Source organism: Cellulosimicrobium cellulans (assembly GCF_007679345.1).
Taxonomy (GTDB): domain Bacteria; phylum Actinomycetota; class Actinomycetes; order Actinomycetales; family Cellulomonadaceae; genus Cellulomonas; species Cellulomonas cellulans_A.
This window is the reverse complement of sequence record NZ_VEGH01000009.1, coordinates 114,169-171,839: the sequence shown is the minus strand read 5'-3', so window position 1 is coordinate 171,839 and position 57,671 is coordinate 114,169. Positions and strand designations below refer to the sequence as shown.

Annotated in this window: 52 protein-coding genes and 4 tRNA genes (2 of these 56 only partly in view); 20 read left to right on the top strand and 36 right to left on the bottom strand. The window is 75.7% G+C overall.

Annotated elements, in window-relative coordinates:
- Together FS882_RS13825 and FS882_RS13820 are read left to right on the top strand one after the other, a co-directional pair.
- Positions 1-1,599 carry the 3' portion of a DUF349 domain-containing protein gene (locus tag FS882_RS13825; protein WP_158373644.1) on the top strand. 153 nt of this gene lie to the left of the window's left edge, so only the last 1,599 of its 1,752 coding nucleotides appear in the window; its start codon lies beyond the left edge, outside the window; its stop codon occupies positions 1,597-1,599.
- A gap of 67 nt (positions 1,600-1,666) precedes the next feature.
- The gene (locus FS882_RS13820; protein ID WP_158373642.1) at positions 1,667-2,341 is read left to right on the top strand and encodes a hypothetical protein; all 675 of its coding nucleotides are present in this window, start codon (positions 1,667-1,669) and stop codon (positions 2,339-2,341) included.
- Here the strand turns inward: FS882_RS13820 and FS882_RS13815 are convergent.
- The 21 genes from FS882_RS13815 to FS882_RS13715 all read right to left on the bottom strand — a co-directional run bounded on the left by FS882_RS13815 (position 2,301) and on the right by FS882_RS13715 (position 23,333).
- A complete protein-coding gene (locus FS882_RS13815) occupies positions 2,301-4,625 on the bottom strand; it encodes a RelA/SpoT family protein (protein WP_158373640.1) in 2,325 nt (774 codons plus the stop codon). The two genes, FS882_RS13820 and FS882_RS13815, sit on opposite strands and share 41 nt — an antisense overlap.
- A 203-nt stretch (positions 4,626-4,828) precedes the next feature.
- Positions 4,829-5,398 (bottom strand): adenine phosphoribosyltransferase, encoded by a 570-nt coding sequence (locus FS882_RS13810; RefSeq protein ID WP_158373638.1) that lies wholly within the window; start codon positions 5,396-5,398, stop codon positions 4,829-4,831.
- Positions 5,395-6,501: a protein translocase subunit SecF gene (gene secF / locus FS882_RS13805; RefSeq protein ID WP_158373636.1), complete on the bottom strand. Its 1,107-nt coding sequence runs from the start codon at positions 6,499-6,501 to the stop codon at positions 5,395-5,397. Before secF ends, FS882_RS13810 begins: the two co-directional genes overlap by 4 nt.
- On the bottom strand, positions 6,501-8,357 hold the full coding sequence (gene secD / locus FS882_RS13800; RefSeq protein WP_158373634.1) for a protein translocase subunit SecD: 1,857 nt from the start codon (positions 8,355-8,357) through the stop codon (positions 6,501-6,503). Before secD ends, secF begins: the two co-directional genes overlap by 1 nt.
- Before the next feature lie 102 nt (positions 8,358-8,459).
- The gene (gene yajC / locus FS882_RS13795; RefSeq protein WP_158373633.1) at positions 8,460-8,879 is read right to left on the bottom strand and encodes a preprotein translocase subunit YajC; all 420 of its coding nucleotides are present in this window, start codon (positions 8,877-8,879) and stop codon (positions 8,460-8,462) included.
- 131 nt (positions 8,880-9,010) lie between these two features.
- Entirely contained in the window at positions 9,011-10,066 is a 1,056-nt protein-coding gene (gene ruvB / locus FS882_RS13790) for a Holliday junction branch migration DNA helicase RuvB (protein ID WP_222848222.1), read from the bottom strand.
- Positions 10,059-10,679 (bottom strand): Holliday junction branch migration protein RuvA, encoded by a 621-nt coding sequence (gene ruvA / locus FS882_RS13785; protein ID WP_158373631.1) that lies wholly within the window; start codon positions 10,677-10,679, stop codon positions 10,059-10,061. Before ruvA ends, ruvB begins: the two co-directional genes overlap by 8 nt.
- Before the next feature lie 105 nt (positions 10,680-10,784).
- Positions 10,785-11,357, bottom strand: coding sequence for a crossover junction endodeoxyribonuclease RuvC (gene ruvC, locus FS882_RS13780; protein WP_158373629.1), 573 nt, complete (start codon positions 11,355-11,357; stop codon positions 10,785-10,787).
- 187 nt (positions 11,358-11,544) lie between these two features.
- Entirely contained in the window at positions 11,545-12,300 is a 756-nt protein-coding gene (locus FS882_RS13775) for a YebC/PmpR family DNA-binding transcriptional regulator (RefSeq protein WP_158373627.1), read from the bottom strand.
- A gap of 85 nt (positions 12,301-12,385) precedes the next feature.
- The gene (gene pdxT / locus FS882_RS13770) at positions 12,386-13,003 is read right to left on the bottom strand and encodes a pyridoxal 5'-phosphate synthase glutaminase subunit PdxT (protein ID WP_158373625.1); all 618 of its coding nucleotides are present in this window, start codon (positions 13,001-13,003) and stop codon (positions 12,386-12,388) included.
- Positions 13,004-13,012: 9 nt separating this feature from the next.
- Positions 13,013-14,239, bottom strand: a complete 1,227-nt coding sequence (locus tag FS882_RS13765) for a pyridoxal phosphate-dependent aminotransferase (protein ID WP_262348292.1) — start codon at positions 14,237-14,239, stop codon at positions 13,013-13,015.
- A gap of 49 nt (positions 14,240-14,288) precedes the next feature.
- Positions 14,289-14,909: an NUDIX hydrolase gene (locus tag FS882_RS13760; RefSeq protein WP_410053284.1), complete on the bottom strand. Its 621-nt coding sequence runs from the start codon at positions 14,907-14,909 to the stop codon at positions 14,289-14,291.
- Positions 14,906-15,829, bottom strand: a complete 924-nt coding sequence (gene pdxS / locus FS882_RS13755) for a pyridoxal 5'-phosphate synthase lyase subunit PdxS (protein WP_158373623.1) — start codon at positions 15,827-15,829, stop codon at positions 14,906-14,908. The genes FS882_RS13760 and pdxS overlap by 4 nt, the downstream gene beginning before the upstream one ends.
- A 119-nt stretch (positions 15,830-15,948) precedes the next feature.
- Positions 15,949-16,581, bottom strand: coding sequence for a hypothetical protein (locus tag FS882_RS13750; RefSeq protein WP_158373621.1), 633 nt, complete (start codon positions 16,579-16,581; stop codon positions 15,949-15,951).
- A gap of 4 nt (positions 16,582-16,585) precedes the next feature.
- Positions 16,586-17,815: a glycosyltransferase family 4 protein gene (locus tag FS882_RS13745; protein WP_316043642.1), complete on the bottom strand. Its 1,230-nt coding sequence runs from the start codon at positions 17,813-17,815 to the stop codon at positions 16,586-16,588.
- Positions 17,812-18,798 (bottom strand): phosphatidylinositol mannoside acyltransferase, encoded by a 987-nt coding sequence (locus FS882_RS13740; RefSeq protein ID WP_158373619.1) that lies wholly within the window; start codon positions 18,796-18,798, stop codon positions 17,812-17,814. Before FS882_RS13740 ends, FS882_RS13745 begins: the two co-directional genes overlap by 4 nt.
- The gene (gene pgsA, locus FS882_RS13735) at positions 18,795-19,412 is read right to left on the bottom strand and encodes a phosphatidylinositol phosphate synthase (protein ID WP_158373617.1); all 618 of its coding nucleotides are present in this window, start codon (positions 19,410-19,412) and stop codon (positions 18,795-18,797) included. The genes FS882_RS13740 and pgsA overlap by 4 nt, the downstream gene beginning before the upstream one ends.
- 7 nt (positions 19,413-19,419) lie before the next feature.
- Complete coding sequence (locus FS882_RS13730) at positions 19,420-20,025, bottom strand: HIT family protein (protein ID WP_158373615.1); 606 nt, start codon at positions 20,023-20,025, stop codon at positions 19,420-19,422.
- 4 nt (positions 20,026-20,029) lie between these two features.
- Entirely contained in the window at positions 20,030-22,045 is a 2,016-nt protein-coding gene (gene thrS, locus FS882_RS13725) for a threonine--tRNA ligase (RefSeq protein WP_158373613.1), read from the bottom strand.
- 87 nt (positions 22,046-22,132) lie between these two features.
- Positions 22,133-23,077 (bottom strand): GTP pyrophosphokinase family protein, encoded by a 945-nt coding sequence (locus FS882_RS13720; protein ID WP_158373611.1) that lies wholly within the window; start codon positions 23,075-23,077, stop codon positions 22,133-22,135.
- Between the two features lie 184 nt (positions 23,078-23,261).
- Positions 23,262-23,333, bottom strand: a tRNA-Val gene (locus FS882_RS13715).
- Positions 23,334-23,551: 218 nt separating this feature from the next.
- On the opposite strand from FS882_RS13715, the gene FS882_RS13710 reads away from it, so the two are divergent.
- Complete coding sequence (locus tag FS882_RS13710) at positions 23,552-23,980, top strand: SsgA family sporulation/cell division regulator (protein WP_154728987.1); 429 nt, start codon at positions 23,552-23,554, stop codon at positions 23,978-23,980.
- 27 nt (positions 23,981-24,007) lie between these two features.
- On the opposite strand, the gene FS882_RS13705 is transcribed toward FS882_RS13710, so the two are convergent.
- Positions 24,008-24,865, bottom strand: coding sequence for an aminotransferase class IV (locus FS882_RS13705; protein WP_316043641.1), 858 nt, complete (start codon positions 24,863-24,865; stop codon positions 24,008-24,010).
- Positions 24,862-25,995, bottom strand: a complete 1,134-nt coding sequence (locus tag FS882_RS13700; protein WP_262348291.1) for a chorismate-binding protein — start codon at positions 25,993-25,995, stop codon at positions 24,862-24,864. The genes FS882_RS13705 and FS882_RS13700 overlap by 4 nt, the downstream gene beginning before the upstream one ends.
- 229 nt (positions 25,996-26,224) lie before the next feature.
- Between FS882_RS13700 and FS882_RS13695 the strand changes: the two genes are divergently transcribed.
- The 13 genes from FS882_RS13695 to FS882_RS13635 all read left to right on the top strand — a co-directional run bounded on the left by FS882_RS13695 (position 26,225) and on the right by FS882_RS13635 (position 36,638).
- Positions 26,225-26,296 (top strand) — tRNA-Gly (locus tag FS882_RS13695).
- Between the two features lie 53 nt (positions 26,297-26,349).
- Positions 26,350-26,420: transfer RNA gene (locus FS882_RS13690), tRNA-Cys, on the top strand.
- 13 nt (positions 26,421-26,433) lie between these two features.
- Positions 26,434-26,508: transfer RNA gene (locus tag FS882_RS13685), tRNA-Val, on the top strand.
- Between the two features lie 70 nt (positions 26,509-26,578).
- Positions 26,579-26,836, top strand: coding sequence for a hypothetical protein (locus FS882_RS13680; RefSeq protein ID WP_158373607.1), 258 nt, complete (start codon positions 26,579-26,581; stop codon positions 26,834-26,836).
- A complete protein-coding gene (locus tag FS882_RS13675) occupies positions 26,833-27,600 on the top strand; it encodes a class I SAM-dependent methyltransferase (protein WP_158373605.1) in 768 nt (255 codons plus the stop codon). Before FS882_RS13680 ends, FS882_RS13675 begins: the two co-directional genes overlap by 4 nt.
- A gap of 361 nt (positions 27,601-27,961) precedes the next feature.
- The gene (locus FS882_RS13670; RefSeq protein WP_158373603.1) at positions 27,962-28,327 is read left to right on the top strand and encodes a hypothetical protein; all 366 of its coding nucleotides are present in this window, start codon (positions 27,962-27,964) and stop codon (positions 28,325-28,327) included.
- Positions 28,328-28,370: 43 nt separating this feature from the next.
- Entirely contained in the window at positions 28,371-29,168 is a 798-nt protein-coding gene (locus tag FS882_RS13665; RefSeq protein ID WP_158373601.1) for an alpha/beta fold hydrolase, read from the top strand.
- 11 nt (positions 29,169-29,179) lie between these two features.
- Positions 29,180-30,343, top strand: coding sequence for a PP2C family protein-serine/threonine phosphatase (locus FS882_RS13660; RefSeq protein ID WP_187365300.1), 1,164 nt, complete (start codon positions 29,180-29,182; stop codon positions 30,341-30,343).
- A 128-nt stretch (positions 30,344-30,471) separates the two neighbouring features.
- Positions 30,472-30,879 (top strand): phage holin family protein, encoded by a 408-nt coding sequence (locus FS882_RS13655; protein WP_158373597.1) that lies wholly within the window; start codon positions 30,472-30,474, stop codon positions 30,877-30,879.
- A gap of 49 nt (positions 30,880-30,928) precedes the next feature.
- Positions 30,929-34,549 carry a TM0106 family RecB-like putative nuclease gene (locus FS882_RS13650; RefSeq protein WP_222848220.1) on the top strand — a complete coding sequence of 1,207 codons (3,621 nt, stop codon included), beginning with the start codon at positions 30,929-30,931 and terminating at the stop codon, positions 34,547-34,549.
- Between the two features lie 9 nt (positions 34,550-34,558).
- Positions 34,559-35,548, top strand: coding sequence for a hypothetical protein (locus FS882_RS13645; RefSeq protein WP_158373595.1), 990 nt, complete (start codon positions 34,559-34,561; stop codon positions 35,546-35,548).
- A gap of 99 nt (positions 35,549-35,647) precedes the next feature.
- Positions 35,648-36,130: a DUF1269 domain-containing protein gene (locus FS882_RS13640; RefSeq protein WP_158373593.1), complete on the top strand. Its 483-nt coding sequence runs from the start codon at positions 35,648-35,650 to the stop codon at positions 36,128-36,130.
- Positions 36,131-36,140: 10 nt separating this feature from the next.
- Positions 36,141-36,638, top strand: a complete 498-nt coding sequence (locus FS882_RS13635; protein WP_158373591.1) for a hypothetical protein — start codon at positions 36,141-36,143, stop codon at positions 36,636-36,638.
- A 27-nt stretch (positions 36,639-36,665) separates the two neighbouring features.
- On the opposite strand, the gene FS882_RS13630 is transcribed toward FS882_RS13635, so the two are convergent.
- Positions 36,666-39,212, bottom strand: a complete 2,547-nt coding sequence (locus tag FS882_RS13630) for a LuxR C-terminal-related transcriptional regulator (RefSeq protein WP_158373589.1) — start codon at positions 39,210-39,212, stop codon at positions 36,666-36,668.
- Between the two features lie 299 nt (positions 39,213-39,511).
- On the opposite strand from FS882_RS13630, the gene FS882_RS13625 reads away from it, so the two are divergent.
- Both FS882_RS13625 and FS882_RS13620 read left to right on the top strand, forming a co-directional pair.
- Positions 39,512-39,949: a DUF6325 family protein gene (locus FS882_RS13625; protein ID WP_239194470.1), complete on the top strand. Its 438-nt coding sequence runs from the start codon at positions 39,512-39,514 to the stop codon at positions 39,947-39,949.
- Between the two features lie 78 nt (positions 39,950-40,027).
- Positions 40,028-40,363, top strand: coding sequence for an SHOCT domain-containing protein (locus FS882_RS13620; protein WP_147793667.1), 336 nt, complete (start codon positions 40,028-40,030; stop codon positions 40,361-40,363).
- A 117-nt stretch (positions 40,364-40,480) separates the two neighbouring features.
- Here FS882_RS13620 and FS882_RS13615 read toward each other — a convergent pair whose 3' ends face one another.
- Positions 40,481-41,980, bottom strand: coding sequence for an MFS transporter (locus FS882_RS13615; RefSeq protein WP_158373682.1), 1,500 nt, complete (start codon positions 41,978-41,980; stop codon positions 40,481-40,483).
- A gap of 62 nt (positions 41,981-42,042) precedes the next feature.
- Positions 42,043-44,793: a cation-translocating P-type ATPase gene (locus FS882_RS13610; protein WP_158373587.1), complete on the bottom strand. Its 2,751-nt coding sequence runs from the start codon at positions 44,791-44,793 to the stop codon at positions 42,043-42,045.
- A gap of 203 nt (positions 44,794-44,996) precedes the next feature.
- Between FS882_RS13610 and FS882_RS13605 the strand changes: the two genes are divergently transcribed.
- Positions 44,997-45,377 (top strand): SHOCT domain-containing protein, encoded by a 381-nt coding sequence (locus FS882_RS13605; RefSeq protein ID WP_187365299.1) that lies wholly within the window; start codon positions 44,997-44,999, stop codon positions 45,375-45,377.
- A 22-nt stretch (positions 45,378-45,399) separates the two neighbouring features.
- Here the strand turns inward: FS882_RS13605 and FS882_RS13600 are convergent, their stop codons facing one another.
- Positions 45,400-45,528, bottom strand: a complete 129-nt coding sequence (locus tag FS882_RS13600; protein ID WP_158373586.1) for a chromosome partitioning protein — start codon at positions 45,526-45,528, stop codon at positions 45,400-45,402.
- 39 nt (positions 45,529-45,567) lie between these two features.
- Entirely contained in the window at positions 45,568-46,575 is a 1,008-nt protein-coding gene (locus FS882_RS13595) for a hypothetical protein (protein ID WP_158373585.1), read from the bottom strand.
- Between the two features lie 238 nt (positions 46,576-46,813).
- Here FS882_RS13595 and FS882_RS13590 point away from each other — a divergent pair, with 238 nt between their 5' ends.
- Positions 46,814-47,653, top strand: a complete 840-nt coding sequence (locus FS882_RS13590) for an alpha/beta hydrolase (RefSeq protein ID WP_158373584.1) — start codon at positions 46,814-46,816, stop codon at positions 47,651-47,653.
- A 47-nt stretch (positions 47,654-47,700) separates the two neighbouring features.
- On the opposite strand, the gene FS882_RS13585 is transcribed toward FS882_RS13590, so the two are convergent.
- The 8 genes from FS882_RS13585 to gltB form a co-directional block, all read right to left on the bottom strand.
- Positions 47,701-48,999 carry a PP2C family protein-serine/threonine phosphatase gene (locus FS882_RS13585; RefSeq protein ID WP_187365298.1) on the bottom strand — a complete coding sequence of 433 codons (1,299 nt, stop codon included), beginning with the start codon at positions 48,997-48,999 and terminating at the stop codon, positions 47,701-47,703.
- A gap of 160 nt (positions 49,000-49,159) precedes the next feature.
- Positions 49,160-49,813, bottom strand: coding sequence for a uridine kinase (locus FS882_RS13580; protein WP_158373582.1), 654 nt, complete (start codon positions 49,811-49,813; stop codon positions 49,160-49,162).
- Positions 49,814-49,850: 37 nt separating this feature from the next.
- Entirely contained in the window at positions 49,851-50,360 is a 510-nt protein-coding gene (locus FS882_RS13575; RefSeq protein WP_222848219.1) for a mycothiol transferase, read from the bottom strand.
- A 126-nt stretch (positions 50,361-50,486) separates the two neighbouring features.
- Complete coding sequence (locus FS882_RS13570) at positions 50,487-51,128, bottom strand: SRPBCC family protein (protein ID WP_158373581.1); 642 nt, start codon at positions 51,126-51,128, stop codon at positions 50,487-50,489.
- A 305-nt stretch (positions 51,129-51,433) separates the two neighbouring features.
- On the bottom strand, positions 51,434-52,864 hold the full coding sequence (pyk, locus tag FS882_RS13565; protein ID WP_154728913.1) for a pyruvate kinase: 1,431 nt from the start codon (positions 52,862-52,864) through the stop codon (positions 51,434-51,436).
- An 87-nt stretch (positions 52,865-52,951) separates the two neighbouring features.
- Positions 52,952-54,430, bottom strand: coding sequence for a glutamate synthase subunit beta (locus tag FS882_RS13560; RefSeq protein ID WP_158373580.1), 1,479 nt, complete (start codon positions 54,428-54,430; stop codon positions 52,952-52,954).
- Positions 54,431-54,551: 121 nt separating this feature from the next.
- Entirely contained in the window at positions 54,552-56,033 is a 1,482-nt protein-coding gene (locus tag FS882_RS13555; RefSeq protein WP_158373579.1) for a glutamate synthase subunit beta, read from the bottom strand.
- Positions 56,026-57,671 carry the 3' portion of a glutamate synthase large subunit gene (gene gltB, locus FS882_RS13550; protein ID WP_410053283.1) on the bottom strand. The gene runs 2,923 nt beyond the window's last position, so 1,646 of the gene's 4,569 nt are visible here — the last part of the coding sequence; its start codon lies beyond the right edge, outside the window — the gene reads right to left on this strand; the stop codon is at positions 56,026-56,028. The genes FS882_RS13555 and gltB overlap by 8 nt, the downstream gene beginning before the upstream one ends.

Below are 57,671 nucleotides of genomic sequence, written 5' to 3'. Positions count from 1 at the left end.
CCCGCCGAGGCCCCGGCCACGGCGGAGGAGCCCGCCCCCACCGAGGAGCCCGCCCCCACCGAGGAGCCCGCCCCCACCGAGGAGCCGGCACCCGAGGCCGGGTCCCCGGCCGACGGAGCGCCCGACGCCGACGCCGCACCCCGGGCCGAGGCCCCCGCCGACCCGGCCCCGGCCCCCGCCGCGACCGCCCCGCGGCCCCGCGCGCCCCTGCCCAGCGCCATGCGCCCCCGCCCGCGGCCGAGCGCCCCGTCGGCCCAGGCCGGCGAGCACGCGCCCGGCGACGCCCCCGCGGCCCCGGTGACGCCCGTGGTGCCGGTGCCGGTGGCCGACGACTCCGCCGAGGCCGCCGCCGCGTCCGGGTTCGGCCGTGTCGACGACGAGGGCACCGTCTACGTCCGCGAGGCCGCCGGCGAGCGCGCCGTGGGCCAGTTCCCCGGCGCCACCGCCGACGAGGCGCTGGCGCTGTACGTGCGCCGGTTCCTCGACCTGCAGGCGAAGGTCGCGCTGTTCGAGGCGCGCCTGACGGCGACGGACCTCGCGGTCAAGGAGATCGACCAGACGCTCGCGCGCCTGACCGAGGAGACCGCCGAGCCGGCGGCCGTCGGCGACCTGGACGGGCTGCGCGCCCGCCTGGACGCCCTGCGGGCCACCGCGGCGGAGCGGCGTGCCGCGGTCGACGCCGAGCGGGCCGCGGCCCGCCAGGCCGCGCTCGAGGCCCGTACGCAGATCGTCGAGCGCGCGGAGAAGATCGCCGGGACGGACCCCGCGCGCATGCAGTGGCGCCCGGCGGGCGAGCAGCTGCGCGCCCTGCTCGAGGAGTGGAAGGACGCGCAGCGCTCCGGCCCGCGCATCGACCGCACCTCCGAGGAGGCGCTGTGGAAGCGGTTCAGCCACGCGCGCACCACGTTCGACCGGGAGCGGCGGCACTACTTCGCCGAGCTGGAGTCCCGGAACGCGGGCGCGAAGGCCGCCAAGGAGGAGATCGTCCGCGAGGCCGAGCGCCTGTCGTCGAGCACCGAGTGGGGTCCGACCGCCGGCGCCTACCGCGACCTGATGGCCCGGTGGAAGGCCGCCGGCCGCGCGAGCCGCACGGACGACGACGCGCTGTGGGCCCGGTTCCGCGCCGCGCAGGACACGTTCTTCCACGCCCGTGACGAGCTGAACGCCGCCACGGACCGGGAGTACGGCGCCAACCTGGAGGTCAAGGAGGCGCTGCTGGTCGAGGCCGAGGCGATCGACCCGGCGAAGGGCCTCGCCCAGGCCAAGGCGGCGCTGCGCTCGATCCAGGACCGCTGGGAGGCCGCGGGCAAGGTGCCGCGCGGCGACATCCAGCGCGTCGAGGGCCGGCTCCGTGCCGTCGAGGCGAAGGTGCGCGACGCCGACCAGGCGGAGTGGCGCCGGACCAACCCGGAGACCCGCGCGCGGGCCGAGGGCGCCCTGGCCCAGCTCGAGAAAGCGATCGCCCAGCTCGAGGCGGACCTCGCGAAGGCCCAGGCGGGCGGCGACGCGCGCAAGGTCGCCGAGGCCCAGGCCGCGCTCGACGCCCGGCGGTCCTGGCTGGAGCAGGTGCAGCGCGCCGCCGAGGAGTCGCGCGGCTGACGCTCGTCCACAGCCGGTGCCGGTCGCCCCTCGCCATGCGCGGGGGTCGACCGGCATCGTGCTTCCGGTGACCTCCCTCCCGGATCCACGGACGGCGGCCCGGCTGCCGTCCACGCCCCTCGTGCGCCTCGGCGACGTCGGCGCCGTCGCCTGGCACCTGCTGCTGCGTGACGGCCACCTCGTGCGCCTGCGCGGCGAGGTCGCCCTCCCGGCGGGGGTCCCGGCGACGCCGGCGCTGCGGGCGGCCGCCCTGGCCCCGCTCGTGCCACCGCGGTGCGCCGTCGCCCGCGCCGCGGCCGTGTGGGTGCACGTGGGCGGCGCCCCGCCGGTCCGGGTCGACCTGGTGGCGCCGAGCGGAGCGCGCGTCCCCGAACCCGCCCCGGGGCGCGCCGCGGCCGCCACCGCGCTGCCGGACGCCGACGTCGTGCTGCTCGGCGGCGTGCGGGTGACCACGCCGCGGCGGACGGCGGTCGACCTGCTGAGCCACGACCCGCCGGAGCGGGCGCTGCCGCTGGTCGCCCGGCTGCGCGCGGCGGGCGTCGACCCGGCCCGCGTGCGCGCGGACGTCGCCGCCGCGTCCGGGCGGCGCGGGGTCCGCGCCGCGGCGGCGCTGGTCCCCCGCCTCGCGGGCGCGTGCCCGGGGGGCCCCGCCCGGAGCCCGACCCCTAGCCCAGGCCCGGCGTCGGACCGGGCCCCGGCCCCTACGCCTCGACGACCGGCTGCTCCGCCTTGGCGCCCGTGATCCGGTAGACGTCGAACACGCCCTCGACCTTGCGCACCGCCGAGAGCACGGACGCGAGGTGCGACGGCTCCGCCATCTCGAACACGAACCGGGACATCGCGACCCGGTCCCGGGAGGTCGAGACCGACGCCGACAGGATGTTGACGTGGTGGTCGGAGAGCACCCGGGTGATGTCCGAGAGCAGCCGGCTGCGGTCCAGGGCCTCGACCTGGATCTGCACCAGGAACAGCGCGGTGCTCCCCTGGCTCCACTCGACGTCGACCATCCGCTCGGGCTGGGCGCGCAGCGCGGCGACGTTGATGCAGTCGGACCGGTGCACGCTGACGCCCTGGCCGCGGGTGACGAAGCCGATGATGTCGTCGCCGGGCACCGGGGTGCAGCACTTGGCGAGCTTCACCCAGATGTCGTCGACGCCCTTGACGACCACGCCCGGGTCGCCGGTGCGGACCCGGCGCGCGGTCTGCCCGGGGCGGGCGACCTCGGCGATGTCCTCCTCGGCGCCGGGCTCGCCGCCCATCGCGTGCACGAGCCGCTGCACGACGGTCGCCGCGGAGACCTGGCCCTCGCCGATCGCGGCGTAGAGGGCGGAGACGTCCGCGTACCGCATCTCGTTGGCGAGCGCGACGAGCGACTCGTGCGACAGCAGGCGCTGGATCGGCAGGTTCTGCTTGCGCATCGCCTTGGCGATGGCGTCCTTGCCGTGCTCGATCGCCTCCTCGCGCCGCTCCTTGGTGAACCACTGGCGGATCTTGTTGCGCGCACGGGGGCTGGTGACGAACCCGAGCCAGTCGCGGGACGGGCCCGCGGTCTCCGACTTCGAGGTGAACACCTCGATGACGTCGCCGTTCTCGAGCGTCGAGTCGAGCGGGACGAGCCGGCCGTTGACCCGGGCGCCCATCGTGCGGTGCCCGACCTCGGTGTGCACCGCGTACGCGAAGTCGACGGGGGTGGCACCGGCGGGCAGCGCCATGACGTCGCCCTTGGGGGTGAAGACGTAGACCTCGCCGTCGGCGATCTCGAACCGCAGGGAGTCCAGGAACTCCGAGGGGTCCGCCGTCTCCTTCTGCCAGTCGACCAGCTGGCGGAGCCAGGCCATGTCGTTGCCGTCGGCGTCGGCGCCCGCGCCCTTGGCGCTCTCCTTGTACTTCCAGTGCGCCGCGACGCCGTACTCGGCCCGGCGGTGCATGTCGTGCGTGCGGATCTGGATCTCGACCGGCTTGCCGCCGGGGCCGATGACCGTCGTGTGCAGCGACTGGTAGAGGTTGAACTTGGGCATCGCGATGTAGTCCTTGAACCGGCCCGGGACCGGGTTCCACCGCGCGTGCAGCGCGCCGAGCGCCGCGTAGCAGTCCCGCACCGTGTCGACCAGGACGCGCACGCCCACGAGGTCGTAGATGTCGGCGAAGTCGCGGCCCCGCACGATCATCTTCTGGTAGATCGAGTAGTAGTGCTTCGGCCGGCCCGTGACCGTCGCCTTGATCTTCGCGCTGCGCAGGTCGGCGCCGACCTGCTCGCGCACCACGGCCAGGTACTCCTCGCGGGCCGGCGCGCGCTCGGCGACCAGGTGCACGATCTCGTCGTAGACCTTGGGGTACAGCGTCGAGAACGACAGGTCCTCGAGCTCCCACTTGATCGTGTTCATGCCGAGGCGGTGCGCGAGCGGCGCGTAGATCTCGAGCGTCTCGCGCGCCTTCTTCTCGGCCGACGCCGCGGGGACGAACTTCCAGGTGCGGGCGTTGTGCAGCCGGTCGGCGAGCTTGATGACCAGCACCCGGATGTCGCGGGACATCGCGACGACCATCTTGCGCACGGTCTCGGCCTGCGCGGCGTCGCCGTAGGTGACCTTGTCGAGCTTCGTCACGCCGTCGACCAGCATGGCGATCTCGGGCCCGTACTCGCTGCGGAGCTGGTCCAGGGAGTACGACGTGTCCTCGACGGTGTCGTGCAGCAGCGCGGCGGCGAGCGTCGGCGGCGTCATGCCGAGCTCGGCGAGGATGGTCGCGACCGCGACCGGGTGCGTGATGTAGGGGTCGCCGCTCTTGCGGAGCTGGCCCCGGTGCGCGCGCTCGGCGGTGACGTACGCGCGCTCGATCAGGCTGAGGTCGGCCTTCGGGTGGTTGGTGCGGACGGCCTGCAGCAGCGGCTCGATCACCGGCGACTGCTGCGGCCCCCGGCTCTGCCCGAACCGGGCCAGGCGCGACCGCACCCGGCTGGTGCCGCCCGTGGTCGCGGGCGCCTCCGGCCGTGCGTCAGCTCCTGCCGGGGTCCGAACCGGGTCCGCCATGCGCGCCTCCCGCCGTGCCGGGTCGCGCCCGGCTGTCCGCCACCGCGCGCCCGGCGCGAGCCGGACACGCCGTCGATCCGCACGATTCTACGGCGTCGCCGCCGCAGTCCGCGTCACGGCCGCCACCCGCGCACCGGCGCGCCCGGGGAGCACCGCACGCCGCCGCCCCGGGCGGGGCGACGGCGTGCGGGACGACGGGAGCCTCAGACGGCCAGCAGCGCGTCCACGTGCCGTCCCGCGAGCCGCGACCGGCCCGGCAGGAACGTGAGGTCCATGAGGAACGACAGACCGACGACCTCGGCCCCGCACTCCTCCAGCAGCTCGACGGTCGCCTGCGCGGTGCCGCCGGTGGCGAGCACGTCGTCGACGACCAGCACCCGTGAGCCGGCCGGCACCGTGAACGGGTGCAGCTCGACCGAGGCCGCGCCGTACTCGAGCTCGTAGTCCCGACGGGCGGTCGGCCCGGGCAGCTTGCCGGCCTTGCGCACCGGCAGGAAGCCGGCACCCAGCGCCATGGCGACCGGTGCGGCGAGGATGAACCCGCGCGCCTCCATGCCGGCGACCAGGTCGACCGGGCCCGGGACGCGGGCGGCCATCTCGCGCACCACGGCGTCGAACGCCGGGCCGTCCGCGAGCAGCGGCGTGATGTCCTTGAACACCACGCCCGGCGTCGGGTAGTCGGGCACGCTGCGCACGAGCGCCTCGACCCGGTCGACGAGCGCCTGGCCCGTCAGCCGGAGGCCCTGCCCGCTCAGGTCCTGCACGCCGCTCATCGCCGGCCCTTCTTCCTGCGCGGCTGCGCCGCGACTCCCTGGTGGCCACCCGGCCGGACCTGGCCCGTGAACCGCGCGACCGCGACCTCCTCCGAGGACGCGTCCTCGTCCAGCCCGCCGTCGGTGAGCCGCCTGCGCGCGGCCAGCACCTTCGCCGTGTGCTCGCGGATCGGCTGCTCGCGCAGGCGGAGCACCACCTCGAGCGGCGTCGCCAGGAAGATCGAGGAGAACGCGCCGACGATCATGCCGACGAACAGCGCGAGCGCGATGTCGCGCAGCGTGCCGGCGCCGAGCACGAACGCCCCGATGAACAGGATGCCCGCGACGGGCAGCAGCGCGACCACCGAGGTGTTGATCGAGCGGACCAGCGTCTGGTTGACCGCCAGGTTGGCGCGCTCCTCGTAGGTCGCGCGCGTCTGGTCGGTGATCCCGGCGGTGTTCTCCCGCACCTTGTCGAACACCACGACGGTGTCGTAGATCGAGTACCCGAGGATCGTGAGGAAGCCGATCACCGTCGCCGGCGTGACCTCCCAGCCGATCGCGGCGTACACGCCGGCCGTGATGAGGATGTCGTGGAACAGCGCGACGATCGCGGCCACGGCCATCCGCCAGTTCCGGAAGTACACGGTCATCACGATGCTGACGAGCACCAGGAACACGACCAGCGAGGTCGCGGCCTTCTTGGAGACGTCCGCACCCCAGGTGGGCCCGATGAACGAGCTCGCGACGTCGTCCTCGGACACGCCGTAGGCGTCCTCGAGCGCCGTGCGGACCTGCGTGACCTGGTCGTTCGTGAGCTCGGACGTCTGGACGCGCAGCGTCGACGAGCCGACGTTGCTGACGCGCGGCACCTCCTCCGGCGCGATCTCGGTGACCGCGTCGATGGCGGGCTGCTGGTCGGTGGTCGAGACGTTCGAGACGGTGAACTGCGAGCCGCCGCGGAACTCGATGCCCGGGTGCAGCCCCGGCTTGAACAGCAGGACGATCGAGAGCAGCACCAGGATCCCGGAGATCAGGAACCAGGTGCGGCGCCGGCCGACGATGTCGTACGAGCGGCGGCCCGTGTACAGGTCGTTGCCCCACTGGGCGAAGTTGACGGCCATCAGGACTCGCTCCCCTCGGTGCGTCGCGCGGCGGGGGTGCTGCCGTCGGGTGCGTCGTCGGTGTCGGTCGTGCCGGGGCTCCCGGCGTCGTCGGCCGGGGGTCCGGCCTCCGCCTCGGCCTGCGCGGCGCGCGCGGCGGCGCGGCGCTCGGCGATCGTGCCGCCCGCGCCGACCGGGGCCGCCACCAGCGTGGACGTGCGGGCGTCGAGGTCGGCGGGCTCCGCCGCGGGGGCGTCGCCGTCCGCGCGGCGGCCCGTCACCACGCGGCCGCGGCCGACGTAGCGGGTCGACTCGGGCGCGCCGAGCCGGCGGGGGTCCAGGCCGGACAGCGGGTGCCCGCTGCCGAAGAACCGGGTCTTCGCGATCAGGCGCATCACCGGGTGGGTGAAGGTGAACACGATGAGCAGGTCGAGCAGCGTGGTGAGGCCGAGGGTGAACGCGAAGCCGCGCACCGACCCGACCGCCAGGAAGTAGAGCACCAGGGCGGCGAGGAAGTTGACCGCGTCGGACGCCAGGATCGTCCGGCGCGCGCGCTCCCAGGCGCGGTCGACGGCGGCGACCAGCGTCCGGCCCTCGCGCAGCTCGTCGCGGATCCGCTCGAAGTACACGATGAACGAGTCCGCCGTGATGCCGATGGCCACGATCAGCCCGGCGACGCCGGGCAGCGACAGGCGGTAGCCCTGCGTCCAGGACAGCAGGGTGATGACGCCGTAGGTGAGCACCGCCGCGATGACGAGCGACGCGACCGTCACCAGGCCGAGCGCGCGGTACTGGAACAGCGAGTAGACGACGACCAGGATCAGGCCGATGAGGCCGGCGATCAGGCCCTTCTCGAGCTGCTCGGAGCCGAGCGTCGCGGAGATCTGCTCCTCGCTCTGCACCTCGAAGCTCAGCGGCAGCGCGCCGAACTTCAGCTGGTTGGCGAGCGCGGTCGCGGAGTCGCGGGTGAACGAGCCGGAGATCTCCGCCTTGCCGTCCGAGATGATGACGCCCGGGTCGAGCGACGGGGCCGAGATGACCAGCCCGTCGAGCACGATCGCGAACTGGTTCTGCGGCGAGGACAGGCCCTGCAGCCGCTCGGTGACGTCCGCGAACTGGCGGGTGCCGGTGCGGTCGAACTCCAGGTTCACGGCCCACTCGTTGGTGACGGCGCCGGACTGGCTGACCCGCAGGCCGGAGCTGGCGTTCGCGATGTGCGAGCCCTCCACCTCGACCGGGCCCAGGACGTACTTGACCGTGCCGTCGGGGTCGCAGGTCACGAGCACCTCGTCCGCCGCGCTCTGCTTGCCGCCCGTCAGGTTCGCCGGGTCGGTGCAGTCGAGGGCGTCGTACTCCGCCTGCACGGCGGGGGTGATGTAGTACTCGGCGTCGCTCGCGGAGTCCGGGGCCGCCTTCGTCGGCTGGTCCGAGGGCTCGGTCGCGCCGTCCGTCGGGCTCGCCGACGGCGTCGCCGTCGGCGTCGCGGCGCCGTAGGTCAGGACCGGCCGGAACTCCATCTGCGCGGAGGTGCGGACGAGGTCCAGCGTCTCCTCGCTCGGGCGGCCGGGGAGGGCCACGACGATGTTGGACCCGCCCTGCGAGCTGATCTCCGCCTCGGCGACGCCGGACGAGTCGACGCGCTGCCGGATGACCTCGATCGCCTGCGCGATGGTCTCCGAGGTGACGCGGGACTCGTCCTGCGCGACCGGCGCCAGGATGAGCTGGGTGCCGCCCTCGAGGTCGAGGGCGAGCTTGGGCGTCCAGGTCGCGTCCGACAGCTTGGTGCCGGCGAAGATCGCGCCGAACACGGCGACCGTGATCACGGCGAGCGTGAGCAGGATGCGCGCCGGGTGGCGGCGGCGTGTGGGTGGGGCCAACGGACCGTCTTCTCTCGTGCGCGCACCGCCCGCGGACGGCGGGCGGTGCGGATGAAGGGCGCCCCGTCCCCCGCGCTCGGCGGGGGCGGGACGCCCGGTCGACTACTGCTGGGACTTCTTGGTGTCGGGGCCCTCGTCGTCGCGCGGCGGCTGCAGCGAGGAGAGGTCGTCCGGGACGTCGATCCGGCCCGGCGGGACGGCGCCCGGCTCGTCACGCCACTCGACGTCGTCCTCGGCGTCCTCGTCGACCTCGGACTCCTCGTCCACCGGCGGCTCGACGAGGCGCGCGATCGCGGCCTTGATCCACACGGACTCGTTGCCGGGCGTCGACTCGAGCGTGACCTCGTCGCCGTCGACCTCGACGACGGTGCCGTACATGCCGGACCCGGTCATCACGCGCTGCCCGGGCTGCAGGTTGTCGCGGAAGCTGAGCTGCTCCCGCTGCGCCTTGCGCTGGCGGCTGCTCATGAGGAACAGCGCCACGGCCCCGATGGCGAGGATGATGAGGAACGAGAAGTCCACGAGGAAACAGCTCCTGACTGCGTACGACGTCGGCCGCAGTCTAGGCGCCACGGCTCCGGGCTCCTAACGACTGCGGGCGCGCGGCGGTTCCCTGTGCGGGACCTGTTCGGCGGCCCGCGGCGCGCGGGGTCTCAGCCGAACAGCGTATCCGTGGGCACGGGCGCCGACAGACCCAGGTGCGCCCAGGCGTCCGGCGTCGCGACCCGGCCGCGGGGCGTCCGGCCGATCAGCCCCTCGCGGACCAGGAAAGGCTCCGCGACGGTCTCGACCGTCTCCGGCTCCTCGCCCACGGCGACCGCCAGCGTGGTGAGCCCGACCGGCCCGCCGCCGAACCGGGTGCACAGCGCCGTCAGCACCGACCGGTCGAGCCGGTCGAGCCCGCGGCGGTCCACCTCGTAGACCTCGAGGGCCGCGCGGGCCGCGTCGAGCGACAGGTTGCCGTCGCCGCGCACCTGCGCCCAGTCGCGCACCCGGCGCAGCAGCCGGTTGGCGATGCGCGGCGTGCCGCGGGACCGGGACGCGATCTCCGCCGCGGCCTCGGGTGCCAGCGGCACGCCGAGCAGCCCGGCGGACCGGAGCAGCACGCGCTCCAGCTCGTCGTCGGCGTAGAAGTCGAGGTGGCCGGTGAACCCGAACCGGTCGCGCAGCGGCGCCGGCAGCAGCCCCGCGCGGGTGGTGGCGCCGACGACCGTGAACGGCGGCAGGGCCAGCGGGATCGCGCTCGCCCCCGCCCCCTTGCCCACCACGACGTCGACGCGGAAGTCCTCCATCGCGACGTACAGCAGCTCCTCGGCGGGCCGCGCGAGCCGGTGGATCTCGTCCAGGAACAGCACCTCGCCCTCCTCCAGGGAGGACAGGATCGCGGCGAGGTCGCCGGCGTGCTGGATCGCGGGCCCGCTGGTGACGCGCAGCGAGGTGCCGAGCTCCGCCGCGATGATCATGGCGAGCGTCGTCTTGCCGAGCCCGGGCGGGCCGGAGAGCAGCACGTGGTCGGGGGCGCGTCCGCGCCCGAGCGCCGCCTGCAGCACCAGCGACAGCTGCTCGCGGACGACCTTCTGGCCGACGAACTCGTCGAGGTGCCGCGGGCGCAGCGCGGCCTCGGCGGCGCGCTCCAGGTCGTCGGCGCCCGGGCGGACGACCGAGTCCGCGGGGTCGACGTCCACGCCGAGGTCGGTCTCGTCAACCACGGCCGCCGCCCAGCGTGCGCAGCGCCGCGCGCAGCACGCCCGCGACCTCCGCCTCCCCGACCGGCTCCTCGGTGCCGTCCAGCACCGTCGCCACCGCGTCCGTCGCCGCCTTCTGGTTCCAGCCGAGGCCCACCAGCGCGTCGACGACCTGGTCGCGCCGGTCCGGAGGCCCGGCGGGGGCCGCGACCCCGCCGGCCGGCGCGACCGGGGCCGGGGCGCCGAGCCGGTCGGCGAGCTCCAGCACGATCCGCTGCGCGCCCTTCTGCCCGATGCCCGGCACCCGCTTGAGCGCCGCGAGGTCCTCGGTGGCGACCGCGCGGCGCAGCCCGTCCGGCGTGTGCACCGCGAGCATCGCCAGCGCGAGCCGGGGGCCGACGCCGCTGACCTGCTGCACCACCTCGAACACCTCGCGCTCGTCGTCGTCGGCGAACCCGAACAGCGTCAGCGCGTCCTCGCGCACCACCAGCGAGGTGTGCAGCGTGGCGGTCGCCCCGACCCGCAGGCCCGCCAGCGTCGCGGGGGTCGCCTGCACGAGCATGCCGACGCCGTTGACCTCCACCACGGCGGCGTCCAGCCGCACGGCCTGCACCGTCCCGTGCACCGAGGCGATCACTGCGGCTCCTCCCAGTCGCGGACGACGCGCGACCGCGGTGGCCGGGCGCCCGCGGTGCAGTCTGCCACGCGTGCGAACACGTGTACGAACGACACGCGGCCGACGTCAGCGGGACGGGACCCGGCGGGCGGCCTGCTCCGCCTGCGCCCACGCGCGCTGCGCCGCCGTCATCGAGCCCGGGGCCCGCTGCGGGGCGCCGACCGCGCCGGCCGGGCGCCAGAGGTGGCAGATCGCCAGGGCGAGCGCGTCCGCGGCGTCCGCGGGGCGGGGCAGCTCGTCGAGCGACAGCAGCCGCTGCACCATCGACTGCACCTGCGGCTTCTCCGCCCGGCCGCTCCCGGTGACCGCGGCCTTCACCTCGGACGGCGTGTGCATCGCGACGGGGATCTTCCGGCGCGCGGCCGCGAGCATCGCGATGCCGGCCACCTGCGCGGTGCCCATCACGGTGCTGACGTTGTGCTGGGCGAACACCCGCTCGACCGCGAGGGCGTCGGGGGCGTGCTCCTCGAGCCACTCGTCGATGGTCGCGGCGATGACGAGCAGCCGCTGGTCGATGTCCGCGGCCGGCAGGCTCTGCGCGACCCCGACTGCCACCATCCGCACCTTCCGGCCGGGCAGCCCGTCGACCACGCCCAGCCCGCAGCGGGTGAGTCCGGGGTCCACACCGAGTACGCGCACGCCCCCATCCTCGCAGCCCGACCCTGCTGCGTCCGGATCCACTCGTACCGACACGCGCGGGCGTGTCGGTACGAATGGATCCACACGGCGGCTCGCGGGGCCTGCGCGCGCGGACGGCGCGCGACCCCGGACGCGACGACGCCCCGCACCCGGAGGTCCGGGGCGGGGCGTCGCGCGTGCTCGGGGGTCAGTCGTCCTCGAGCTCCGCCATGACCTCGTCGGAGGCGTCGAAGTTCGCGTAGACGTTCTGCACGTCGTCCGAGTCCTCGAGCGCGTCGATCAGGCGCAGGACCTTGCGGGCGCCCTCGGCGTCCACCTCGATCTGGGTGGCCGGGTAGAACACGACGTCGGCGGAGTCGTACTCGATGCCGGCCTCCTGCAGCGCCGTGCGCACCTTGACGAGGTCGGTCGCCTCGGACAGCACCTCGAAGGCCTCGCCCGCGTCGTTGACCTCCTCGGCGCCCGCGTCGAGCACGGTCAGCATGACGTCGTCCTCGGTGGTGCCCTCCTTGGGGACCATGACGACGCCCTTGCGCGAGAACAGGTACGCCACCGAGCCCGGGTCGGCCATCTGGCCGCCGCTGCGGGTGAACGCGACGCGCACGTCGGCCGCGGCGCGGTTCCGGTTGTCGGTGAGGCACTCGACCAGGAACGCGACGCCGCCGGGGCCGTAGCCCTCGTAGAGGATCGTCTGGTAGTCCGCGCCGCCGGCCTCGGCACCCGAGCCGCGCTTGACGGCGCGCTCGATGTTGTCGTTGGGGACCGAGGTCTTCTTGGCCTTCTGGATGGCGTCGAACAGCGTCGGGTTGCCCGCGGGGTCACCGCCGCCGGTGCGCGCGGCGACCTCGATGTTCTTGATGAGCTTCGCGAAGAGCTTGCCGCGCTTCGCGTCGATCACGGCCTTCTTGTGCTTGGTGGTGGCCCACTTGGAGTGACCCGACATCGCTTCCCTCTCGTTTCCCGCGCCGCCCCGGCGCTGCCCGGGCCGGCGGTGCGGCACGCTCCGGCAGCGGAGCGCGCCCCCGCTCTCACAGGGCGTCGCGGACGATCTCGACGAACAGCCGGTGCACCCGCGTGTCCCCCGTCACCTCCGGGTGGAAGGACGTGGCGAGCAACGAGCCCTGGCGCACCGCGACGATCCTACCGGCGGCGGGCCCGGACTCCACGCGGGCGAGCGCGGTCGCGGCCGGGCCGACCTCCTCCACCCAGGGCGCGCGGATGAACACGGCGTGCACCGGGTCCGCCGCGCTGTCCGGCACGCCGTCGATGGTCAGGTCCGTCTCGAACGAGTCGACCTGCCGCCCGAACGCGTTCCGCCGCACGGTGACGTCCAGCCCGCCCAGCGTCCGCTGCCCGTCGATCCCGCCGACGATCCGGTCGGCGAGCAGGATCATCCCGGCGCACGACCCGTACGCGGGCATGCCCGCCTCGAGCCGCTCGCGCACGGGCGCGTCCAGGTCGAACGCGCGCAGCAGCTTGTCGATCGTCGTCGACTCGCCGCCGGGCAGCACCAGGCCGTCGACGGCGTCGAGCTCGGACTCGCGGCGCACCGGGACGGCCTCGGCCCCGGTCGCGCGCAGGGCGGCGAGGTGCTCGCGGACGTCGCCCTGCAGGGCCAGGACACCGATGGTGGGGGTGGCGGTCACCCGCACATCCTACGAATCGGCGGCACCGTGCAGCGCACCGCCGCCGACGGCCGCGCCGGCCCGGGCGCCCGTGGCCGCCGTCGCGGACCAGTCGGCCACCGCGTCGGCCAGCAGGGACAGGCCGTCGAGCAGCGCGCCGCGCTCCGCGGCCAGCGACACCCGCACCATGCCCTCGCCCCCCGGGCCGAACGCCGACCCCGGCGACACGGACACGTGCCGGTCGGCCAGCAGGCGCAGGGCGAACGCCTCGGAGTCGGCCATCGCGGCCGACACGTCGACCATCAGGTAGAACGCACCCTGCGGCCGCACGGACGGGATGCCGCGCGCGTCCAGCAGCGCGACCGCGGCGTCGCGCCGCTCCCGGTACGAGTCGACGGCCGCCGCGACGTCGTCCTGCGGGCCGGTCAGCGCGGCGAGCGCGGCCCGCTGGCTCACCGACGACGGGCAGGCGACCGTCGCCTCGGCGACCTGGCCGAGCAGGTCGATCACGCCCGGGTCCCGGGAGACGACGTAGCCGAGCCGCCAGCCGGTCATCGCGTAGGTCTTGGAGAAGCTGAAGAAGGTCAGCACCCGGCCGTCGGTGTCGAAGGCAGCGGGGCTGGCGTGCGGCCGGTCGAACGTGATCGCCTCGTAGCACTCGTCCGAGAACACCCAGAGGTCCCGCTCGCGGGCGAGCTCGACGACGCCGGCCAGCAGCTCCGGCGGGTACATCGCGCCGGTGGGGTTGTTCGGCGAGCAGACGACGATCACCCGCGTGGCGGGCGTGATCGCCGCGGCGATGTCCTCGAGGGTCGGCACGAAGCCGTTCGCCGCGTGTGCCGGGTACGTCGCGACGCCGACGCCGGCGGCGACCGCGGCCATCCGCCAGTTCGGGAACTCGGGGTCGGGCAGCAGCACCTCGTCGCCCGGGCCGGCGAGCGCGTTGATCGCCATGGCGAGCCCGTGCATCGCGCCGTGCGTCACGACCACGTCCGAGGCCGTGACGTCGAGGCCGTTGACCCGGCGCACCTTCTCGGCCAGCGCGGCCCGGAGCTCCGGGGTGCCGGTGCTCGACGTGTACGCGGTGTGCCCCGCGGCGGCGTCCCGGCCCGCGGCGGCCACGACGTGCGCGGGGGTGGGGACGTCGGGCTCGCCGATCTCCAGCCGGATCGCCTCCGGGTCGCGCATGGCGAGCTCCATGAGGGTGCGGATGCCGCTGCGGTGCATGCGGGTCACGGGCGAGGTCGAGATGGGCACCGGCCGACCCTAGCCGAGAACGGGACCCGGACGTTACTCCCCGGTAACGTCAGTCGTCGCGCTGCAGGCCGAGGTGCCGCACGGACCCGTCCCAGCCCGCCAGCAGCGGCCGGACCAGGTCCGGCAGCCCCTCGGGGAACACCTCGCGGGTCTCGGCGGCCAGCTCGTCCAGGTGCCACCAGCGCAGCTCGTCCAGCACGTCCAGCTCGACCTCGGTCCAGCCGTCGCGCGCGATCGTCGCGGTGTCCACCGCGTCGGCGACCCGCGCCAGGAAGAACTCCTCGTCCTGGCGGCAGTGCTCCGCGTAGAAGTCGAACAGGGCGGACCGCGTGAGCACCGGGCCCACGAGCGCGGCGGCGTCCAGGAGCAGGCCGGTCTCCTCGCGGACCTCGCGCACCGCCGCCTGGCGCGCCGACTCCCCCGGGTCGATCCCGCCGCCCACGGTGAACCACCAGGACCGCTCGGGCTGGTCGACGTCGTGCCCGCGCACGAGCAGCAGCCGGTCCTCGGCGTCGAGCAGCAGCACCCGCGCCGCCCGGCGGAACCGCAGGCCGTCCTCGCCGAGCACCCAGTCGGCGCCCAGCGAGGACGCCGACGTCGCCCCCGACGGCGACGGCCCGCCGGCCCCCGCGGGGGTCGACGGGCCGTCGGTCGGCACGGGGTGGGTCACCAGCCGCGCTCGGCCAGGCGGTGCGGCACCGGGACGTCGTCCACGTTGATGCCGACCATCGCCTCGCCGAGGCCGCGGGAGACCTTCGCGATGACGTCCGGGTCGTCGTAGAAGGTCGTCGCCTTCACGATCGCCGCGGCGCGCTGCGCCGGGTTGCCCGACTTGAAGATGCCGGAGCCGACGAACACGCCCTCGGCGCCGAGCTGGCGCATCATCGCCGCGTCGGCCGGGGTGGCGATGCCGCCCGCGGTGAACAGCACGACCGGCAGCTTGCCGGCGCGGGCCACCTCGACCACGAGGTCGTACGGCGCCTGCAGCTCCTTGGCGGCGAGGAACAGCTCGTCCTCGGGCAGCGAGGACAGCCGGCGGATCTCGTCGCGGATGGTCCGCATGTGGGTGGTCGCGTTCGACACGTCGCCGGTGCCGGCCTCGCCCTTGGAGCGGATCATCGCCGCGCCCTCCGTGATGCGGCGCAGCGCCTCGCCCAGGTTGGTCGCGCCGCAGACGAACGGCACGGTGAACTGCCACTTGTCGATGTGGTGCGCGTAGTCGGCCGGGGTGAGCACCTCGGACTCGTCGACGTAGTCCACGCCGAGGCTCTGCAGCACCTGCGCCTCGACGAAGTGGCCGATGCGGGCCTTCGCCATGACCGGGATGGACACCGTGTTCACGATGCCGTCGATGAGGTCCGGGTCGCTCATGCGCGCGACGCCGCCCTGGGCGCGGATGTCGGCGGGCACCCGCTCGAGCGCCATGACGGCGACCGCGCCGGCGTCCTCGGCGATCTTGGCCTGCTCGGCGGTGACCACGTCCATGATCACGCCGCCCTTGAGCATCTCCGCCATGCCGCGCTTCACGCGGGCGGTGCCCACCGCGGGGACGTCGGTGCCGGTGGCGGGCTGGCTGGTGTCGGTGGTCACGGAGGTCCTCGCAGTTCGGCTCAGGGGGGTTTCCGGGTCCCATCGTAGTCGCGCCGGGCGACGACGACGGCGGTCGTCCACGCCCCGTGCGGGTGTGTCCGGGCGCGGGACGCGGGGCGTCAGGCCGCGGCCGGGGGCTGCCCGGGCCGGCCCAGGGCCGCGGGCCAGGCGTCGTCCAGCTCCAGCGTCTGCGGCATCGGCGCGCGCCCGGCGAGCCGGAGCGTGCGCACCGCCCAGCCGCGGCGCATCCGCTGGGCCTGGGCGACCGCCTCGTTGTGGAACCGGCGCGCGAGCTGCACCCGGTACCAGGCGTCGCCGAGCGCGTCGAGCAGCTCGGCCGCGCCCGGCTCCTCCCGCAGCGCGGCGACCTCGTCCGGGTCGTCCAGCGCCTCGCGGAGCGTCGCCGACAGCTCCGACTCCACCAGCCCGCGATCGGCGGTGGCCGGGTCGGCGCGCTCGGGCCCGCGCAGCTCGGCGGGTAGCCGGGCCATGCCCTGGGTCTGGGGGCTGCCCGCGGCGATCGACGCCCAGGAGGCCTCGCCGACGAGCACCGAGCTCACCGGGTCGAGCACGCCCGACGCCGCCAGGGTCGACGCGGCGGACGCCCGCCGGAGCAGCTGGGTGTCCACCACCGCGCGGGACGCGGCGACCTTGCGGTGCAGCCGGTCGATGCGCGACGCGGCCACCCACGACCACCACAGCACTACCAGGAGCACCGCGACGACGACGACCGCCGTCTCGGACCAGCTCATCGTGTCATCCCTCGTCCCCGCGCAGGCGCCGCAGCGCCGTCCGGGCGCCGCGCAGCGAGGTGGGGTCCTCGCCCACCGGCGCCACGCTGCCCTCGACCGCCATCTCGTACACCGTCAGCACCTGGTGCGTCACCGTCGACCAGTCGTACCGCCCGACGGCCGCCCGGCCCGCCGCGGCCACCCGGTCGCGCTCCCCCGGGTCGCCGAGCAGCCCGATCAGCGCGCGCGCGAGGTCGGCGGAGTCGCCGGTGCGGAACAGCACGCCCGCGGCGCCGTCGTCGAGCACCCGCCGGAACGCGCCGAGGTCGGAGGCCAGCACGGCGGTGCCCGCGCTCATCGCCTCGACCAGCACGATGCCGAACGACTCGCCGCCGGTCTGCGGCGCGCAGTACACGTCCGCGGACGCGAGCAGCCGCGCCTTCTCCTCGTCGGTGATCCCGCCCAGGAACTCCACGGCGTCCGCGTCGTCACCGAGCAGCTCGCGCACCTCGGCGGGGCCGGTGTCCCCGCGGCCGGCGACGAGGATCCGCACGCCCGGGAAGGCGCGGCGCACCTCCGGGACCGCCTCGAGCAGCACCGGCAGGCCCTTGCGCGGCTCGTCCAGCCGGCCGAGGAAGACCACGGTCGGCGCCTCGGGGGTGCCGGCCCAGCGCGCGTCGGTGGGCACCCCGTCGAACGCGTCGACGAACACGCCGTTCGGGATCACGACCGCGTCGCCGCCCAGGTGCTCGACGAGGGTGCGGCGCGCGTCCTCGGACACCGCGATCCGCGCGCCGATCTTCTCCAGCGACTGCCGGACCAGCGGGTAGGCGAGCTGCAGGGAGCGGGACCGCACCAGCGAGGAGTGGAACGTCGCGACCACGGGGCCGTCCGCGATCCACAGCGCGAGCATGCTGAGCGAGGGCGTGGCCGGCTCGTGCAGGTGCAGCACGTCGAACTGCCCCGCCTCCAGCCAGCGGCGCACCTTGGCCGCCGTGATCGGCCCGAACGCCAACCGGGCCACCGACCCGTTGTACCGGACGGGCACGGCGCGGCCGGCGGAGGTCATGTACGGCGGGATCGGGGTGTCCTCGTCGGCCGGCGCCAGCACGGACACGCTGTGCCCGCGGTCGATCAGCGCCTCCGCGAGGTCCCGGACGTGGAACTGCACCCCGCCCGGCACGTCGAACGAGTACGGGCAGACGATGCCGACCCGGAGCGGGCGTGACGGCCCGGGCGCCAGCCCGGCGATCACGAGGCCGCCTCGCCGGCCGCCGCCTTCGTCCGTGCGTACCGCTCGGGGTCCAGGTCGGCCACGAACACCTTCTGCAGCATGTGCCAGTCCTGCGGGGCCCGGGAGATGCCCCGCCCGAGGTCGTCGACCCACGCCTGGGTGAGCACCGCGACCCGCTCGGACCGCGGCACGTCGTCGGGCACGGTCAGCAGCCGGCCGAACTCGATGACGACCCCCCACGCGGTGCCGGCGGCCCGTCGGCGCGCGCCGGTCAGCCGCTCGTAGGTGATGGACGTGGCGCACAGGGGCGCGCCGGTCGAGACCGCCAGCGCGGCCGGGCCCGCCGCGACGCGCGCCCGCTCGCCGAACAGGTCGACCTCGACGCCCCGGGCGGTGAGGTCGCGGTCCGCGAGCAGCGGGATCAGGCCCGGGCTGGGCTGCCGGGCGGTGCGCACCAGCTCGCGGAACACGCCGCCCCCCGCCCCCCCGTCGGACAGCGGGATGATCTCCAGCCCGATCCCCTCGCGGAACCGCAGGAACTCCTGGAACAGCGCCTCCGGCTTGAGACGCTCGGCGACGGTGACCGTCCGGCCGAGGTTCCGGGTGGCCCACGCGCCCGCCAGGTCCCAGTTGCCCAGGTGGCCCAGCGCCATGACGACCATCCGGCCCTCGTTCATCGTGCCGACGACCTCGCCCGGGTCGACCAGCCGCACCCGCGCGTCGATCTGCTCGGGCTTCGCCCCCACCAGCGCGAACGACTCGCCGTAGTACCGCATGTACGACCGCATGCCGAGCAGGCTCAGCCGGCGGATCTCGTCCGGGCGTGCCTGCGGACGCACGCGCCCGAGGTTCGCCTCGAGCTGCCGGACGCCAGCGCCGCGCAGGAGCCACACCACGTCGGCGACGAGCCGGAAGACCCCGCGCACCACCGGGTCGGGGACCGTGCCGACGACCCGCCACGCGAACGCGAACAGCCGCGCCACGTCCACCTGCGGCCGCCTCACGCCGCCCCCAGCGCCTGGCGCCGGACCGTGAGCACGCGCTGCACGACCGTCACGAGCGACGCCACGGCGAGCAGGCCGAGCACCACGACCAGCACCGGCTCGGGCACGCCGACGCCGACCAGGGCGGTCGCGACCAGGACCGTCGCGAGCCGGTCGGCGCGCTCGGCGATCCCGACCGCCGCCGTCATGCCGAGCCCCTCGGCGCGGGCCCGGGCGTAGGGCACGATCGCGCCGAGCACCAGGCACGCCAGCGCCAGGCCCGAGCCCCAGCCCGCCCAGGACGACTCGCTGCCGTGCACGAACCACAGCACCAGGCCCGAGAAGATCGCGGCGTCGCCGAACCGGTCGAGCGTCGAGTCGAGGAACGCGCCCCACGGCCCGGACCGGCCGGCGCGCCGCGCCATGACCCCGTCCAGGCTGTCCGTCAGCGCGAAGAACGCGATCACCAGGCTCGCCGCCAGGAAGTGTCCCGCCGGGTACAGCCACAGGGCCGCCGCGACGACGGCCACGGTGCCGGTGATGGTCACCGCGTCCGGCGAGACGCCGCGCTTGAGCAGCGCGTCCGCCACCGGGGTGAAGAGCCGCGTCATGGCTCCTCGCAGTCCGTTCAGCACGGGCCGGTCATCCCTTCTGGTCGCCGGCGGCGACGTCGTCGGCCGCCGGCCAGGCCGCCGCGAGGCGCGCCCGGGTGTCGTGCAGGAGCTCCGGCAGCGCCCGGGTGCGGCCGACGATCGGCAGGAAGTTGCTGTCGCCCGACCAGCGCGGCACCACGTGCTGGTGCAGGTGCGCCGCGATGCCCGCGCCGGCGACGGCGCCCTGGTTCATGCCCAGGTTGAAGCCGTGCGGGCCGCTGACCTCGCGCAGCACGCGCATCGCGGTGCGGGTCAGCTCGGCGACCTCCGCGACCTCGGCGTCCGTCAGGTCCGTGTAGTCGGCGACGTGCCGGTACGGGACCACCAGGACGTGGCCGCCGTTGTACGGGTACAGGTTGAGCACGACGTAGGCGACCGCGCCGCGCGCGACGACCAGGCCGTCCTCGTCGGACAGCGCGGGGATGCGGCAGAACGGGCAGCCGTCGCCCTCGGCGCCGTCGGCGGGCTTGTTCTCCCCGCCGATGTAGGCCATCCGGTGCGGGGTCCACAGCCGGCCGAAGCCGTCGGGCACGCCGGGGAGGCCGGCGGCGTCCTCCACCGCCGGCTCCCCCGGGCCGTCGCCGTGCGCCGTCACCGCGTCAGACCTGCGCGTGCTCGCGCACGGCGGTCACGACGCGCTGCACGGCCTCCGCGACCGGGACGCCGTTCTCCTGGCGGCCGTCCCGGTACCGGAACGACACCGCCCCGGCCTCGGCGTCCTCGCCGCCCGCGATCAGCACGAACGGGATCTTCTGCGTCGAGGCGTTGCGGATCTTCTTGCCGAACCGGTCGCTGGACCGGTCGAGCTCGGCGCGGATGCCCTGGGCGCGCAGCTGGGCGACGACGTCCTCCAGGTACGGCTCGAACGGCTCGGCGACCGGCACCGCGAGCACCTGGACCGGCGCGAGCCAGGCCGGGAACGCGCCCGCGTAGTGCTCGGTCAGCACCGCGAAGAACCGCTCGATCGACCCGAAGAGCGCGCGGTGGATCATCACCGGGCGCTGCCGGGTGCCGTCGGCCGCCGTGTACTCCAGGTCGAACCGCTCCGGCAGGTTGAAGTCGAGCTGGATCGTCGACATCTGCCAGGTGCGGCCGATCGCGTCCTTGGCCTGGACGGAGATCTTCGGGCCGTAGAACGCGGCGCCGCCCGGGTCCGGGACCAGCTCCAGGCCGGACTCGGTGGCGACCTGGCGCAGCGTCTCGGTCGCCTCCTCCCACGCCGCGTCCTCGCCGACCGACTTCTCGGGGTTCCGGGTGGACAGCTCCAGGTAGAAGTCGTCCAGGCCGTAGTCCTTGAGCAGGTCGAGGACGAAGGTGAGCAGGCTGGTCAGCTCGCCCTTCATCTGGTCGCGCGTGCAGTAGATGTGGGCGTCGTCCTGAGTGAAGCCGCGGGCGCGGGTCAGGCCGTGCACCACGCCGGACTTCTCGTACCGGTACACCGTGCCGAACTCGAACAGCCGCAGCGGCAGCTCGCGGTACGAGCGCCCCCGCGAGTCGAAGATCAGGTTGTGCATCGGGCAGTTCATCGGCTTGAGGTAGTAGTTCTGCCCCGCGCGCTTGATGTTGCCCTCGGCGTCGCGCTCCTCGTCCAGCTGCATCGGGGGGTACATCCCGTCCGCGTACCAGTCCAGGTGGCCCGAGATCTCGAACAGCTGCTGCTTGGTGATGTGCGGCGAGTTGACGAACGAGTAGCCCGCCTCGACGTGCTTGCGCCGGCTGTACTCCTCCATCTCCATCCGGATGATGCCGCCCTTGGGGTGGAACACCGCCAGGCCCGAGCCGATCTCGTCCGGGAACGAGAACAGGTCGAGCTCGGTCCCCAGCCGGCGGTGGTCGCGGCGCTCGGCCTCGGCCACGCGCTCCAGGTACGCCTTGAGCTCGTCCTTGGTCGGCCACGCCGTGCCGTAGATCCGCTGCAGCTGCGGGTTCTTCTCGCTCCCCCGCCAGTACGCGGCGGCCGAGCGGGTCAGCTGGAAGCCGTTGCCGAGCACCTTGGTGCTGGGCACGTGCGGGCCGCGGCACAGGTCCTGCCAGACGACCGTCTCGGACTCCCGGCCCGCGCCGCGCACGTTCTGGTAGTAGGTCAGGCCGCCGGCGCCGACCTCGACCGACGCGCCCTCGCCCGCGGTGTCCGCGGTCGACTTGAGGCCGATGAGCTCGAGCTTGTACGGCTCGTCCGCGGCCAGCGCGCGCGCCTCGTCGTCGGTGACCTCGACCCGGCGGAACGTCTGGTTCTCCTTGACGATCCGGGACATGACCTTCTCGAGTGCCTTGAGGTCCTCGGGGGTGAACGGCTCCTCGACGTCGAAGTCGTAGTAGAAGCCGTCGGTCACCGGCGGGCCGATGCCGAGCCTCGCCTTCGGGTTGACCTCCTGCACCGCCTGCGCGAGCACGTGGGCCGCGGAGTGGCGCAGCACGGCCAGGCCGTCCGGCGAGTCGACCGTGACGGCCTCGACGACCGCGCCGTCGGGCAGCGGGCGGGACAGGTCCCACAGGTCCCCGTCGACCCGCGCGACGACCACGTCGCGGCGAGCGGCGAACAGGTCCGTGCCCGTGGTCCCCGCCTCGGCCGTGGTGCTGGTGCCGTCGACGGTGAGGGTGATGAGCTCGGACACTGCGGGGTCTCCTCCGGTCGGGCCCGCGCCTCGCGCGCGGGGTCCGGGTCGATGCTACCGACCGGTTCGGGCACGCCGTTGCGGCGATCAGGTCGTCGCGTGACCTGCCAGGGCCAGCGGGACGTAGTAGACGCCCCGCTCGTTCTCCGCGACACGCACCGTCAGCAGATCGTCCACCCGGACGTGATCGTTCACGTCGATCAACTCATCCGTGTCCAGCAGCGCGCGCACGGCGTAGGCCGGGATGAGCCCTTGGACACCGTTGTCGTCGACCGCGAAGGCATAGCGAGGCCCGGTCGTCCGGACCCGGACCTCGGCCGTGCCGTCGGCGCTCCCCGCGCGCGGTTCGGCTGCCTCGCAGACCTGCGCCTCCGAGACCTGGTCGGTGTTGTTGGCGACCTCCTCGGCGAGGTCGTCGGCGAGGCGGTCCACCTCGGCCAGGAGGTTCGCCATCGTCCGGGCCACCGAGCGGTGGAAATCGCTGACCTTGATCGCGGTCCCGGGCTTGTACAGGTCCTCGTGGGTCAGCTCGCCCCACGCGTCCTGCAGCCTCGTCTTGATCTGCACCTCCACGAACACCGGCGCTTCGCCGGTCACCGAGACCCGGTAGATGTGATGGGCAGCCCGATAGCCGGACTCCTTGGCGTGCGACGCATAGTCGCGCGCATCGACCCGCTCGATGCCGGCGAGGGTCGTGGCGCACTCGTCGAGACGTTCGCAGAGCAGGCGCTGGTCCCGGGTCGACTTGCACAGCACCTTCACCCCGACGATGTCCTTGAGCGCGCCCTCGACGTCGTCGGCCGACCCGAGCCGTAGGTCCGCGTCCTCGGCCTGCTTGCGCTTCACCTTGTCGATCGCGCGCGCGGGGTCCTTGATCCGGCCGGGTTCGACCCGCAGCCTCGACCGGTCCTCGCGGGTCAGCAGGCGCGCGCACTCCCGGTCGAGCCAGGCGGCCACCTGGTTCTGCGCGTCCTGCCAGGCCCGCATGCGCTCCCGGTACGCCACTGCCACGAGGTCGACGACGTCAGCCACTTTCGCCTCCAGACGGCCCCCCGTCCGAGGTCATCGACGCGCTCGCGGCGACGTCGGACCAGATTGGTCGGAGGCTATCAGTCCGACGCGGTTGCGAAGCGTCGTCTCGGACCGAGGTCACGGCCCGGGTGGTGACGCGAAGAGCCCCGCTGACCTCAGGTCAGCGGGGCTCTGTCCGGCAGGGTGGGCGATACTGGGTTCGAACCAGTGACCTCTTCGGTGTGAACGAAGCGCGCTACCACTGCGCCAATCGCCCGGCAGACGAGAACATTACCCGACCCGGGGCGCGGATCCGAAATCGGCGCGGCGGGCCCGCTCGGGGAGCGGGACGGACGCGCGGAGCACCGCACGGTCGTCCGCTGCGGACCGCTGCTGAGGGGTCCGGGTGGGTGAAGTTCGGCCCGGGACCTCCGCTCCTGGCGACCCGTGCGTCATGATGGTCTTCTCGCGAGACGTGTGTGTAAGGAGGATGCGGTGGCCCAGCGCTCGTACGACGTCGTCGAGACCGTCGCCATGCAGCTCATCAGCTCCGATGCCAGCGTCCTGCCTGTCACCGCGGAGCTGTCCTACCGCGTGAGCGACCCCTACACGGTGCGTGCCGTGTTCACCTCGCCGCAGTCCACCTCCGTGTGGCTGCTCGGCCGCGAGCTGCTGCTCCAGGGCATGCTCGCCGACGCCGAGGACCCCGCCGGCTGCGGCGACGTCCAGGTCTGGCGCGACGAGGACCCGATGTTCACCCTGGTCTCGCTCACGGGCATCGAGGGCAGCGCGCTGCTCGCGTCCCCGTCCGAGCCCCTCGAGCGGTTCCTCACCGCGACCGAGCAGCTGGTCGCGCTCGGCACCGAGAGCGACCGCATGGAGGGCGAGATCGCCGCCCTCATCGCGGCGCTGCTCACCGCCTGACCGCACCGTCGTCGTCCCCCGCCCCCGTCAGGGGTCGAGGTCGTCGGCCGCCCGCGCCCGGAACAGCCGCGCCACCTCGGCGGTGAGCGGGCCGACCGCCACCGGCGCGCCCTCCACCGCCTCGGCGCCGACGACCCCGCGCAGCGACCCGGCGAGCGCCAGCCCGGCGGTGCCCGCGCGCACGTCCTCGACCACCGACCACGGCAGCTCGTCGGCGGTGGCCTCGCGGACCGGCAGGCCCGCCTCCCCCGCCCACGCCAGCGCGAGCGCGCGCGTGACGCCGGGCAGGCAGCCCGACGACAGCGCCGGGGTGAGCAGCTCGCCGCCGCGCTCGACGAGCACGTTCGACGTCGCGCCCTCGCACAGCGCGCCGCGCGTGTTCGCGAGCAGCGCCTCGTCACCGCCGGCGCGGGTCGCCGCGGCCAGCGCGAGGACGTCCGCGGCGTAGGACGTCGACTTGTGCCCGGCCAGCGGGGACCGCTCGTTGCGCACCCAGGCGGACCGGACGACGTGCGCGGGGCCGCGGACCGGCGCGGGGGCGGCGGTGACCACGAGGGCGGGCGCCGCTGCCTCGCCGCCCGGGCCGGGCGCGCCGGGGCTCACCGTGATGCGGAGCCGGCCGATTTCCGGGCCGCTCGCCGCGAGCACCGCCGTGACGGCCTCGCGGACCACGTCGTCGTCGGCAGCCGGCAGGCCGAGCGCCTCCGACGACGCGGCCAGGCGCGCCAGGTGCCGGGTGAGCGCGAAGGCCCGGCCGCCGACGACCGCGCAGGTCTCGAACAGGCCGAGGCCGGTCGCGTACCCGGGATCGGTGCCCGCGACGACGGGCTCGCGCGGGTCGCGCAGCCGGCCGCCGGCCCACAGGACGCTCGCCACGGCGGTCATCCTGCCACCGGGCCGGCGCCGCCCGAGGCCAGCCCGACGAGCCGCCGGGCCTTGAGCTCCGTCTCCGCCCACTCCGCGTCGGGGTCGCTCCCCCACGTGATCCCCGCGCCCGTGCCGAACCGCAGCACGCCGTCGCGCCACACGAAGGTCCGGATCCCGACGGCGAGCTCGGCGCGGACCTCGCCGTCCTCCGCGACCTCGACCCACCCCACGGCACCGCAGTACGGCCCGCGCGGCACCGGCTCCAGCCGGCGGATCAGGTCGAGCGCCGACGACTTGGGCGCCCCGGAGACCGACCCGGGCGGGAACGTCGCGCCCAGCAGCCGCGTCCACAGGTCCGCGCCGTCCCGCACGTCGGCGCGCAGGCGCCCGCGCACCGTCGACACCAGGTGCACCAGCCCGGGGTGCTCCTCGACGCCGAGCAACGTCGTCACCTCGACCGTGCCCGGCTCGCAGACCCGCTGCAGGTCGTTGCGCACCAGGTCGGTGATCATCACGTTCTCGGCGCTGTCCTTGGCGGTCAGGCCGTGGGCCGTGGGCGCGGTGCCCTTGATGGGGGCGGAGGTCACCCAGCCGTCCTCGACCCGCAGGAAGAGCTCCGGCGAGGCCGTGACCACCCAGACCGGCGGCACCGCTCCCCCGGCCGGGACGTGCACGCCGCCGGCGTACGGCGCGGGGTTCCCGGCCCCCAGCCGGGCGCCGAGGGCGCGGGCATCGGGCTCGCGACCCCCGTCGGCCGGCAGCGGCGCCGTCAGCACGCGGCAGAGGTTGGCCTGGTAGACGTCGCCCTCGCGCACGGCGTCGCGGACCGCCGCCACGGCGGCGACGTAGGCGCGCTCGTCGAGCGACGTCGACCAGGCGCCGGGGTCGGGGCCGCGCCAGGCCTCGGCACCGGGGGCCTCGGCGGCATCCCGGGCGACGTCGTCCTCGGCGACCCGGAACCGCCATGCGGCGACCGGGCCCTCGAAGTCCCCCACGAGCACCCAGTGCCCGGGCGCGCGCAGCCGCGCGGGCTGCCGGGCCACGTCGGCCACGTGCTCGACCGGGTCGCGGAGCAGCCGCCCGCCGAACCAGGCGACGCCGGCGGCGGGTGTCGGCAGCACCGCGGGGGCGGCGGGAGGAGTCGGCACGGGGGCCACGCTAGCCAGCCCCGGGCGCCGCCCGCGGAAGGGGGTGTGGCGCAGGTCGCACGACCCGGTCCGGGGCTCGCGCGGCCCCCGACGCCCCTGCTGAGCGGCCGGATCCGCGTCATCACGCGGGACTCCGGCCCCCTGGTCAGCCAATTGGACTCCCGCCTCGAACGTCGGCTAATGTTCTCGACGCACCAGGAACGCCGGTGAGAACCGGCAGGACAGGCGCGCGGACGTGGCTCAGTGGTAGAGCATCACCTTGCCAAGGTGAGGGTCGCGGGTTCGAATCCCGTCGTCCGCTCGGAGGCAGACACTCCCGGCCGACCTTTCGGTCGCTGAGGACTGAGGTCTCAGGGTGGAGTGGCCGAGAGGCGAGGCAGCGGCCTGCAAAGCCGTATACGTGGGTTCGAATCCCATCTCCACCTCGTAGCAGCACCCGGGCGATTGGCGCAGCGGTAGCGCGCTTCCCTGACACGGAAGAGGTCACTGGTTCGATCCCAGTATCGCCCACCAGCAAGGCCCCAGGTCACAGACCTGGGGCCTTCGCCGTGCACCGGGAAGCACGGGCCGGTTCCCTGCAGTGGTGGCACCGTCGTTCGGGCGATTCTTCTCTCGCAGCTGCTGGAACCTCGGGCTCCCGGCGGTCGAGGCCCCCACGGTCGCGCTCGCCGGCGCCGACGTCGACCTGTCGCTCGCCGACGGGGTCCTGCGCTCCGACGGCACCACCGTGCCGTTCGCCCGGCCGCCCGAGATGATGCTGGAGATGGTGCGCGCGGGCGGGCTCCAGGCGTTGGTGCTCGCCCGCCGAACCGCACCCGTACCGCCGACGGAGGCACGATGACCAAGCAGAAGTTCGACGACCTCGCGACCGACTACGACGCGAGCCGCCCCCGGTACCCCGACGAGCTGCTCGCGCACGTCGTCGCAGCGCTCCCGACCGGGCGCCGGCTGACCGTCCTGGACGCCGGCGCGGGCACCGGCATCGCGCTCGAGGGCCTCGTCGGCCTGCTCGGCGAGGAGCACGACTACGTCGCGGTGGACGTGTCCGGCGGCATGGTCGAGGTCGGCCGGGCCAAGCTCGGCTTCGTCGACTGGCACGTCGAGCCCGTCGAGCCGGCGCTGGCGCGCTACCGCGAGTCGCTCGACCTGGTCGTCGCCGCGCAGGCGTACCAGTGGCTCGATCGGGAGCGGTTCGTGCGCGAGGCTCTCGCGGCGCTGCGAGCCGGCGGCGTCCTGGCGGTCCTGCAGAACAACCGCGACCACGAGTCGTCGGCGTTCCTGGCCGCGTACGAGGACCTGCTCGAGCGCTGCAGCCCCGGGTACTCGCGCGACTACCGCGCGTTCGACGTCGCCCAGGAGCTGGCCGGGCCGTTCCGCGCCGCCGGTGGCACCGTCACCACGCACGCCGTCACCTGGTCCCGGCCGAGCGAGGTCGACGCGTTCGTGCGCATGGCCGCGTCCTCGACCCAGGTGCAGCGGGGGGTGACCGCGCACGGGCCGGTCGTCCTGGACGAGGTGCGGGCGCTGGCGGCCGCGGCGGCGCACGACGGGGTCGTGGACGTGGCGTACCGCTCGGAGGCGTACCTGGCGCGCCGGCCGGGGTGAGGGGGCGGGACCAGCCAGGTGCACGGCGTCCAGCACCAGCACGACGTCGCCGCCGAGCGCGTCCAGCAGCCGCGGCCGCGCGAGGCGTCCCGGGCACGGAACGGGCGGGTGCACCCTCCCAGCGAGCGGTGTCGGCATGCCGATCCCCGCGCACCCCCACGGCGGCCGGGCGCCGCGCGGGGACTGTCTACCACGCGGGTCATGCGGCCCTGGTGCGCTCGGGCTCGAACCAGGCCCGGTCGTCGTTCGGCTCGATGACACCGGACCCGGCCAGCCCCCGCGCGGCTGTCGACCAGGGAGCAGGTCTCCGCACCGAGACGCTTCCGTCTTCGGGATCAGCCGCCCGCACCTGCTGACAGTGATGGACTCTGGCGCGCTCCCCTCCACCGAGGTCGGGACACACCGTCGCACCGAAGCCAGCGACCTCCTCGAGTTCCACGAACGGCGGCAAGCGGCGCACCAGACGCTCGCCGACGCCCGCGCCGACGCACCGATCGCCGACCGGCACCACTTCCACGACACCGCACCGCTCAGCGACACCGCCCTCAGCACCTCGACTCGCTCGAGGAACGATCCCCGATCCCCGCGCGCGCTGCTCGACCGGCTGCGCGCGGAGACGACGGTGGACGTCGTCGAGCTGAACACCACCGTGCCGGCCGAGGGGCTCTACCGCGGGCTCCGGTCCACCGAGCCCCGTGACGTCGCGCTGCAGGCACGCGTTCGCTGATGCACGGGCCGTCCTCGGGACCGGGGCTCGCTACGCTCGCCCCGTGAGCGTCATCGAGCGGAACCACGTCCGGGTCTCGGGCGTCCCCGGCGCTCAGCCGCTCCTGTTCGCGCACGGGTTCGGCTGCGACCAGCACATGTGGCGGCTCGTCGCCCCGCGCTTCGAGGACGCGTACCGCGTCATCACCTTCGACCACGTCGGCGCTGGCGGCTCCGACCCGCGGGCGTACGACCGCGACCGGTACTCCTCGCTGGACGGCTACGCGGACGACGTCCTCGCGATCGTCCGCGAGCTCGACCTCACGGACGTGGTGCTCGTCGGCCACTCGGTGTCGGCGATGATCGGCGTGCTGGCGGCGGTCGCCGAGCCCGACCGGTTCGCGCGGCTGGTCCTGATCGGGCCGTCGCCGCGCTACCTCGACGACGACGGGTACACCGGCGGGTTCTCCGCGGCCGACATCGCCGAGCTGCTCGAGTCGCTCGACAGCAACTACCTGGGCTGGTCGCGGACGATGGCGCCGGTGATCATGGGCAACCCCGACCGTCCCGGGCTCGCGGCCGAGCTGACGGCGAGCTTCTGCCGGGCCGATCCGGACGTCGCCCGGCAGTTCGCGCGCGTGACCTTCCTGTCCGACAACCGGGCCGACCTCGCGAAGGTCGCGGTGCCGACCCTCGTGCTCCAGTGCAGCCAGGACGTCATCGCGCCCGTCGTCGTGGGCGAGTACGTGCGGGACGCGATCCCCGGCGCGGAGCTCGTGCTGCTCGACGCCAGCGGCCACTGCCCGCAGCTCAGCGCACCCGAGGCGACGACCGCGGCGATCGCCGCGTTCCTCCGCGCCTGAGGAGGGGGCCCGTGGCCGACGCGACCGAGGACCGGCTGCTCTACGAGCACGCCCCGTGCGGCCACCTGTCCACCACGCCCGACGGGGAGCTCGTCCGGGTGAACGAGACGTTCCTCGCCTGGACCGGGTACCCGCGGGCGGACCTGGTGGGGCGACGCCGGTTCGTGGACCTGCTCCCCGTCGGCGACCGCATCTTCCACGAGACGCACGTCGCGCCGTCGCTGCGCATGCAGGGCTCCGCGCGGGAGATCGCGCTGGAGATCGTGTGCGCGGACGGACGACGGATGCCGGTCCTCGTCACCTCGGTGCTCGACCGCGACGACGCGGGACGGCCCGTCGGCATCCGGTCGGCGGTGTTCGACGTGACCGAGCGGCGCCGGTACGAGCACGAGGTGCTGGCGGCCAAGCGGCGCGCCGAGGCCTCCGAGGCCCGCGCCGTCCGGCTCGCGCAGACCCTGCAGCAGACGCTCATCCCCCCGACGCCGCCGCGCATCCCGGGGCTGGACGTCGCGGCGGCGTACCGGCCGGCGGGCGACGGCCGGCACGTCGGCGGCGACTTCTACGACGTCTTCCAGGTCGCCACCGACGACTGGGTGGTGGTGCTCGGGGACGTGCAGGGCAAGGGCACCGACGCCGCCGTGGTCACGGCGCTCGCCCGGCACACGGTGCGCGCCGCGGCGGTCGACCACCCGGCGCCCCACGAGGTCCTGCACACCCTCGACTCGGCGCTCCGCGGCGCCGACACCGACCGGTTCTGCACCGCGGTGCTCGTGCGGCTGCGCCGGGAGGGCGCGGGGTGGCGCGCCACGGTCGCGAGCGGCGGGCACCCGCTGCCGCTCCTCCGCCGGCACGGGCAGGCGTCGCGCCCCGTCGGGGCGTACGGGCACGTCCTCGGCATCATGCCCGCGCCCGCGTTCGTCGACACCGCGCTGGACCTCGGGCCGGGTGACGCGCTGGTGCTGTTCACGGACGGCGTCACGGAGGGGCGCCAGGGGTCGCGGCTGTACGGGCCCGAACGCCTCGCCGGTGCCGTGGACGCCCACCGCGCGACGGCCGCCGACACCACCGGGGCGGTGCTGGCGGACGTGCTGGCGTTCCAGGCCGGCGACCCTCGCGACGACATCGCCGTCGTCACCGTGGCGGTCGACGCCGGACCGCCGGCGCCACCGGCCTGAGCCGCGGCCCGGAGCCCCCCGAGCGCCCGCGCCGGTCACCCCGCGGAGGTGATGCCTCCACCGGGCGGCGCGGCCACCGTGGAGGGGCCGCCGCACCCGCGCGGCCCGCCCGGACGCTGGAGCCCGCCATGGTCATCTTCCTGATCCGGCTGCTGATCTTCCTCGGCTCCGCGGCCCTCGGGCTATGGGTGGCCTCCCTGCTCCTCGACGACTTCCACCTGACGACCAGCGGGTTCCTCGCCGCGGTCGTCGTGTTCACGGTCGCGCAGGCGGTGCTGTCGCCGTTCATCGCGAAGATGGCGGCCCGCTACGCCGGCGCGTTCCTGGGCGGCATCGGTCTGGTGTCGACCTTCGTCGCCCTGCTGATCGCCTCGACCTTCACGGGCGGGCTGACGATCGACGGCGGGGCGGGGACCTGGATCGCGGCGGTCGTGATCGTCTGGCTGGTCACGGCGCTGGCGACCTGGTTGCTGCCGCTGCTGTTCCTGCGGCGCCGGCTGGAGGAGCGCCGGGCGGGCGGGCCGCGCCCCGCCTGAGGAGCCGGGGCGGCGGTGCCGTGTCCCCGGCGCCCCGTAGCCTCCTGGCGTGCAGATCCTCGACGACGGCGCGCTCGCCCTGAGCGCGAGCGACCTCGCCGCCGCGGCCGCGTGCCCCTACGCCGTGGTCCGCGCCCTCGACGCCGCGCTCGGCCGCGCCCCCGCGGTCGACCGCGCGGTCGACCCCACCGCGGCCCGAGCCGGCCGGCTGGGCGCCGCCCACGAGCGGCGCCTGCTCGACGCGCACCTGGCCGCGCTCGGCCCCTACGACCCGGCCACCGGGCGCGGGGTGCTGGTGCTCCCCCGGCCCGGGGACTCCACGGCCGCGGGCCTGGCCGCCGCCCACGACCGCACGCTGGACCTGCTGCGCGGGGGCGTGGACGTGCTCGGCCAGGCCGCCCTGTTCGACGGGACGTTCACGGGGTACGCCGACTTCCTGGTGCGCGACCCCGGCGACCCCGTGCCGCGGTACACGGTCGTGGACGCCAAGCTCGCCCGGCACGAGCGGCCCACCGCGCTGCTCCAGGTCGCGGCGTACGCGGACCAGCTCGCGTCGGCCGGGATCCCGCTGACCGAGCACGCGGAGCTCGTGCTCGGCGACGGCCGCAGCACCCGGCACCGGCTCCGCGACCTGCTGCCCGTCTACCGGGACCGCCGCGTCCGTCTGCAGCGGCTGCTCGACGAGCACCGCGCCGGCGACGCGCCCGCCGCGTGGGGCGACCCGCGGTACCGGGCGTGCGGGCGGTGCGCGGTGTGCGCCCCGGAGCTGGAGGCGCGCCGGGACGTGCTGCTCGTGGCGGGCGTGCGCGGCACCCAGGCGGCGCGGCTCCGGGAGGCGGGCGTGCGCACGATCGAGGACCTGGCCGCGCGGACCGGACCCGTCGACGGCGTCGGCACCGGCACCCTCGCGACGCTGCGGGCGCAGGCGGCCCTGCAGTCGCGGCAGGACCACGGGGACGGGTCGGTCCTGGCCGAGGTGTTCGACACGGGGCCGATCGGGGCGCTGCCGGCCCCCGACCCGGGCGACGTGTTCTTCGACTTCGAGGGCGACCCGCTGTACTCGGCCGGGGAGGTCGGTGCCGACGGGCAGCCCGCGACCTGGGGCCTGGAGTACCTGTTCGGGCTGGTGGAGGCGCCCGCCTCCCCCGGCGCCGGCGCGCCGTTCCGGGCGTTCTGGGCGCACGACCGGGCACAGGAGAAGCAGGCGCTCGTCGACTTCCTCGCCTACGTCCGCGAGCGCCGGGCCGCCCACCCCGGGATGCACGTCTACCACTACGCCCCGTACGAGAAGACTGCGCTGCTCCGGCTGGCCGCGCGGCACGGCGTCGGCGAGGCGGAGGTCGACGAGCTGCTGCGCGCGGGGGTGCTGGTCGACCTGTACGCGACGGTGCGCGGGTCGCTGCGCACCGGGCAGCGCTCGTCGTCGCTCAAGAAGCTCGAGCCGCTGTACCTGCCCACGCCGCGCACGGGCGACGTCACCACGGCGGGCGACTCGATCGACCAGTACGCCCGGGCGTGCGCGCTGCGGGACGCCGGTGACGACGCCGGGTGGCGCGCGGCGCTCGCGGCGATCGCGGAGTACAACGCGGTCGACTGCGGGTCGACGCGGCTGCTGCGGGACTGGCTGCTCGCGCGGGGAGCCGACGCGGGCGTGCACCCCCGCCCCCACGTCCCGGGGGCCGGAGCGCCCGACGACGGGTCGGCCGACGACGCCCCCGAGCACGACGCCCTCGTCGCGGCGCTCTCGGCCTTCGCCGACGACCCCGCCCACCGCGTCGGCGCGGCCGACCCGCACCGCCGCACCCCGGACCAGCAGGCCGTCGCGTTGCTGGGTGCCGCCCTCGGGTACCACTGGCGCGAGCAGAAGCCGTTCTGGTGGGCGCACTTCGACCGGCTGTCCGCCGACCCCGCCGACTGGACCGACCCGCGGTCGACGTTCGTCGCGGAGCGGGCCGAGGTCGTGACGGACTGGCACACCCCGCCGCGCGCCCGGACCCGGCAGCGCGTCCTGCGCCTGACGGGGCGGCTGGAGCCGGGGAGCGAGCTGCGCGCCGGCGCGACGTGCTTCGGGCTGTTCGACGCCCCGGCGCCCGAGCACGCGCAGGTGCCCCGGCACGCCACCCGCGGGTACGCGCCGGGGTTCACCGTCCTCGACGTGACCTCCGCGGGCGACGGGCCCGGCGCGCGCGACGAGCTGCTGGTGTCGGAGCGGCTGCAGGCCGCCTGGGCGCCGCACGACCGGCTGCCGATGGGCCTCGGCCCGACGCCGCCCCCGCCGACCGGGACGATCGCCGCGGCCCTGCGCGGCCTGGCGGAGCGGGTCGCCGCGGGGCTGCCCGCCGTCCCCCACCAGGCCGCCCTGGACCTCGCGCGCCGCCTGCCCCCGCGCGCCCGCTCGGGCCGGCCGCTGCCCGACCCCGCGGCGGCGGACGGCGTCGTCGGCGCGATCACGGCCGCCCTGCGCGACCTCGACGGCTCGTACCTCGCCGTCCAGGGCCCGCCCGGGACCGGGAAGACGTACACCGGGTCGCACGTGATCGCCGCGCTGGTCGCCGACGGCTGGCGGGTCGGTGTCGTCGCGCAGTCGCACGCGGTGGTGGAGAACCTGCTGGCGAAGGTGGTCGAGGCGGGGGTGGACCCGGCGGCCGTCGGCAAGAAGCCCCGCCCGGGCGCGACGGGGACCCCGGCGTGGACGGCCCTGACGGGCTCGACCGCGTTCGGGCGGTTCCTCGCCGGGCAGCGCGGCGGGTTCGTCCTCGGCGGCACGCTGTGGGACGTCACGCACCCGGACCGCGTGCCGGCGGGCGGGTTCGACCTGCTCGTGGTCGACGAGGCGGGCCAGTTCTCGCTCGCGAACACGTTCGCCGCCTCCGCCGGCGCACGGAACCTGCTGCTGCTGGGCGACCCGCAGCAGCTGCCGCAGGTGTCCCAGGGCCACCACCCCGAGCCGGTCGACACCTCGGCGCTGGGCTGGCTCACCGACGGGCGCGACACGCTGCCCCCGGAGCTCGGGTACTTCCTCGACGCCACCTGGCGGATGCACCCGGACCTCTGCACGCCGGTGTCGGAGCTCGCCTACGACGGACGGCTGCACGCGGTGCCCGCCGCGGCGGCGCGGCACCTCGACGGCGTGCCCGCGGGGGTGCGCACGGTGCTGGTGGACCACGACGGCAACGCGGTGTCGAGCGTCGAGGAGGCCGCACAGGTCGTCGCGGAGGTCCGCGGGATGGTCGGGCGCGCCTGGACCGAGGACGGGACCACCCGGCCGCTGGCCCCGGAGGACGTCCTGGTCGTCGCCGCGTACAACGCGCAGGTGTGGACCCTGACCCGGGCCCTGTCAGCGGCGGGGCTCGCCGGCGTGCGGGTGGGGACGGTCGACCGGTTCCAGGGGCAGGAGGCCCCGGTCGTGCTCGTGTCGCTCGCGGCGTCGACGCCCGAGGACGTGCCGCGCGGCATGGAGTTCCTGCTGTCCCGCAACCGGCTCAACGTCGCGCTGTCCCGGGGGAAGTGGGCGGCCGTCCTCGTGCGGTCGCCGCGGCTGACCGACTACCTGCCGGCCGCGCCGGCGCAGGTCGCCGAGCTCGGGGCGTTCCTCCGGCTGGGGGCGCCGCCGCCGGACCCCGCGCGCGCCCGACCCGACGCGGACGCGGGTGTCGGTCCCCGCGCCTAGCCTGGCCGGATGGACGTCCTGGCGTGGCTGCTCGACGGCGACCCGGCCATCCGCTGGCAGGTGATGCGCGACCTGACCGGCGCACCGCCGGGTGCCGTCGCCGCCGAGCGCGCGCGGGTGGCCCGGGAGGGCTGGGGCGCCCGGCTGCTCGCCGCCCGCGACCCCGACGGGCTCTGGGCGGGTGGTGCGTGCTTCCCCGCGGGGTACCGCGGCGAGGGGCCCGGGCAGCCCTGGACCGCCGCGATGCACTCGCTCCAGACGCTCGGCCTGCTCGGGCTCGACCCGGCGTCCCCCGAGGCCCGGGAGGCGATCGCGCTGGTGGCCCGGAACGGCCGCTGGGAGCACGACGGCCAGCGGTACTTCGACGGCGAGGTCGAGCCGTGCATCAACGGCCGCACGGTCGAGACCGGGGCGCTGTTCGGTGTCGACGTGTCCCGCGTCGTGGACCGGCTGCTCGCGGAGCAGCTCCCCGACGGCGGGTGGAACTGCGAGGCCGAGAACGGGTCCGTGCGGTCGTCGTTCGACACCACGGCGTGCGTGCTGGAGGGGCTGCTGGCGTACGAGCACGCGGCGGCGGACCTCGACACCGCCCGGGCCGCCGCCGCTCGCGAGGCCCGGCTGCGCGGCGAGGAGTACCTGCTGGCGCGCGGTCTGCTCCGCCGGCTCAGCACCGGCGAGGTCGTCGACCCGGCCTACCTCGACCTGGCGTTCCCGTTCTACTGGCACTACGACGTCCTGCGGGCGCTCGACCACCTGCGTGCCACCGGCGCCCCGCCGGACCCGCGGACGGCCGAGGCGGTCGGGCACGTGCGGTCCCGGCGGCGGGCGGACGGGCGGTGGGAGCTCGACCGGGTGCACCCGGGGGCGGTGCACGTCCCGATGGAGGACCGGGTCGGCGAGCCGAGCCGGTGGATCACCCTGCGGGCGCTGCGCGTGCTGGCCTGGGCGGACGGGGCCCCGGTCGGGCACGGGGCCGGGACTCTCACCCCGCCCGGGTGAGCCGGGCGCCGCGCCGCCCGGGGGACAGTGCTGATGCGGGCACGCCGTGCCCGGACCCGGACCGGCGCGCCGCACGCCGCCGCACGAAGAGGACGAGCGATGACGACGTTCACGGCCTGGAAGTTCGACACCCCCGAGGGCGCCGAGCGTGCGCGGGACGCGCTGCGCGACGCGCAGGGCGAGGGGCTGGTCACCGTCGTGGACTCCGCGGTGGTGTCCTGGCCGCAGGGCGAGAAGCGCCCCGAGCTGCACCACCACCACGAGGGCGGGAAGCACGCGGCGGGCTGGGGTGCCCTGTGGGGCCTGCTCGTCGGCGGGCTGTTCTTCGTGCCGCTGCTCGGCGCCGCCGCCGGCGCGGGCATCGGGGCCCTGGCCAAGTCCGTCGAGGGCGTCGGCATCGACGAGAAGGACCTGATCACGCTCCGCGACGAGACCACCGAGGGCACCTCCGTGCTGCTGGCGGTCACGCAGGACGGCGACCTCGACCGGCTCGGCGAGCGGTTCCACGGCCTCGGCTCCCGGCTGGTCGCGACGAACCTGACCGAGGCCGAGAAGAGCCTGCTGCTCGAGACGTTCGGCTGAGCGGTCCGCCGTGGCCGGCACCGAGGCGCTGACCCGGCCCCGGCTGATCCGGCGCCGGGCGGGGCACCTGTACGGCCTGGTCGTGACCGGGTCGGTGCTCGCGGCCGCCCCGGACTCGATCGGGCTGGCGCGGCTGGCGCTCGCCCTGCTGGGCACGCTCCTCGTGTACTGGGCGGCGGAGAGCTACGCGCACTGGACGGCGACCCGGACGCTGCTGGGGCGCAGCCTGCACGGCGAGGAGCGGCGGGAGGTCGTCACGGACGGCCTCCCGCTCGTCGCGGCGTGCCTGGTGCCGGTCGCGGTGCTGCTGGCGGAGGCCCTGCTCGACGTGCCGACCGGCACCGGGGTGCGGGTCGCGCTGCTCACGAACACGGCGCTGCTCGTCGGCGTCGGCTGGCGGATGGCCACGTCCGGCGGTGTCCGGGGGTTCGCGCGGGTGGCCAACTCCGTGGGCATCGGGCTGCTGGGCGTCGCGATGGTGGCGCTGAAGTACGCGCTGCACCACTGAGGCCCGGCGGATCCGCCGCGGGTCCGGTCAGCTCAGCAGGCCGAGCGACCGCCCCCGCGCCACGGCGGCCCGCCGCGTCTGCACGTCGAGCTTGCGGTACAGCGACTTCAGGTGCGCCTTGACCGTGTTCACCGAGACGAACAGCTCCTCGGCGATCTCGGTGTTGCTCGCCATGCTGGGCAGGGCGGCGAGCACGCTGAGCTCACGGTCGGTGAGCGGGATCGGCAGCGGTTCCGGCTCCGGGGCGGGCGCGGGGGCGCCGAGGTGCTCCACGAGGGCCTCGGCCAGGGCGTCGGAACGCTCGGGGAGCACCCGCGTGAGGGCGGCGCGGCCCGCCGCGCCCGGGACGACGAACGGCCGCACCACGCGCTCCGCGCCGGCGACCGCGAGCGCCCGCCGCACCAGGTCGTCCGCCAGGCGCGGGGCGCCGCGCTCCTCGGCGAGGTCCGCGAGCAGCAGGCACGCCTCGGTCTGGGTGAGCACCTGCCCGGTGTCTGCCGCCCACCCCGCCGCGACCCGCGCGTGCCGGAGTGCCGCCGGGGCGTCGCCGTGGGCGCGGGCACGGCGCGCGGCCACGAGCGCGTCGAGCGGAGAGGCGATCCTGGGGTCCGCGGGGGCGACGGCGGCGTCGGAACCCGTGAGCTCCGCGAGCTCCGCGGCGGCCCGCAGCCGCAGCCCGGCGACGAGTGCCGGCACCGGGCCCGCAGGCCGCTCGGCCGCGAGGGCCTGCGCGGCGGCCCGCACCCGGCCGCGGGCCAGGGCCGCGAGCGCCTGGACGGCGTGCAGGGTCGCGACGCACCAGGGGTCGTCGCCCGCGTCGGTCGCGGCGAGCCCGTAGGCGACGGCCCGGTCGGCGTCCGCCCAGCGGGCGCGGAGCAGCGCGACCCACGCGAGCGCGGCGTACGCGGGCCGGACGTGGGCGTACCCCGTCCAGCCGGACGCCACCGCGACGTCGACGGCCTCGCGGGCGGCCCGCTCGGCCGCGTCCAGCCGGCCCAGCACGCCGAGCGCCATCGCGAGGCCGGCGCGCGCGCTGAGCGAGGTCAGGTCGACGGCGTCCGGGTCCTCGGCGACCGAGGCGGCCAGCTCCCGGTGCGCGCCGACCGCGTCGCCCTGCCAGAGCAGCGATCCGCCGCGCAGGTCGTGGGCCGAGCGCAGGTACGGCAGGTACGCCGGGAAGGGCCAGGGCGCCTGCGCGAGCGTCTCCAGCGCGGCGACGGCGCCGCTCCCCTGCCCGGCGCTGTCGCCGGTCCCCCGGGCGGCGGCCGCGTCGAGCAGGTCGGCCAGCACCCGGGCGGCCACCGGCGGGCGGCCCGCGTGCGCGGCGTCGTGGGACGCCAGGGTCCGCAGGCGCGCCACGTGCGCCCGGCACGCCGGGTACGCCCGGTCGACCAGCGCCAGGGCACCGGCGCACAGCTCGGACCACGCGGCGGGCGGCGCCTCGTCGTACGGCAGCCGGAGCAGCGCCTGCCGCACGGCCTCCCGGTTGGGCGTGACGAGCAGCGGCGCGGCCGCCTCGGCGACCACCCGGCCGACCAGCTCGCCGTCCTCGGCCTCGGTGGCGTGGTCGAGGGCCGCGACCGGGTCCCCGTGCCGCAGCAGCCACCGGGCGGCGCAGGCGTGCGCGTCCTCGTGCCCCTCGGGGTCCCGGACCCGGAGCGTGGTGTGCAGGATCTCCCGCAGCAGCGGGTGGTACCGCAGCGCGGCGCCGGCGGGCGCGACGGGCCCGACGAAGTCGTGCGCCGCCGCGAGCGCGTCGTGCAGCCGCCCGGGGGGCGCGCCCGGGCTCAGCGCCCGGGCGAGCTCGGGGCTGAACGTCGGGACCACGCTGGACCGGAGCAGGAACGCGCGCACCGGGTCGGGCTGGCGGTCCACCACCTCGTCGACGAGGTAGTCGGCGACCGCGCGGTCGTCGGCCAGCGCGTCCACCACGTCCTCCTCGGTGGGCGGCTCGCCGATCCCCTGCAGCCGCGCGAGCCGGCCCAGCGCGATCCGCACGCCGGTCGGCCAGCCCTGGGTGCGCTCGAGGACCAGCCGGGCCTGCTCCGGGGTCACGTCGACGCCCTCGACCTCGCCGAGGGCGCGGACGTCCGCGGCGGTGAACGCGAGGTCCTCCGCGGCGATGAGGGTCGCGCCCCGGCGGGCCACCGGCGGCTCCGAGCGGCTCAGGATGAGCAGCCGGAGCGGGACGTCCGCGGCGAGCAGGTCACGGACCGTCTGCACCACCGTGTGGTGTCGCACCACGTCGAGGTCGTCGACGACCAGGGTCGCCTCGTCGGGCAGGCTCTCCAGGCCGCGCATCCAGCGCGCGACGAACGCCGGCGTGCTCGTCGGCGGCACCCGCAGCCGGGCGAGCGGGTGGTCGGCCGGGACGGCACCGCTCGTGCGGAGCGCGTCCAGCACCCGGCTGGCGAGCGCTTGCGGCACCGTGTCCCGCGGCTCGAGCGACAGCCAGGCCACCGGGCCCGGCCGCGCCGCCGCCCAGGTCGCCACCGCGGTGGTCTTGCCCCAGCCGGCACCGGCCGCCACGACCGTGAGCCGGGCGTCGCCGTCCCTGTCGAGCAGCTTGTCCACGGCGGGGCGCCGCACCGTGCGCGCAGCCGACGGCCGCAGGGTGCGCTGCTCCGGCGTCCGGACGGCGAGTCTCCCGGTGCCCCTGCCCGGTGGCTCGCGCAGTTCTCGTCCGGCGCCCCTCCCCGGGGAGCCCATGTCCGCAACGTATACCCCGGGGTCGCCGGTGCGAAGGCGGCTTCCGGGCGTCCACCCGCGGCGGGTGATGCCCGCCCGACCGGCCCCGACGAGCGTAGGCACCGGGTTCGCGGGGGCGGCCCCGCCCGGGGTGTCCCGGGCGCCGCGGAGCGCAGGAGGCAGTCGTGGAGACCGCGATCGAGGACATGGGCCCGGTGGACTACCTGGTCGTCGAGTTCCCGGAGAACCGCCTGGACGGCGAGGCGTTCCCCCTGCTGATGGACCTGGTCGACCGGGGGGTCGTCCGGGTGCTCGACCTGGCGTTCGTCGCGAAGGCCGACGACGGCACCGTCACGGGCATCGACCTGCGCGAGCTCGACGCGACCGGGGACTTCGACGTCACCGTGCTCGAGGGCGCGTCCTCGGGGCTGCTCGGCGACGACGACCTCGCCGAGGCGGCCGCGGCGCTCGCGCCCGGGGCGGCGGCGGGGGTGCTGGTGTACGAGAACGCGTGGGCGGCGCCGTTCGCCTCGGCCCTCCGGCGCGGGGGCGGCCAGCTCGTCGCCAGCGGGCGGGTGCCGGTGCAGGCGCTGCTCGCGGCGCTCGACGCCACGGAGGTGTGAGGCGACGCCGGCCTCGGCACGGCACGACCAGGGCACGACACGGAGCACGACGAGGACACGAGGGACGAGGAGGGGACCATGCCCGGACTGCTGCGAGGGGTGGCCAGGACGGCCGTGATCGCCGGGACCGCGAGCGCGGTGTCGGGGCGAGTGCAGCGGCGCCAGCAGGGCCGGTGGGCCGAGCAGGACGCGCGCGCGGCCCAGGCCCAGTACGGCGCCACGGTGCCGGCAGGCTACGGCCCGCCGGGGTACAGCCAGGAGCCGCCCTACCCGGCGGTGCCCGCGGGCTCACCGGCGCAGGACGCCGCGGACGCCCGGATCGCGCAGCTGCGCGACCTCGCGAGGCTGCGCGACGAGGGCGTGCTGACGGCGGAGGAGTTCGCCGACCAGAAGGCGCGCATCCTGGCGAGCTGACGGCACCGCCGACGGACCCACCTGCACCGACGCCGGCGCGGGTGGGTCCGCTCGCGCCCGCGGCCCGTCCGCGCGCGGAGGGCGAGAGCGCGCGAGCGCGGCGCTCCGGCGGGGAGGTCAGGCGGCGGGGCGCGGTGCGGAGGCCGCGCGGCGCATGCGCAGGGCGTTCGCCGCGCCCAGCGCGCCGGCCACCAGCGGCACCAGCAGCGCCGCCTGGAGGGCGCGCGGGCGCACCTCCTCGTTGATCCGCACCACCTCGGCCGCGGCCGCGGGCGGCTCGTCCGCGAGCAGCGCCTCCAGCTGGGTGGTGCTCATCAGCTCGGCGTCCTCGTCGAGCGCCGCGGCCACGCGCTCCTGGTCCGCCGGTGCCAGCACCTCGCTCGCCCGCGCCTGGGCGGTGAACCCGGCCGACAGCGCGGCGAGCAGCACGGCGCCCGCGAGCGCGAGCCCGAACGACAGGCCGAACGACCCGCCCGCCGAGTTCACGCCGGCCGCCTCGCTCACGCGCTCCTCGGACACCGGCGACAGCGTGTAGTCGTTGAGCTGCGAGACGAGCAGCCCCAGCCCGCACCCCGCGACGACCAGCGGTCCCGCGAGCGCCCACCCCGACCCGGCGCGCGGCACGACCGGCAGCAGCGCGGCGACCCCCGCGACCAGCAGCAGGAACCCGCCCAGGACCACCCGGTGCGCCGGCCACCGCCCCGCCCGCCGGCTCATGGTCAGCGCGACGACGAACATGCTCAGCGACAGCGGCGCCAGCGAGAGCCCCGCCGCCATCGCGTCGTACTCGAGGACCATCTGCAGGAAGATCGGCAGCGCGATCATCGCCCCGCCGAGCGCCACCTGCTGCAGCAGCTGCTGGGAGACGCCGATCCGGAACCGCGGGGCGCGGAACAGGCCCGGGTCGATCAGCACCGCCCGGCCGCCCCGGGACCGCCGCACCAGCCACCCCGCGAGGCCTGCGAGCGCCAGCACCCCGACCGCGAGCAGCAGGCCGACGGACCCGGCGCCCTCCTGCCAGGCGAGCACGCCCAGCACGAGGCCGCCCATCCCGGCGGCGGACAGCAGCGCACCGACGACGTCGATCTCCCGCGATCCCGTGTACGGCACGTCGCGCACGAGCCGGATGCCGGACAGCACGACGACGATCACCACGAGCTCCAGCCCGAACGCGACCCGCCAGGACAGGTACGTGGTGATGAACCCGCCGAGCAGCGGTCCGACGGCCGCCGCGATCGAGGCGGCGGCGCCGACCAGGGCGTAGACCTTCTTCTGCGCGGTGCCGGCGAAGTTGCCGTGCACGAGCGACTGCATCGCGGGCAGCAGCAGCGACGCCCCGAGCCCGCCGACGACGGCCCAGAGCACGATCACCGCCGTCAGGCTGTGCGCGAAGGTCATGGCGGCCGCGCCGACCGCGTAGCCCAGCAGCCCGAGCACGTACGCGCGCTTGCGCCCGACGAGGTCGCCGACCTTGCTGCCGACGAGGATGAACGCCGCCGACACCAGCGCCTCGAGCGCGATCGCGGACTGCACCCCGCTCACCGTGGTGCCCAGGTCGCGGACCACCGCGGAGATCGACACGTTCATCAGCGAGGTGTCCACGACGAGCACGAACATCGCGAGCGCGAGCAGCACCGCCAGCCGGCGCTCGGTGCGGCCGAGCGCCTCGGCCGGGGCGGTCACCGGGCCGGGGCGCCCGCCGGCGCGGCGACCGCGGTCCCCGACGGGACCTCCGACCCGCCGCGCCGCGCCGCCAGCCGCGCCCCCCAGCGCAGCACCTCGGCGACGACCAGGTAGCCCAGCACCGCCAGCAGGCACACGCCCCACTGCTGCAGCGACAGGTCCGTGGTGCCGAACAGGCGCTGCAGCAGCGGGATCGAGGTCACGAGGACCGTGAGCCCGAGGACCACGAGCACCAGGGTCACGAACCGCGCGTTGGCCACCGTCTCGGCGCGCAGCACGCTGCGGAACCGGTCCCGCCACTCGGCGGCGACCACCACGTGCACCAGCGACATCGCCGTCAGCCCCATCGTGGTGGCGACGAGCAGCCCGTACCGCGGCTCGGCCCACGCGACCACCAGCAGCACGGCCACGGCGACGAGCACCCCGTCGAGGGCGAGCCGGGCCCCGAGCGCGCGCCCGAGCACCGGGGCGTCCGCGGCGCGTGGGCGCCGGCGCATCAGGTCGGAGGCCGGCGCGTCGAAGCCGAGGCCGATCGCCAGCACCACGTCGATCGCGAAGTTGATCCACAGGATCTGCAGCGGCGACAGCGGCACGCCGGCCGCCACCGTGAAGATCCCGGCGCCGACGAACGTGAGGATGAACCCCACCAGCACCACCATCTGGAACCGGATGTACCGCATGAGGTTGTCGTACAGCCCGCGGCCGCGCTCCACCGCGGTGACGATGGTCGCGAAGTTGTCGTCGGTCAGGATCATCTCGGCGGCGTCCTTGGTCACCTCCGTGCCGGTGATCCCCATGGCCACGCCGATGTCCGCCCGGGTGAGCGCGGGCGCGTCGTTCACGCCGTCGCCGGTCATCGCGACCACCTGGCCACGCCGCTTGAGCACGTCGACCAGCCGGACCTTGTCCTGCGGGGCCACGCGCGCGACCACGCCGATCTCGTCGACCTCGGCCTCCAGCCGCTCGTCGGGCATGGCGGCGAACTCGGCCCCGGTGAGCGCCCGGCCCTCGATGCCGAGCTGTCCGGCGATCGCGGCCGCGGTGGTCACGTGGTCGCCGGTGATCATCCGGACCCGGATCCCCGCGTCCTTGCACGCGGCGATCGCGTCGCGGGCCTCCTTGCGGGGCGGGTCGACGATGCCGACCAGGGCCAGCAGCTCCAGCCCGTCGACCAGGTCGAGCAGCTCGCCCGCGAGGTCGGCCTGCCCGACGTCCTTCTGCGCGAGCGCGAGCACCCGCATCCCCTCGCCGGCGAGTGCGTCGTTCTCCGCCTCGACGCGCGCCCGCAGGTCGCCGATCGGCCGGGTGCTGCCGTCGGCGTCCCGGTAGTGCGTCGCCCGCGCCAGCAGCACGTCCGGGGCGCCCTTGACGTAGCACCGCACGGCCGCGACGGGCGTCTCCACCTCGTGGAACGTCGCCATCAGCTTGTACGCCGCGTCGAAGGGCACCTCGGCCACCCGCGGGTACGCCAGCCGGGTCTCCTCGACGTCCAGCCCGCCCTTCGCGGCGAGCACGACCAGCGCGCCCTCGGTCGGGTCGCCGACCAGGTCGCCGTCCCGCACCGTCGCGTCGCTCGCGAGCGCCATCGGCAGCAGGAACGGTTCCAACCGGACCTCGGGGCCGCCGCCGGTGGCGAGGATCCGCCCGGTGGTCGCGTAGCCCTCGCCGTCCACCCCGAACCGCCGGCCCGCGAGCACCAGTCGCCGCGCCGTCATCTGGTTGAGCGTCAGGGTGCCGGTCTTGTCCGAGCAGATCGCCGACGTCGCACCGAGGGTCTCCACCGAGCGCAGCCGCTTCACGATCGCCCCGGCGCCCGCGAGCTCCCGGGTCCCCAGCGACAGCAGCATGGTCACGACCGCGGGCAGGCCGGTGGGGATGGCGGCGACGGCGAGGCTGATGCCGACCAGGAACAGGGTGTCGAAGTCCTCGCCGCGGGCCAGGCCGAGCACGATCACGAGGACCAGCGCGACGGCGGCCATCAGCGTGATGATCACCGTCAGCCGGTTGAGCTGGCGGGTCAGCGGCGTCTCGTCGGTCTCGACCGCCCCGAGCATCCCGGAGATCCGGCCGACCTCGGTGGCCATGCCGGTCGCCGTCACCACCATCTCGCCGCGGCCGCGGGTGACCTGGGCGTTCATGTAGGCCATGTCGACGCGGTCACCCAGCGGGACGGCGTCGCCGGTGACCGGGTCGACCGACTTCGGCACCGGGGTGCTCTCGCCGGTCAGGCCCGCCTCCTCGATCTCGAGCGACGCGGCGACCACGAGCCGGCCGTCGGCGGGCACCTTGTCCCCCGCCTCGAACCGGACGAGGTCGCCCGGCACCAGCTGCTCCGCCGGCACCTGGAGGACCTGTCCGTCCCGCAGCACCCGGGCCGTCATCACGAGCATCGTGCGCAGGGCCGCGACGCTCTCGGCGGCCTTGCCCTCCTGGTGCAGCCCCATCAGGGCGTTGACCACCGTCAGCGCCAGGATCACCAGTCCCGTGCCGAGGTCGCGCAGCGCCACCATGCTCACCACGGCGGCGCCGACCAGGACGAGCTGCATGAGGTCGGCGTACTGCCGGGCGAAGGCGCGCCACGTCGGCTCGGGCTTCTCCTCCGCCAGCGCGTTCGGCCCGTGCTCCCGCAGCCGGTCGGCGGCGTCGGCCGCCGTCAGCCCGCGCGCCGGGTCGACCCCGAACGCCGCGCACGTCTCCGCCACGGTCGCGGCGTGCCACTCCCGCGCCGGCACCTGGGTCGTCGTCATGTTCCCGCCTGTCGCCGCCGGGCGCCCGGCGGCGCCCCTCGACCACCGTCGCCGCGGCGTCGGCGGACGGGCCTCACCCGGCGCGGGTAGTCGCCCCCGGGCTCACCCCTGACGGGTGTGACGCCCCAGGTCGCGGCCCGGCAGCGTGGTCACCGGGCCGGTCACGGACGCGGTCGGCCGCGGCTCGAGCGAGAGGTGGGACCGTGAACGACTTCTGGGACTGGTTCTGGCTGATGGTCTGGTGGTTCCTGTTCGTCGCCTACCTCGTGCTGCTGTGGCAGATCTGCGGCGACCTGTTCCGCGACCGCGACCTGAGCGGCTGGTGGAAGGCGGTGTGGATCGTCGCGCTGGTCGTGGTGCCGTGGCTGTCGATGCTCGTCTACGTCATCGCCCGCGGGCGCGGCATGGCCGAGCGGCACGCGGCGGCGATCGCGACCGCGCGCCGGGACACCGACGCCTACATCCGGCAGACCGCGGGCAGATCGCCGGCCGACGAGATCGCCGACGCCAAGGCCCTGCTGGACCAGGGCGTCATCGACACCGAGGAGTTCGGCCGCCTCAAGGCGCGGGCCCTCGCGGCGTGACCGCCGGACCCGCGGCGGGCCCTCAGTCCTCGGGCTCGTCGCGGGTCGGCGCCTCGCCGTCGTGGTCGTCGGGCAGCGGGTCGGGGTCGACGTCGAGCGTCGGCAGGTCGGGCTGCTGCGGGTCGAAGCTGTCGGGGACGTCCTCGCTCATGCGACCACGCTGCCACCGGACCGGCCCGGCCGCACGGGGTCAGCGCAGCAGGCCCGCCAGGACCCGCTCGGCGTCCGAGCCGGCCGGGACCGGCAGGTCGAGCGCCGCGTCCCCGGACCGCAGGGTCACGACCACCACGCCCGCGTACGCCGGGTGCGGCACGGCGCGCACCTCGGTCAGCCGCTCGAGCGGCAGCACCACCCGGGACTCGGAGTGCACCGGCGTGCGGCCGCGCGCGAGCCACGCCCGCCGGCCGAACACCTGCAGCTCGCGGCCGTCCGACGCGACGACGGCCGCCTGCACCGTCATCGGGTGCAGCAGGTGCACGGCCCGGGACACCCCGCCGCGCAGCGGCAGCACGGTCCGCCGGGGGTGCGCCGCGAGCGCCCGCAGCCCGGGCTCGCGGTCCGCGACCTCGCGGTACGCCGACACCAGGCCGATCTCCTTCTCGCCGAGCGCCCGGCGGTCGAGGCGCCCCAGCCCGGGCGCGCCCGCGGTGGGGTCCCGCGGGGCCGGGTCCCCGGACGTCGGCACGGGCCAGGCGAGCGTCCGCAGCATGTCGACGAAGCCCGCGACCACGTCGGCCGAGGACCCGCTGAACCGCACCGCCACCGACGGGCCGGCCAGCGCGTGCACGGTGAGGCGGCCGTCGAGCAGGTCGACGCTGGTCCCGACGGCGGCGACCTGGTCGTACGGCACCTCTACCACGTCGTACCCGCGGCCGCCCGCGGTCCGGGACGCCGCGCGCCCGCGCGGCGCGGGGTCGCCGCCGGTCCGCCGGCTCAGCGCGGTGAACCGGTCCGGCCCGAGCACCAGGAGATGGTCGTACAGGTCCATGTCCGGGGTCGCGTCCCGGCGGGCGATGTCGCGCGGCACCTTGAGCACCAGCCGGCTGCCCGCGAGGTCCACCGGGTGGTCCCGGTACAGCGGCGGCACCTCCTCCGGGGTGCGCACCGGGTCCACCCACGGCCCGAACGCGTCGTACTCGGGGGTGCTCGGGGCGTCGCCCCCGCCGTGGTCCTGCCGCCGCACCGTCGCCGCGTTCATCGTCCGCCTCCTCGCGTCCGGGCTGCTCGCCCTGCCCCCAGCATCCTCCTCCGCGGCCCCGGGGGCTTCCGCGGCGCGCTCGAGCCGCGCCATGATGCGGCCGGGGAGCACCCGCCGCGGCCCGGACCGCGCGCCCGGCTCCCCTGGTGCCACCGTGCGAGACCGCGACCCACGTCACGCAGGCCCCCGGGGTCTGCGCACCGTCCCGTCCCACCACCCACCACCCTGGGAGCACCTCATGACCGCACCGCTGCCCGCCGGCGCCCCGGACACGATCGTCCTCGTGCACGGCCTCTGGATGACCCCCCGCTCGTGGGAGCACTGGGTCCCGTACTACGAGGCGAAGGGCTACCGGGTGCTCGCGCCCGCGTACCCGGGCCTCGAGGTCGAGGTCGAGGCCCTGCGCGCCGACCCGTCCGTCATCGCCGCGCTGACCGTGCCCGACGTCGTCGACCACCTCGCCGGGGTCGTCGAGGGCCTCGACGCGCCGCCGATCCTCATCGGGCACTCGTTCGGCGGGACCCTCACGCAGCTGCTGCTCGCGCGGGGCCTCGGGGCCGCGGCCGTGGTGATCGACTCCGCGCCGACCGAGAACGTCTACGTCACGCCGCCGTCCCAGCTGCGCGCGCTGCTGCCGACCTTCACGCACCCGTCGACCCGGCACGAGGCGGTGTCGTTCACGCCCGAGCAGTTCCACTACGCGTTCGCGAACACGCTCAGCCGGGAGGACTCGGACGCCGCCTGGGAGCGGTACGCCATCGGGGCGCCGGGGTCCTGGCTGTGGGCGTACGGGCTGATCGCCAACGTCAAGCCGGGCCACCAGGAGACCTGGGTGGACTACGACGCGGACCGGGCGCCGCTGCTGTTCCTCGCCGGCGGGGAGGACCACATCATGCCGCCGTCGGTGAACCGGGGGAACGCGAAGAAGTACGGCAGGTCCCCTGCGATCACCGAGTACGTCGAGATCCCGGGCCGGTCGCACTGGACCTGCGCCGAGCGGGGCTGGGAGGCCGTCGCGGACCGGGCGCTGGAGTGGGCGGTCGCGCACGCGGTCCGGCCGGCGGTCGAGGCGGGCTGACGGGTGCCCCGCGGAGCGGCGCCTGTGCGGCGCCGCTCCGCGGGCGGTCACGGCCCGGCGGGTCCGGGCGGCCGCCGGGCCGCGAGCACGGTCACGTCGTCCTCCCCGGCGGGCGGGCCGCACCGGCGCAGGAGCGCGTCCAGGTCGAGCGCCCCGCCCGCGCGCCGGACCTCCGGGAGCGTCGCGACCAGCCGTTCCAAGCCGCACGCGACCGACTCGCCGCGCCGCTCCACCAGCCCGTCGGTGAACAGCAGCAGGGACTCCCCGGCCGTGAGGACGACGGTCCGGTCGGTGCGCGCCGTCCCCGGGTCCACGCCGAGCAGCAGCTCCGGGGCCCCGGCCAACGGGGCCGCGCTCCCGTCGGCGCGGACGAGCACGGGCGGGAGGTGGCCGGCGGACGCCCAGCGCACCACGTCGTCCGACCCGGGCGGGCCGAGCGACGCCACGAGAGCCGTCGCCGTGACGTCGCCACCGAGCCCGGCCAACGTGCGCTCGGCCCGGCTCAGCGTCGCGGCAGGCCCGGTGCCCTCCGCGTACGCGAGCGTCCGGACGGTCCCCCGCAGCCGCCGCATCCCGGCCGCCGCCGTCACGTCGTGGCCGGTCACGTCCCCCACCACGAGCACGGTGTCCCCGGACGGCCGGACGAAGGCGTCGTACCAGTCCCCACCGACCCGGCTCCGCGCGTGCGCGGGCCGGTACCGGACGTCGAGCTCGAGCCCGGGCACGGCGGGCAGCGGGGTGAGCACCGCTCCGTGCAGCCGGTCGGTCTCGGCCCGCTCGACGCCCACGGCGTGCAGCAGGGCGTCGACGACCGGGAGCGGGCCGGCCCCGGCCGGTGCGGGACCGCCCGGCGCGGCGGGCACGAGCCCGGCGGGCGCGAGCGCGGCGGGTGCGAGCGCGCCACCGACCATGACCGCCGTGACGTCGGCGGCCCGGAGCACCAGGGCCGTGACCGCGCCGGTCCGACCGGTCGCCGGCGTCACGGTCAGGAGCCACCAGGGTGCGGCACCGCCGTCGCCGGCCGGGCCCGGACCGACGGTCTGCGGCCGCGCGGTGTGGGCGGCGGCGCGGACCGCGGCCAGCACCTCGCGCCGCGAGGCGACCGGGAGCACGTCGCCCAGCCCGTGCCCGACCACCTCCTCGGGCGGGACCTCGAACGCGGCACGGAACGCCGCGTTCATGTCGAGCACCGTCCCGTCGGGCGCCACCACGAGCTTGGGGGCGGGGAGTGCGGCGAACACCGCGTGGTAGTCGACGCCGTCGGGGCCGGGCTGCTCCGACGCGGGGCGGGCGGGCTGGGGACGGGCGGGGCGGGCGGGCTGCGGGCGGGCGGGGGGCGGGGTCACGGCGGCCTCCGGTCGTCGTGCGTGCTCAGCGCGGCGCGCGGGCGTCGAGGTACGCGGCCGTCCGACCGCGCGCACCGGCTGCGGCCGGCGGCGCCGGCCTTGTCGAGAACGATATCCAGTCGCTCGTGACGATCCGGTGGCGCCCCGGTGGACGAGCTGGTCAGGCCTCGAGCACCCAGCCGGGGCGCCGCGGGTCGTCCACCCGGACGACCACGTCCGCGGTGCGCTCCGGGTCGGCCTCCGCGCGGTACCGCTCCTCGGCGGCCAGCCGCCACACGTCGGCGGGCGGCGTGCGCCGCTCGAGGGTCTCGGGTCGCACCGCGAGGTGCACGGTCAGGTCCGCGGGCAGCCCCCGCCCGAGCAGCAGGCCGCCGTCCAGCAGCAGCACCGTGCCGGGCGCGACCGGCACCCGGGTCGCGCGGGCCGACCGCTCCCGCGCCGCGTCCCACAGCGCCGGCAGGTAGGTGCCGTCCCCTCCCGGGCCCAGCGGGTCCAGCACCTCGCGGATCAGCGCGCCGGCGTCCAGCGCGTCGTCGAGCAGCGCGTCCGGGTCCTCCCGCCCGTGCTCGAACCGCACGCCGGCCGGGCGCAGGAAGTCCCCCGCGCGCACCCGGACCGCGGAGTGCCCGCGGGCGCGCAGCGGCTCGACGAGCGCGTCCGCGAGCGCGCCCGGGGCCGTCGGCGGCGCCCCGTCGAGCAGCACCCGCCAGCGCCGGTCCGGGCCGTCCGCGGCGCGTGCGGCGGCCACCCCGCCGACCACCCGCTCCACGAGCCGCTCGACCAGGACCTCGGGGCTGACGGGCTCGACGCGCACCGGGACAGTCTGCCGCGCGCGCCGGGGTCGGGCCCGGTCAGCTCCCGGAGCGCACCACGCCCTTGATGAACGCCGCCTGCCCGGCGTGCTCCAGCACGTCGCCGAGCACGCTCACCAGCCGCACGCCGACGGTGACCGGCGGGTCCCAGCGCTCGTCGACCACGCGGCCCAGGTCCTCCTCGGACAGCCGGCCGAGGTAGGCGTCGGTCGCGGCGCGGGTGGCGTCCGCGTAGGCGCGCAGCAGGCCGCCCTCGACGCGCACCTGCGCCACCTCGTCCGGGCCCTGCCCGTAGCCGGTGGCGTCGGTGTCGAACGGCAGGCCGAACTGCTCGGCGAACCCCTCGGCCGTCCACACCTGCTCCGTGCCCGCGACGTCGGCCACCTGGGCGTCCTCGACCCGTGCCAGGTGCCAGACCAGCCAGGCGATGGTGTTCGCCTCCGGCCCGAGCCGGGCGGTCAGCTCGTCCTCCCCCAGTCCGTCGAGCACCCCGTGCACCAGGTCGCCGATCCGGCCGAACCCGTCCTGCAGCACCGCCACGCCGTCCACACGCACTCCCCTCGCCGGCCGCCGTGCGCGGCCCTCGTCGTCGACCGTATGCCGGGGCGGCGACACGTGCGCGGCGGTGCGGCGGGGCCGGGCGGGTGCGGCGCGCGCAGCACGCGCGGCCGGGGGTCAGTCGCGCGCCGCCTCGGCGCGGTCCCGCACGCCGCGCAGCATCCGCTCCGTCATCAGCCAGCTCACCCAGGACACGCCCTCGACCATCCACCGCGCCCACGGCTCGGTGTACGCGTAGCGCTCGCGCACGACCAGCCGGCAGCTGCCCGGCGTGGCGCCCGGCCGCAGCACGAACGCCCAGGCGAAGTCGAACGGCGGCGTGTCCTCGTCGGGCAGCGCCGGACCGGCGCCGTGCAGCACCAGGGCGTGCGGCGCGTCGAGGACCGCGACCTCCAGCCCGACCTGCGGCGCCAGGCGCACCTCGTCGCCGACGGCGAGCTCCTGCCAGCGCTCCTCGATCCGGTCCGCGCTGGTGATGCCGAGCCCGACCAGGCCCTCCAGCGCGTCGTAGCTGTAGAAGCCGCCGCGACCCTGCCCGAGCTGGACCAGCCACGGCCAGACCCGCTCGGCGGGGGCGTGCACGGTGATGGCCCGGGTCGCCACCAGGTCGGCGTCCGGCACCAGCGCGTCGCCCGGCAGCCCGACGGACCGCTCGACCTGGGACGCGCCCCAGTGCAGCGCCCGCCCGCGGGCGAGGGTGTACCCGACGGCCGCCGTGGCCGTGATCGCGAGCGCGCGCACCGCGCGGTGGGAGGTCATGCGCTCCACGCAACACCCTCCGCCCCGCCCGCACCAGGGCCCCTGGTCCCACGCGCGCCGCTCCGCGCCACGCCGCTCCCCCGCCACGCCGCTCGCCCGCCGCGCCGCTCCCCCGCCGCGCCGCTCGCCGAGTCTGCACCTCGCGCCTCCGGGTCTGCTCGCGCGCAGAGACGCGTTGCGGAGACTCGGCGGCCTGTCGCCGCACGCGGCGGCGGCCTGTCGCCGCACGCGGCGGCGGCACGTCGCCGCACGCGCGAGGGCCCCGCAGCGCGTGCGCTGCGGGGCCCTCGCGTGGAGCGGACGGATCAGGCCACGCGGCCCGAGGCGTCGTCGCCGATCTTGTGCACGATGATCGAGTTGGTCGACCCGACGACGCCGACCGGCGTGCCGGCCACGACGACGACGTAGTCGCCCACCTCGGCGAGGCCCTGCGCGCGCAGGGTGTGCTCGACCTGCTGGACCATCGCGTCCGTGTGCTCGACCTGCGGCACCTCGTACGTCTGCGTGCCCCAGCTCAGCGACAGGGTGTTGCGGACCGAGGCCTGCGGGGTGAACGCCAGCAGCGGGATGGACGAGCGGAGGCGGGACATGCGGCGCGCGGAGTCGCCGGACTGCGTGAAGGTCACGAGGTACTTCACGCCGAGGGTCTCGCCGATCTCGGCGGCGGCGCGGGTGATCGCGCCACCGCGGGTGTGCGGGGTCGAGCCGAGCGGTGCGATGCGCTCCCGGCCGAGCTCCTCGGTCGCCTCGATGATCCGGGCCATGGTGCGGACCGTCTCGATCGGGTAGTCGCCCACCGACGTCTCGCCGGACAGCATGACCGCGTCGGCGCCGTCGAGCACCGCGTTGGCGCAGTCGGAGGTCTCGGCGCGGGTCGGGCGCGGGTTGGTGGTCATCGACTCGAGCACCTGGGTGGCGACGATGACCGGCTTCGCGTTGCGGCGGGCCAGCTCGACGGCGCGCTTCTGCACCAGCGGCACCTGCTCGAGCGGGAGCTCGACGCCGAGGTCGCCGCGGGCGACCATGATGCCGTCGAACGCGTCGACGATCTCGGCCAGGGCCTCGACGGCCTGCGGCTTCTCGACCTTGGCGATGACCGGGACGACCCGGCCCTCCTCCTCCATGATCCGGCGCACGTCGTCGTAGTCGGCGGCGTTGCGGACGAAGGACAGGGCGATGATGTCGGCGCCGACGCGCAGGGCCCAGCGCAGGTCCTCCTCGTCCTTCTCGCTCATCGCGGGGACGGAGACGGCCACGCCGGGCAGGTTGATGCCCTTGTTGTTGGAGACCGGGCCGGCCACCTCGACGCGGGTCACGACGCGCGGGCCCTCGACGGCGGTGACGCGCACGAGCACGCGGCCGTCGTCGATCAGCAGCGGGTCGCCGACGCGGGCGTCGCCGGCCAGGCCCTTGTGGGTGGTGGAGACGAGCTCCTTGGTGCCCGGCACGTCCTCGGTGGTGATGGTGAAGGTGTCACCCTCGTTGAGGTAGTGCTTGCCCTCGACGAACCGCCCGAGGCGGATCTTCGGGCCCTGGAGGTCGACCAGGACGGCCACGGAACGGCCCGAGGCCTTCGCGGCGGCGCGCACGTTGTTGTACACGCGCTCGTGCACCTCGGTGTCGCCGTGGCTGCGGTTCAGCCGCGCCACGTCCATCCCGGCGTCGACAAGGGCCTGGATCTGCTCGGCGGACTCCGTGGCGGGGCCGATGGTGCAGACGATCTTCGCTCTACGCATGGGGGAAAGCCTAGGCCTTTCGTGACAGACGGTTCGGACCGAACGTCCTGGTGGGCCGGGCCTGCCGGGACGTGCGCGGGTGATGGTCTACGGACGCATCGCCACGGTGCTCGCGGTGACGGGAGCAGGCAGGGCGGTGCTGCCAGACAGGTCAGAGTCTACGGCCGCCGCGGCGGCCCGACCCTCCGCGACGGCCCAGACGACGAGCGACTGCCCGCGTCCTGCGTCACCGGCCACGTAGACACCTGGGACGTCGGTCCCGAAGTTCTCCTGACGTTCCACCGTCCGTCGCCCGCCGATCACCAGCCCGAGCTGCGCGAGCAGCGGCGACGGCTCCGGCCCGGTGAAGCCGAGGGCGAGCAGCACCAGCTGCGCGGGCAGCTCGCGATCGGTCCCCGGCACCGGCTCCGGCCGGCCGTCCACCAGGCGGACGTCGCGCACCCGCAGCGCCCGCACCCGGCCGTCGGCGTCGCCCAGCACCTCCTCGGTGGTGACCGCGTACGCCCGCTCCCCGCCCTCCTCGTGCGCCGAGGAGACCCGCAGCAGCAGCGGCCACACCGGCCACGGATCGGCGTCCCGGCGGGCGGCCGGCGGCTCGGGCATGATCTCCAGCTGCGTCACCGAGCGGGCTCCCTGGCGCAGCGCCGTCCCGAGGCAGTCCGCCCCGGTGTCGCCGCCGCCGATCACGACGACGTCCAGCCCGGCCGCCAGCGGCTGGCCCGGCATGGGCTCCCCGCCCGCCGCCGCGGCCCGGCCGGCCGGGACCAGGTAGTCCATCGCCGGGAGCACGCCCGCCAGGTCCCGGCCGGGCACCGGCAGGTCCCGCGGCACGGTCGAGCCGACGCAGACCAGCACCGCGTCGAACCGCGCCCGCAGCTCCTCCCCCGTGACGTCCACGCCGACGTCGACCCCGCAGCGGAACCGCGTGCCCTCGGCCGTCATCTGGGCGAGCCGGCGGTCCAGGACCCGCTTCTCGAGCTTGTACTCCGGGATGCCGTACCGGAGCAGCCCGCCCGGGGCGTCGGCGCGCTCGTGCACGACGACGGTGTGCCCGGCCCGGGTCAGCTGCTGCGCGGCGGCGAGCCCGGCGGGCCCGGACCCGATGACCGCGACCGTCTGCCCCGTGAGCCGCTGCGGCACCTGCGGCGCGACGAGCCCGCGGTCGAACGCCTCCTCGGCGATCGCGAGCTCCACCTCGCGGATCGTCACCGCCTCGTCGTGCAGGCCGAGCACGCAGGACGCCTCGCACAGCGCCGGGCAGACCCGCCCGGTGATCTCCGGGAAGGAGTGCGTCGCGTGCAGCCGCTCCGCGGCGTCGGCCCACTGCCCGCGCCACGCCAGGTCGTTCCACTCGGGCGCGAGCGCCCCGAGCGGGCAGGCGTGGTGGCAGAACGGCACGCCGCAGTCCATGCACCGGGACGCCTGCCGCTGGACGCGGGCGACGTCCTCGGGGCGCCCGGCGCGGTGGCCGTGCACCTCCTGCCAGTCCAGGAGCCGCACCGGCACGGGCCGGTTCGGCGGGGTCTCGCGCGCGCGGTGGGTGAGGAAGCCCTTGGGGTCGGCCATGCCCGGTGACGCTAGGCGCCGCCCCGCCCACCCGGGTGGGCCGGACGTCCCGCACGCACGACGCCCGCCGGCCCCGGGTGCGGGGCGGGCGGGCGTCGTGGCGGGCCGGCGGGGCGCGGGCTCAGGCCCGCAGCGCCACGGTCCCCGCCGTGACCGGCGCGGGCAGCTCGGTGCTGCCGCCCAGGTAGGTGTCCACCGCCGCGGCCGCGGCGCGGCCCTCGGCGATCGCCCACACGATGAGCGACTGACCGCGCCCGGCGTCCCCGGCGACGAACACGCCGGGGACGTTGGTCGCGAAGTCGTCCGACCGCGCCACGGTGCCGCGCGCGGTGAGGTCGACGCCGGCCTGGCCGACGAGCTCCTCGGTCTCCGGGCCGGTGAAGCCCATCGCGATGAGGACCAGGTCCGCCGGGATGTCCCGCTCGGTGCCGGCCGCCGGGACGCGGCGGCCGTCGGGCAGGTACTCGGTGGTCGCGAGCCGCAGGTGGGTGACGCGACCCTCGTCGTCGCCCACGAACGCGACGGTCGACGCGAGGTAGTCGCGCTGGCCGCCCTCCTCGTGCGAGGACGACACCTCGAACAGCACCGGGTCGGTCGGCCACGGCGCGTTCGCCGGGCGCTCGGTCGGCGGCTGCTTGCCGATGGCGAGCGTCGTCACGGACGCGGCGCCCTGGCGCAGCGCGGTGCCGACGCAGTCGGAGCCGGTGTCGCCGCCGCCGATGACCACGACGTGCTTGCCGGCCGCGTCGATGGCGTCCGGGACGTCCTGGCCGGCGACGAGCTTGTTCGACCGGGACAGGTACTCCATCGCGGGGTGGATGCCGGCCAGGTCGCGGCCGGGCAGCGGCAGCTCGCGCGGCACGGTCGAGCCGGTGGCGACCACCACGGCGTCGTACCGGGACCGCAGCTGCGCCCAGGTGATGTCCCGGCCGATCGCCACGTTCGGGCGGAACCGGGTGCCCTCGGCGGCCATCTGCTCCAGGCGGCGGTCGATGTGCCGCTTCTCCAGCTTGAAGTCCGGCACGCCGTACCGGAGCAGGCCGCCGATCGCGTCGTCCCGCTCGTACACCGCGACGGTGTGCCCGGCGCGGGTGAGCTGCTGGGCGGCCGCGAGCCCGGCGGGGCCCGAGCCGACCACGGCGACGGTGTGCCCGGACAGGCGCTGCGGCACCTGCGGGTGCACCAGGCCCCGGTCGAAGGCCTCGTCGATGATCGAGACCTCGATGTTCTTGATCGTCACCGCGGGCTGGTTGATCCCCAGCACGCAGGCCGACTCGCACGGGGCCGGGCAGATCCGGCCCGTGAACTCCGGGAAGTTGTTCGTGGCGTGCAGGCGCTCGATCGCGTCGGCCCACTGCCCGCGCCACACCAGGTCGTTCCACTCGGGGATGAGGTTCCCCAGCGGGCAGCCGTTGTGGCAGAACGGGACGCCGCAGTCCATGCAGCGCCCGGCCTGCCGGTGCAGCAGCGTCGCCGACTGCGGGTCGTCCTGGGCGCTGCGGTGCTCGTGCACCTCGCGCCAGTCCATGAGCCGCAGGGGCACCGGACGGTTCGCGGGCAGCTCGCGCTCCCGCACCTTCATGAAGCCGCGGGGGTCAGCCACGAGCCACCTCCAGGATGCCCTCCCACACGCCGGGCGCGCTCGGGTCGAGGCCGTCGGCCTCGGCCTTCGCCAGCGCCGCGCGGACGCGGGAGTACTCGGTCGGCCGCACCCGGGTGAACCGGGCACGGGTCGCCGCGGGGTCGGCGAGGAGCTCGGCCGCGACGCGCGACCCGGTCTCCTCCGCCTGCCGCCGCAGCAGGTCGGTCACCAGCGCCGCGTCCTCGTCGTCGAGCGGGTCGAGACCCAGCTCGCCGGCCGCGACGGCCTGGACGTTGACGCGCTCGGGCTTGAGGTCGAGCACGTAGGCAGTGCCGCCCGACATGCCCGCCGCGAAGTTGCGGCCGGTCCGGCCGAGCACCAGGACGGTGCCGCCGGTCATGTACTCGCAGCCGTGGTCGCCCACGCCCTCGACGACCAGCGTCGCGCCGGAGTTCCGCACGCCGAACCGCTCGCCGACGACGCCGCGCAGGAACATCTCGCCCGACGTGGCGCCGTAGCCGATGACGTTGCCGGCGATGACGTTGTGCTCGCCGCTCAGCACGGCGTTGCGGTCCGGGCGGACGACGATCCGGCCGCCGGACAGGCCCTTGCCGACGTAGTCGTTGGCGTCGCCCTCGAGGCGCAGCGTGATGCCGCGCGGGACGAACGCGCCGAACGACTGGCCGGCCGACCCGGTCAGCACGACCTCGATCGTGCCGTCCGGGAGGCCCGCGCCGCCGTACCGGCGGGTGACCTCGTGGCCCAGCATCGTGCCGACGGTGCGGTTGACGTTGCGGACCGGCAGCTCGATCCGCACCGGCCGCGCGTCCTCCAGGGCGTCCGACGCCATCGCGATGAACTGGTTGTCCAGCGCGCGGTCGAGGCCGTGGTCCTGGTCCTGCACGTGGTGCAGGGCCGAGCCGGGCAGCGGCTCCGGGACGGCGAGCACCGGCGTCAGGTCCAGGCCCTGCGCCTTCCAGTGCTCGACGGCCTTGCGGGAGTCCAGCAGCTCGACGTGGCCGACGGCCTCCTCGATGCTGCGGAACCCGAGCTCCGCGAGCAGCTCCCGGACCTCCTGCGCGATGAACTCGAAGAAGGTCACGACGAACTCCGGCTTCCCGGTGAACCGGGACCGCAGCTCGGGGTTCTGCGTCGCGACGCCTACGGGGCAGGTGTCGAGGTGGCAGACGCGCATCATGATGCAGCCCGACACGACCAGCGGGGCGGTCGCGAAGCCGAACTCCTCGGCGCCGAGCAGCGCGCCGATGATGACGTCCCGGCCGGTCTTGAGCTGGCCGTCCACCTGGACCACGACGCGGTCGCGCAGGTCGTTGAGCACGAGGGTCTGCTGGGTCTCGGCCAGGCCGATCTCCCACGGGGTGCCCGCGTGCTTGAGGCTGGTCAGCGGCGAGGCGCCGGTGCCGCCGTCGTGGCCCGAGATGAGCACGACGTCGGAGTGCGCCTTGGCCACGCCCGCCGCCACGGTGCCCACGCCGAACTCGCTGACGAGCTTGGTGTGGATCCGCGCCCGCGGGTTCGCGTTCTTGGCGTCGTGGATCAGCTGCGCCAGGTCCTCGATCGAGTAGATGTCGTGGTGCGGCGGGGGCGAGATCAGGCCGACGCCCGGCGTCGAGTGCCGGGTCTTCGCGACCCACGGGT

What these genes read in the sequence shown, in the direction of transcription:
- FS882_RS13815 (WP_158373640.1), bottom strand. Translation starts at nt 4,625, where the DNA reads ATGGCGGACCCGGTTCGGACCCCGGCAGGAGCTGACGCACGGCCGGAG.
- FS882_RS13810 (WP_158373638.1), bottom strand. Translation starts at nt 5,398, where the DNA reads ATGAGCGGCGTGCAGGACCTGAGCGGGCAGGGCCTCCGGCTGACGGGC.
- secF (WP_158373636.1), bottom strand. Translation starts at nt 6,501, where the DNA reads ATGGCCGTCAACTTCGCCCAGTGGGGCAACGACCTGTACACGGGCCGC.
- FS882_RS13775 (WP_158373627.1), bottom strand. Translation starts at nt 12,300, where the DNA reads ATGTCGGGTCACTCCAAGTGGGCCACCACCAAGCACAAGAAGGCCGTG.
- FS882_RS13750 (WP_158373621.1), bottom strand. Translation starts at nt 16,581, where the DNA reads ATGAGCTGGTCCGAGACGGCGGTCGTCGTCGTCGCGGTGCTCCTGGTA.
- FS882_RS13705 (WP_316043641.1), bottom strand. Translation starts at nt 24,865, where the DNA reads ATGACCGCCGTGGCGAGCGTCCTGTGGGCCGGCGGCCGGCTGCGCGAC.
- FS882_RS13675 (WP_158373605.1), top strand. Translation starts at nt 26,833, where the DNA reads ATGACCAAGCAGAAGTTCGACGACCTCGCGACCGACTACGACGCGAGC.
- FS882_RS13670 (WP_158373603.1), top strand. Translation starts at nt 27,962, where the DNA reads ATGGACTCTGGCGCGCTCCCCTCCACCGAGGTCGGGACACACCGTCGC.
- FS882_RS13655 (WP_158373597.1), top strand. Translation starts at nt 30,472, where the DNA reads ATGGTCATCTTCCTGATCCGGCTGCTGATCTTCCTCGGCTCCGCGGCC.
- FS882_RS13645 (WP_158373595.1), top strand. Translation starts at nt 34,559, where the DNA reads ATGGACGTCCTGGCGTGGCTGCTCGACGGCGACCCGGCCATCCGCTGG.
- FS882_RS13640 (WP_158373593.1), top strand. Translation starts at nt 35,648, where the DNA reads ATGACGACGTTCACGGCCTGGAAGTTCGACACCCCCGAGGGCGCCGAG.
- FS882_RS13620 (WP_147793667.1), top strand. Translation starts at nt 40,028, where the DNA reads ATGCCCGGACTGCTGCGAGGGGTGGCCAGGACGGCCGTGATCGCCGGG.
- FS882_RS13615 (WP_158373682.1), bottom strand. Translation starts at nt 41,980, where the DNA reads ATGTTCGTGCTCGTCGTGGACACCTCGCTGATGAACGTGTCGATCTCC.
- FS882_RS13610 (WP_158373587.1), bottom strand. Translation starts at nt 44,793, where the DNA reads ATGACGACGACCCAGGTGCCGGCGCGGGAGTGGCACGCCGCGACCGTG.
- FS882_RS13600 (WP_158373586.1), bottom strand. Translation starts at nt 45,528, where the DNA reads ATGAGCGAGGACGTCCCCGACAGCTTCGACCCGCAGCAGCCCGACCTG.
- FS882_RS13595 (WP_158373585.1), bottom strand. Translation starts at nt 46,575, where the DNA reads ATGAACGCGGCGACGGTGCGGCGGCAGGACCACGGCGGGGGCGACGCC.
- FS882_RS13590 (WP_158373584.1), top strand. Translation starts at nt 46,814, where the DNA reads ATGACCGCACCGCTGCCCGCCGGCGCCCCGGACACGATCGTCCTCGTG.
- FS882_RS13570 (WP_158373581.1), bottom strand. Translation starts at nt 51,128, where the DNA reads ATGACCTCCCACCGCGCGGTGCGCGCGCTCGCGATCACGGCCACGGCG.
- pyk (WP_154728913.1), bottom strand. Translation starts at nt 52,864, where the DNA reads ATGCGTAGAGCGAAGATCGTCTGCACCATCGGCCCCGCCACGGAGTCC.
- FS882_RS13560 (WP_158373580.1), bottom strand. Translation starts at nt 54,430, where the DNA reads ATGGCCGACCCCAAGGGCTTCCTCACCCACCGCGCGCGCGAGACCCCG.